Consider the following 57,671-nt stretch of genomic DNA (forward strand, 5'->3'; position numbering starts at 1 on the left):
GGGCGAAGGCAGGCAGACAGGACGGGGAAGTGAAGCGGGAAGGGATGCCGGTGGTCTCGGTCGGGACGGACAGTGCCACGAATAGGCCGATGTCGGAAAGCCAAGCCTTGGAGGGGCAATGACGCGCCAGTTGACACCTGATATCTGCGTAATCGGCGGCGGCTCGGCCGGCCTGTCAGTTGCGGCCGGCGCGGCCGCGTTCGGCGTACCCGTTGTCCTCGTGGAAAAGGGCCTGATGGGCGGGGACTGCCTCAACACCGGCTGTGTGCCCTCCAAGTCGCTGCTGGCCGCAGCCAGCCTTGCCGCCAGCCGGCGGGCCGGCGAAACCCTTGGAATTGCGCCTGTCGAACCTGCAATCGATTTCGCCGCCGTCAAGGCGCATGTCCGCTCCGTGATCGATGCGATCGCCCCGCATGATTCCGTCGAGCGCTTCGAGAGCCTCGGCGTCACGGTGCTGCAGGGCGCGGGCAAATTCACCGGAAAGGACACGCTGAGCGTTGGCGAGGACACGATCCGGGCGCGCCGGTTTGTCATTGCCACCGGCTCGCATGCCTTCATTCCGCCGGTGCCCGGACTGGATGGCGTCCCTTATCTGACCAACGAGACGATCTTCGGCCTCCAGACCTGTCCGGAGCATCTCCTGGTGCTTGGCGGAGGCCCGATCGGCCTGGAAATGGCGCAGGCACATCGCCGCCTCGGCGCGCGCGTCACCGTGCTGGAGGCCGGGCGGGCGCTTGGCCGTGATGACGAGGAACATGTGCCGCTGGTGGTGGAGGCGCTGAAGGCCGAGGGCGTCGAGTTTCTCGAGCGGACCCATGTGGTGCGCGCCGAGGCGACGGCGACGGGCGTGATGCTGACCGTTGAATGGCCCGAACGCGGTGGCCGCTCGGACGGGGTTGGCCGCCTGGGCCAGATTGAAGGCTCGCATCTGCTGATCGCAACCGGCCGTGCGCCGTCGATCAGCGGCATGGGGCTGGAGCAGGCGGGCGTCGAGTTCAACGCGCGCGGCATCAAGGTTGACGAGGGGCTGCGCACCTCGAACCGGCGGATCTACGCGATCGGCGATGTCATCGGCGGCATGCAGTTCACACATGTGGCCGGATACCACGCGGGACTGGTTTTGCGCTCGGCGTTGTTCCGCCTGCCGGCCAAGGAAAACCGGGAGATCATCCCTTGGGTGACCTACACCCAGCCGGAAATCGCCCAGGTGGGCCTGCTGGAACGCGAAGCGCGCAAGCGCTATGGCACACGCCTCAAGGCGGTGCGGGTCGACTATGCCGGCAATGACCGCGCCCAGGCGGACCGCAAGACAAATGGCAAGGTGAAGCTGCTGGCTGGCCCCGGCGGCCGCCTCGTCGGTGCCTCGCTGGTGGGGGCCAATGCCGGGGAGATGGCCAATCTCCTGTCGCTCGCCGTGTCGCAAGGGCTGACCATGAAACAGCTCGCCGGCTTCATCGCGCCCTATCCGACCTATGGCGAGATCATCCGCCGGGCCGCGCTCGCCTATTACGCCGATCTGCCGAAGCGCCGGCTGGTGCGGGCGCTGGTGAGCGTCCTGCGGCTGTTCGGCTAGGCTGGTCGCGTCATGGCCGCCTGTGCCGCAAGGGAGCAAGCCGGATGAAGCATGATGCCGACAACCGGCCGCTGACCAGCACCGACAAGCCAGTCCCGCGCGCGCCTGAGGACGGTATCGCGGCCGCGCAGCGCCGCATCAGTGGCCTGTCAGGAAAGCTGCTGTTGCTGACCGTGCTGTTCGTGATGCTGGCGGAAGTCTTCATCTACGTGCCGTCGATCGCCAACTATCGCAACACCTGGCTGACCGACCGGCTGACCACGGCTGGCGTCGCCGCCTCCGTGCTTAGCGAGACCAACACCATCGCTCCCAGGCTGCAGGAAGAACTGCTGCGCACCACCGGCGCGCTGGCCATTGCCCTTGTCGAGGGCGAGCGGCGCAGCCTGATCGCCATGAGCAGCCTGCCGGAAGATGTCACCATGGTGATCGACATGCGCGGGCAATCGGCGATGAGCGCGATCTCGGGTAGTGTTGCCGTGCTGCTGAAGCCTGGCGACGGCCTGATGCGGGTGATCGGCGCAGGGCCGATGTCCGGTGGACGCGGGATCGAGCAGGTGGACATCGTGCTGCCGATCCGGCTGCTGCGGCAGGACATGCTGGCCTTCTCCGGCCGCATCCTGGCGCTGTCGCTGTTCATCTCGGGCCTCACCGCCGCGCTGGTCTATGTCTCGCTGCGGGCCCTGTTCGTGCGGCCGTTGCAGCGGCTGACGCGGGCGATGCAGGACTTTTCGGAAAATCCGGAAGACAGCGCCCGCCTGTTCCAGACCAGCGCCCGGGCGGATGAAATCGGCGACGCCGAGCGCCGCTTTGCCGAAATGCAGGAAACGCTGGCCCGCACGCTGCACCAGAAGCAGCGGCTGGCCGATCTCGGCCTTGCGGTGTCGAAGATCAACCACGACCTGCGCAACCTGCTCGCCTCGGCGCAGCTGTTCATCGAGCGCCTCGAGAACGTGCCCGATCCCACCGTGCGCAGGCTCGCGCCGAAGATCCTGTCGACGCTCGACCGGGCCGTCACCTATACCCAGGCCGTCATGGCCTATGGCAAGGCGCAGGAGGCCGCGCCGAATCGCCGCCTGGTCCGCCTCGCCCGTGTGGCGGCGGATGTGGGAGAGCTGCTTGCCCTCGCCGATCACCCGATGATCGACTATGACGTCGCCATCGACCCGGCTCTGGAGATCGACGCAGACCCGGAGCAGATCTTCCGCGTTCTGCTCAATCTGGTGCGCAACGCCATGCAGGCGCTGGAGGCGGTTCCCGACGAGGCGCTGGTCTGCCGCATCCACGTCAGCGCGCAGCGCGAGGGCAGGACAGTGGTCATCCGCGTGGCTGACACCGGACCCGGCGTGCCTGCGAGCGTGAAAGCCACCCTGTTCCGCGCCTTCCAGAGCGCCGCCCGCAGCGGCGGCACGGGGCTGGGACTGGCGATAGCCGCCGAGCTGACCCGCGCCCACGGCGGCAGTGTGCGGCTGGAAGAGGCCGGCGCGGGAGCAACCTTCCGCATCGACTGGCCGGACCGGCCGGTCTGACAGGACGAGTGACGCCGGATGACGCGCGGGCTGTGGCTCCGCGCGGTTTCGGCCGTGAGTGCACTTCGCTGGATCGGTGAACCCGCGCGGTGCATCCCGAATGACCTTGCAAGCCCGGAATCGGCCATCACTTGTCAAAAATGGTGCCAAGGTGTTTTGCCGGTTGGGGTTTTCCACCTTTGTACACAAGCGGAATCGCGCAGAAATCCGCGCTGTCAAAAAAAGTTTCAAATGCCCGCTTGCCAAGCGGCTCAGGTTTGAGTAGGTACGGCGTCGTTCGGAAGCGCCTCGCACCGGGGTGCCAACGAACTGTTGCCTGCAGCGTCTGCCATGACATCGCTCGTCAGACATGCTCGCAACCCGGCGCTGGATCCAACAGCCCGGACATGCCGCAAGGCACTGCGCGCCCGTAGCTCAGCTGGATAGAGCACCAGACTACGAATCTGGGGGTCAGGAGTTCGAATCTCTTCGGGCGCGCCATTATTTCAGCGAAAATCAAAATTGCAGACTCATTTGATCGGTTGCTGGCGCTCTGTCGACTGGCAACGCTAGGCTCGACTTGTGCGAGAAGCAGCTGACAGGTGGAGTGTAGCGGCGATATCCACCTGACACAGCCACGCCTTGAAACGTCGATCAACCGGAGGCTTCAGCCTGTTCGGAGCGGCTGGCTTTCATGTAGGAGCGGTTGCGGCCCTGGTCCTTGGCTTGGAGAAGGGCCAGATCGGCGCGGCACAACGACGTATGATCTTCCGGACGGAGACAGCGTGACACTGCAGAACCGGCCCTGTTCGGCCTTGGTCGCCGCTGAATTCGACCAGCTTGCCGGTGCCAGCCAGATCAGATGGGACCAGTGCAGTCCGGCTGTGCTGGCTACATTGTTTCGATGGTTGGAAAGCGCGTCTTGCATTTCGGCCGTATCGCCGAAACGCATGTGGAGCATTTTCCGCAGTAGCATGAAGCGCGCCTGGATGGGCAGCGCAGCCCGCAACAGGTGAATTTCCATGATTGTCGAAATATGCTTGACCGGCTCTATATTTCGGTTATCCTAGAAATATGAATATCGACGATATCGCTCTCCGCCTCGAAGCGCTTGGTAACCCGACAAGGCTTCGCATCTTCCAGACCCTGGTGCGTGCCGGTGACCCTGGCATGTCTGTCGGGCACCTGCAGGAGCGCATCGGCATTGCAGCGTCCACTCTGACGCACCATTGCCGCAAGCTCATGCAGGTCGGGCTCGTAACGCAGGAGCGGAGATCGACAGTGCTGATCTGCCGGGCCAACTACCCGATGTTGCGGGAAGTGACCGGTGCGCTGCTCGACCAGTGCTGCAGCGAGCCGCAGGATGTCATCGAGAGCGAGACCTGTTCCTGTTAGCCCGTGTGACGGGATGATGGCAGGGCGGTCGTGCGACTTTTATTTCGATTATACTAGGAGAATGGAATATGGATAGAGCCGCTGTCTTGGAGCTTCCGGTTGCTGTCATCGGTGCTGGTCCGGTCGGACTTGCGGCTGCAGCCGAACTGGTGCGCCGGCGCATTCCGGTCGTGGTGCTGGAGGCCGGGGATGAAGTTGGGGCCAGTGTCCGGGCGTGGGGGCATGTCAGGATGTTCTCGCCCTGGCGTTACAACATCGCCAACCCGTCCCGAGCACTGCTCGAGGCATTCGGGTGGCAAGACCCGGATGCTGATGCTGTCCCGACCGGGCGGGATCTGGTGTCGATGTATCTTGAACCACTGGCGGCGGTGCCAGCTCTGAAGGCGGCCCTGCGGTTCGGTACGCGTGTGCGGACGGTGACCCGGCTCGGACTGGACAAGGTCAGGGATGCGGATCGCGCCAGCCGGCCCTTCCTGCTGCGCATTGAGAAGGGCAGCGAGGAGAGCGACCTGCTCGCCCGCGCGGTGATTGACTGTTCGGGCACCTTCGAGCAGCCGAACCATGGCGGCGCGCACGGGATCCCCGCGCGCGGCGAGGCTCGGCATGGCACCAGGATCACTTATGGCATGCCGGACGTGGGAGGCGCTGATCGGGGCCGCTATGCCGGCCGCCGGGTCGCCGTCCTCGGTAGCGGGCATTCGGCCACGGGCGTCATTCTGGAACTGCTGGCGCTGCAACAGCAGGATGTCTCGACCCAGATCCTGTGGCTGTCCCGTCGTGCGGATCTCCGGCTGGCCTTTGGCGGTGGTGCAGCCGATGCCTTGCCGGCACGCGGCGCATTGGGCTCACGGCTCCGCAAGGCGGTCGAGGCAGGTCGTGTCGAGGTGCGCCATCCCTTTGCCCTGGATGAGGTTGCCATGGATGGAGGCGCATTGCGGCTAACCGGGACCGATGGCGAAAGCGTGGTCGCGGATGAACTGGTGATTGCCACCGGCTTCCGGCCGGATCTGGCAATGCTTGGCGAGGTTCGCCTGGACCTCGACCCCGCGCTCGAATGCCCTCGGGCTCTGGCATCGCTGATCGATCCGAACATCCATTCCTGTGGCACCGTGCGACCGCATGGAGCGCGCGAACTGACCCAGCCGGACCCGGGCTTCTACATTGCCGGCATGAAGAGCTATGGACGTGCGCCGACGTTCCTGCTGGCGACGGGCTATGAACAGGTCCGTTCCATCGTTGCCGAGCTTGCGGGGGATCATGCCGCTGCGGCGCGAGTTGAACTGGAGTTGCCGGAAACTGGCGTGTGCTCCTCTGGGCCTGCCCGGGACGAACAGGGGGCGGCGAGCGGATGTTGCGGTGGACCCGCCAAGGCCAATGCCTCGGCCTGCTGTGTCAGGGACGAGGAGGTGAAGGCGGCCGGCGGGGCGGGCTGCGGCTGCGGCAGCGCTGCAAAGCCGGAACCGGCACTGGCACAGGCTCCCGGAGATGCAGTTGCAGCGCGGGCGCGACCGGGCGGCTGCTGTGGGTGAAGAACCAAATCGATCAGGGCCGCATTTGCCTGCGCCGCGCCGGAGTTGACGCCGATCAACCGCAGGCTTCGGCCTGCTCGGAGCGGTTGGCTTCCGTGCAGGTGCGGTTGCGGCCCTGGTCCTTGGCTTGGAGAAGGGCCAGATCGGCGCGGCTGCGGACGGTGGCGATGGTGCCGCCCTCCGGGCAGGAGGCGACGCCGATGGAGACGGTGACGGTGCCCAGAATGCGGCCGCGATGGGTGAGGGGCGATGTGGCAATGCGGGTGCGGATGCGCTCGGCCATGCGCTGTGCCGAGGCGGGATCCTTGTCCAGCATCAGGATGGTGAATTCCTCGCCGCCAAAGCGGTAGCACAGGCCGTCATGGCCAACGAGCTCAACGACAATGTCCGCGACGGAGCGCATGACGATGTCGCCAGCATCGTGGCCAAACTCGTCGTTGAAGCGCTTGAAGTGGTCGATGTCGATCATCAGGCAGGACAGGGCGCGGGACTCGTTGTCCTGGGTGAGCGTGTATAGGGCCTGATCAAGGGAGCGGCGGTTCAGGAGGCCCGTCAGCGCATCCTGGACGGCAAGCCGGGTCAGCCTTTCCCGGAGCTGCAGGTTGGCGATGGCAAGGCCAAGGTTTTCGGCGATGATCTCGAGATAAAGCCGGGCGTCCAGCACCGCAGAGCCCGTGTCGTTGCTGCCTTCGAGATAGAGCAGTCCGATCGTGTCGCTCTGGGCCATCAGCGGAACGCAGAGGCTCGGCAGGTCGGTCTGGCCGATATGCGCACAGGGCACGTCATTCTCCGCATCCTTGCTGACGTGGGGACGGCCGCGGCGCAGGCCCCAGCAGTCCTTCACGGGGATGCGCTCTGCCCCGCCTTTCGGCTCCAGCCAGGCGCTCAGCGGTGACAGGGCCGTGTGGCTGTCGTTGATCACATAGAGACAGCCGGACAGATGCGGGAACAGCTGGGGCAGGAACCGGCCGACGACATCGGCCAGCTCGACAAGCTTCTCGCAGGCCTGAACCCTGTGCATCATCTGCAGGATCAGGTCCTTGGTCAGCAGATCGCGCTGGCGCTCGGCATCGAGCCTTGCCCGTTCCAGCCCATTGTCGCGGAAGACCTGGATGGCGTCGTTCATCTCGCCGATCTCGTCGCGGCGGCCGTCGCGCGGGACCTCGACGGCGAAATCCTGGTTGGCGAGCCGATTGACGATGCCCGTCATGTGCCGGAGCGGCACGGCAACCCGGCGCATCAGGATGAAATACAGCACGGCCAGGAAAACGGCGGCCGTCAGGCTGAGCGAAATGCGGGCGATGAGGCCGTAGAGATCGCTACGCTCCTGCAGGGCGCGCAGGTCAGTCTCGGTGCGGCGATCCGTGACCTTTCGGAACTCCTCCGTCGCCGCGATCAGGTCCGCGTGTTCGGCATAATGCTCGTCGCCGAAGAGGATTGCCGTCGCCTGCGCCTTGTCCCCGGAACGGAAAATTTCGATAGCGCGCTGCTCGATGACATCGAGTTCGTCGGCATCCTTGCGGATCCGCTCCAGCAGCTGAAGCTCCTCGTCCGTGACACCAAGCGCGCGGGCCTCGGAAATGGCCGCCTCGCGCCGCCGTTCCTCGGCCTCGGCGACATGGAAGGCGGCGAGATGGCGGGCATCGCCGCGCATGACGTAGAGCCGCGCTTCGTCGGTGCGGATCTCGGCGCCAAGCGCAAGGTCCTCGGCCAGCTTGTCGAGTGCAAGGAGATGTTCGACCGCCGCCCGCTCGGAATGCAGGCTGCGAGACGACAGGATGAAGGTCAGGCCGGACAGCACCGTCAGAACGAGCGTGATGCCATAGGCCCAGTTCGTGATTGTTGATATGCGCATGGCCCCTCACCGCAGTTCCATCCCGAGATCTACGTAAAACCGGGTAGCCGGGAGACCGCAAGCTAGTCAGAGTGCATACCTGACGTGTGGAAAGGTTGTAACTTGCCGTTCGCAGGGGTGTTGAACGGCCACTTGGCCTAGGACGGGATCAACGTTTGCGCGACAGCTCGCCCGAGTACGCAAGGGCGATGTCGAGGAACTCGCGGATGACCGGGGCACGGCGGCGGTCCTGACGGGTGACGACATATTCGGTGAGATGCGTGGTGCGGTCTTCGATGTCGAGCGGCACGTTGGCAAGGCGGGGATCGGGCACGCAGTCGCTGGTGACCATCAGGGTAACGCCGATGCCGCGCGCGATGGCCTCGCGGATCGCTTCGCGTGAGGAAATCTCGATCACGGATCGCGGTGAGAGGTTTCTCGCCTGCAGCTCTGCCTCGATGGCGGCGCGCGTCATGCTGCGCTTCTCGCGCAGGATCATCGTCTCCTCGCTGAGCTGGGCGAGGCTGATGGAGCGCAGTCCGGCGAAGGCGTGTTTGGCTGGCACCACCGCCATCAACGGTTCGGAGTTGAGGGGCTGGAGGTAGAAATCTCCCCCTGCGGGAGGTGTCACGAGGATGGCGACATCCATGTTGGCCGCCTCGAGCTGCTCCAGCACGCTGCCGCCCGGCTGCACCCGGATCGAGACGTCGATGTTCGGGTAGAGTTCCCTGTAACGGTGTAACAATTCGACGGCATGCATGGGCGCATCCGACCCGATGCGCAGGCGTCCAGCGTTCACACTATTGTTTTGATTCAATAAATTCTCGATCTCGTCCCATGTGGTCATGAGCTGGCTAGTCATCTTGAGGAGCCGCTCGCCCATCGGCGTCAAACGCAACTTGCGACCGTCGCGCTCGAACAATGCGACACCGAAACGATCCTCCAAAGCCTTGATGTGCTGGGACAACGTCGGCTGCGTGACGGCAAGGCGACGGGCGGCCCGGCCGACGCCACCTTCGGATGCAACGGTATAGAATGCGCGTAATTGCTGAAATTTCATAGGCTAAGCCTATCATTGATAATCGTATTTTCAAATGGAATTTCGCAATGGTTGACGGTTTGTAAACGCCAACGCCGCTGGCCGGATCTTCCCCCGGCAGTTCCCGCCCCCCAGGAACGCGGCTTGTCCTGCAAACGGAGCCTGTCATGAGCACTCCTCTTTTCCAGCGTTTGTCTGCAACCTCCCTGCCGTCGCCGCAGGACAAGCACGTCCTGAAAGCCGGCCGCCTTGCCAATGCAGAGGCCGTTGAAGTCAAGGTCGACGGTCTGACCGCCCCGGCCAAGAATTTCTCGCTGGTCTATGACCTGCTGGCACCGAAGTCGGGCATGAAGGGCAACTTTGCCTCGATCCTGCAGCTGGGCGCTGCCGGTGGGTCTGATGGTGATCTGTTCCTGAAAAACACCGCCGGCGGTATTCAGCTCGGCATCGACAGCAAGTACAGCGGCACCATGGCTGCCGACAGCTGGCACCGGATTGTGGTGACCTTCGCTGACAACGGCGATGGAACCTCGACACTGAACCGCTTCGCCGATGGTGTGCTGCTGGGAACCCAGAAGCTGCCGACCGATCGCTTCAGCCTCAGCGATGCCAACGGTCTGCGCCTGTTCAATGATGAAAGCGGCGAGACCTGGGGGCTGGACCTGTCCGCCTTCGCCGTTGTGGCGCGGACGATGACGGCGTCGGAAGTCACCGCGCTTGGTGGCAGCACCGCAGGTGCGATCCTCACCGACAAGGAGGCTGCGCCCCATGCCGAATTCAACTTTGCCGCAGGCGCGCTGAACGCGAGCCGCGGTGCTGGCAGCCTCAAGGTGATCGGCGACGCCGCGCCGGTGAAGGTGGTGCCGATGGCAACCGCCGGTCAGGTGCGCCTGCCGGACCAGGACCTGACCATCATGTCGGTGGGGGCCACGACGGGCCTCGAAAACGGCCTCGTCATCCGCACCGATGCCAAGGTGCCGGTGAAAGACTTTACCTTGTCCTTCGATCTGCTGGTCGAAAAGACCGATGGCATGAACCAGTTCGGTTCGCTGTTCCAGGTCGACATGAAGGGCGATGGCGAGACGTTCCTGCGCAGTGACGGCGCCACCTTCTCCATCGGCCTCGGTGGCAACTATTCCGGCAAGCTTGAATTCGGTGCCTGGCATCGTGTCACCGTGACCGTAACGGAAGGCGACGCCGGCAAGTCGGTCCTGACCTATTTTGCTGACGGCAAGAAACTCGGCACCGCCACGGTCGACACCGCCCGCGCGACGATTGATCCGAAGCTCGGCCTGACCCTGTTCAACGACGACGATGGCGAGACCTGGCCGCTGCATGTCAGCTCGGTCACCTTCGCTGAAGTGGCGGCACCTGCCGACTATGTCGAGAGCCTTGGCGGCGTGAGCCTCAATGGCCCGGCCGACATGAGCGGACAGGGCTTCAACTTCGTCCAGTTCGGCTTCGACAAGGGTGATCTTACGGCCACCGCCGGCAAGGGCACGCTCAAGCCTTATGGCACGCCGGATGACACCAACCCGGGTGATGGCGGCGGCACGACGCCGGTTGACCTGAAGATCATCGCGCCGCTCGCCGACAGCCTGATCAAGGTGGGGGCGGACGACAAGGCGATCGACCTGACCAAGGTGTTCGCCGGCAAGGACCTGTCCTACAAGGTCACCACCTCCGATGGCGCTGTCGTTGATGCCAAGATCGATGCCAAGGGCGTGATGACGCTCGACTTCGGCAAGCTCGGCGTCTCCGACCTCTCGATCACGGCAACCGACTCCTCCGGCAAGTCGGTGACCGACAACGTCCGCTATCTGGTGACGGGCGACAAGGCCTACACGATTGCCGTGTTCCCGGACACGCAGGACTACACCGACGACCCGATGGGCGCGCAGGTGTTCAAGAGCATGACCAAGTGGATTGCCGACAACGCCGGAAACCAGAACATCCAGTTCTTGGCTGGCGTGGGTGACATCACGCAGTGGGACGCCGAAGGGCAGTATGCGATCGTCAAGCAGGCGCTGGCCAACATCGACGGCAAGGTGCCGTTCCTGCTGCCGCCCGGCAACCATGACGGTGGCGGTCACTCGCGCGAGTACATCAACTACAACAAGTTCTTCGACCTGACGAAGATCAAGGCCGAGAGCAAGACCTTCGGCGGCGTCTATGACCGCGAGCCGAACAGCTACCAGAACAACTACCACACCTTCACCGCGCCCGACGGGCAGAAGTGGCTGGTGATGGGTCTGGAGTTCGGCCCGCGCGATGACGTGTTGCGCTGGGCGGATGATGTGCTGAAGTCGCATCCGGATCACCGCGCGATCCTGACCACCCATGCCTACACCAACTGGGATGGCATTCACGATCCGCTGGGCAAGCCGCTCAACGACGAGGGCGCTGGCCATGACTATGCCGTGCGCACCGATCCGGGCGATGCCAATGACGGCGAGACGATGTGGCGCGATGTCGTCACCAAGAACCCGAACGTGGTCTTCACCTTCTCGGGCCACATCTTCGGCGACGGCGCAGAGACGACGATCCGCTACAACGACTTCGGCGGCACCGTCTACAACATGCTGATGAACTATCAGGACGGTGTTTCGAAGGAGATCACCGGTGCCGGCAATGAAGCCAAGGGCGGCAACGGCGGCAATGGCGCCATCCGCCTGATCACCATCGATCCGGAAAACGACACGTTCTACACCGGAACCTATTTCACCGAGCTGGACACCTACCTGACCGGTGGCCGCGGTGGCATGACGCTGGACCGCGACGGCCTCAAGGGACCGTATGTCGGGCATCAGGAGGTCTACCGTGACGCTGGCGTGTCGGGTGACATGCTGGTCGCTGGCCGGGCCGACGCAGGCGCTGACCAGACGGTCGACGCGGGTGGCAAGGACAAGGTCTCTGTCACCCTCGACGGCTCGGCCTCCAAGGCACCGGCCGGTGGCAGCCTCAACTACCAATGGCGTGACGCTGACGGCAACGTTGTCGCATACGGAGAGAAGCCGCCGGTCGAGCTGGCCTCCGGTCGCCATCAGTTCACGTTGACGACGCGGGAAAGCAACGGCAGGTCCCATGACGATACCGTGCAGGTCTTCGTCAAGGGCAAGGACACGCTGCTCATCGACACGTTCAACGACGGCAACCTGAACGGCTGGAGCAAGCTGGACGCGCTCGGCAATTCGCTGCCGCAGCTTGTGGCGGGCAAGCCCGCTGACTTCAACCTGCCGGAGCTCGCCGGTGGCACGGCGACGATCGCCAAGGTGCCCTCGCTGCCCAAGAGCACCGGGCTGCTGGTGGTTCCGGAGGGAACTCCGGCGGACGGCGGAGCCAAGTTCGATGCCTTCACGCTGATCTACGACGTCTTCCTGGCAAAGGGCGGCGGCGCGTTTACCAGCTTGTTCCAGGGCGACACGTCCAACAGCTCGGACGGCGACATCTTCATCAAGGAAACCGGTGGGGACGCCTATGGCATCGGCATCGGTGGCAACTATCCGGGCGGCATCAGCCTGGGCGCCTGGCACCGTCTGACCTTCACCATCGAAGGTGACAAGATGGTCAAGTACGCCGACGGTGTCATGGTTGGCGAACAGTCGATCGGCAATGACCGCTATGCCTTCGATCCGAAGAAGGGCTTCCTGCTGTTCGCGGACGAGGACGGCGAGACCAACGACATCTTCATCTCGTCCTTCACCTTCACCGAGCAGGTGCTGACCAAGGATGCGGTGGCCGCGCTGGGCGGACCCGAAGCCAAGGGGCCGGTTCTGGCTGCAGGCGATCCGAATGCCTTCCAGATCGACTTCGGTGGTTCGGGCAACAGCCTGTCCTTCGGCAATGCCAGCGTCGCCATCACCAAGCTGCAGGAAACCGGCTGGCTGGTGAAGGGCTCGGTCTACAACAACCCGAACAATCCCTATTCGGACGGTTCGCTGTTCGACCAAGCCAACTCGCCGGACGCCAAGATGCTGATCTGGGGCGCCAGCGAGGCCAAGGCCTGGACGGATTACAGCTTCGAGGTGTCGATCAACTCCTATGATGACGACGCTGTCGGCGTGCTGTTCCGTGTCAAGGACGCTTCCAACCATTACATGCTGACGCTCGACACGCAGAAGAACGAGCGTGTGCTGGTGAAGGTCCAGGACGGTGTCACCACCGAACTGGCCCGCGAGGCCAACGGCTATCGCTTCTATGACGAGATGCGCGTCAAGGTGGCGGTTGTCGGTGACGAGATCCGCGCCAGCATCGATGGCGAAGTGTTGTTCGGCGGCCCGGTGAAGGACACCAAGCCGCTCGTCTCCGGCACGATTGGCGTCATCTCCAGGGACCAGACCATCACCGAGTTTGATGATGTGGTCGTCACCAAGGCCGTGCTGACCGCAGACGCTGGCGAGGCCATCCGCGTGGTCGATTTCGATGGCGACGGCAAGGTCTCGGTTGCGCTCGATGGCGCAAACTCCTTCGGCCCGTCCGGCATCGCAAGCTACGACTGGTCGGCCGGAACGGCCAGCGCCAGCGGCAAGTCCGCAACGCTGGATCTGGCAGCTGGCAAGCACGACGTCATGCTCACGGTGAAGGAAGCCGGTGGCAAGAGCAGCAGTGATCTGGTCAAGGTCGAGGTCGTGTCCAAGGACCGCGTCCTCATCCATGACACCTTCTCTGACGGCAACATGGACGGCTGGACCGTCAAGGACACCGGCGATCTCGGCGGCGCCTCCGACTGGAAGGTCGATGGCGGCCGGCTGGTCCAGGCTGGCGGTATCACCAGCAAGGAACTGACCTGGAAGGGCGCCTCGGCGACCGACGTCTGGGAGCGCGGCTGGAGCCCGCTGGGTGATGGCATTTATGCCCTGCACCAGGGCACGGCAGCGCTGTGGCAGGACGGCTACAGCTGGACCGACTACTCGGTCGCAGCCAAGCTGGTGGCGCCGGCCAAGGGCGGCATGGGCTTCATGCTGCGCTATCAGGACGCCAACAACTATTACAAGCTGGAAGTGGACGCCAAGAACGGCCTCACCACGCTGGTGAAAATGGTCAACGGCCGCGAGAGCTTCATCGACCGCGCCCGCAACACCTACACGCCGGGCGAGACCGTCGACCTGCGCGTCGATGTTCAGGGAACGAAGTTCTCTGTCTGGCTGAACGGCCTGAACCTGTTCCCGGATGTCGCCGAGGACCGGTCCATCGCGTCGGGCACCGTCGGCCTCTACACCTGGGGCAACCCGGGCGTGGCCTTTGACGATGTCACCGTGCTGTCGCTGAAGGCATCCACCGGATCGAACCAGGCACCTGATCTTCTCCTGTCTGCGAAGGCGCTGACGCTTGCGGAGGGGACTGTTGCGGCGGACCGGGTGCTGGCGGATGTGAGCGTGAAGGATGACGGGATCGGGACGAATGTGATCTCGGTGTCGGACAGCCGCTTCGCGGTGGAGAATGGCAAGCTGGTGCTGAAGGCCGGGTCTGTGCTGGACTTCGAGGCCGGGTCGATGATCGCGGTGAAGGTGTCGGTGGACGATGCCTCGATCGGGACGGGACCGGAGGACATCGAGACCTTCACGCTGACGCTGACCGATGTGGCGGAAGGCGGTAACGGCGGCGGCGGCAATGGGGGCGGCAACGGCGGTGGCAGCACCGACCCGGTGACGCCGAACCAGCCGGTGCCGGGTGGCTCGGACAGCAACGACACGCTGACCTACACCACGACACTGCCGCAGCAGATCGACGGCAAGGGCGGGTTCGACACCGTGCGTCTGCCGCTGGCCTTCGATGCGGTGAAGATCGTTGCGGTCGACGGCGGCTTCCGCCTGGAGCCGGTGAAGGCCGGGCAGTTCAAGCCGATCTTCGTCGCCAACATCGAAGCGGTCGAGTTCCTCGGCGGGGTGACGGCACCGAATGATCCGGGCTCGATCCGCCGGGTGGCACTGGACAGCTCGAAGGAAGCAGCGGCCGTGCACCGGCTGTATGATGCGGCCTTCAACCGCGATCCGGACACGGCCGGCCTGACGCACTGGGCCAAGATGCTGAAGGGCGGCGAGAGCCTGTCGAGCGTTGCGGAGATGTTCGCCGGCTCGCCGGAGTTCACCCGCGGCCAGACGCTCTCTGACGACACGTTCGTGGCCCGGGTCTACGAGAACGCCTTCGGCCGGGCGCCGGATGCGGCGGGGCTTGCCCACTGGGTGAAGCAGCTGCAGGGCGGGTCGAGCCGCGGCGAGATCCTCGTCGCGATCTCGGAAAGCCAGGAGCACGTGAAGAGCCAGGATGCGGCCGTCAAGAACGGGGTCTGGACCCTGAGCGAAGGCGCCGAGCACCGCGGTACGGCAGGGGCTGACACGATCAAGGTGGCGAGCCTGCCGGCGCGGGTCGATGGCGGGGCCGGCACCGACAAGGTGGTGTTCACGGCGAACTTCGCGGATGTGAAGATCCTGTCGGCGGACAAGGGCTTCGAGGTGATCGGCACCAAGGGCGGCCAGTCGGCTTCGCTGAGCAACGTGGAGCACCTGGTCTTCGGCGACGGCACGGAGCTGAAGCTGGACACCAGCGCCACGTCGGCCAAGCTGGTGCGCCTGTTCGATGCGGCCTTCGACCGGCCCGGCGACATCGCGGGTCTCAGCGGCTGGGCGAAGGCGCTGAGCGAGGGCAAGGCGAGCCTCGCCTCGATCGCGGATGCCTTCGTCAAGTCGGCGGAGTTCGCCTCGCGCTTCGGCGCGAACCTGTCGGACGCAGGCTTCGTGCAGGCGGTCTACGAGAACGCCTTCGGCCGCTCGGCCGAGCCGGCGGGTCTGGCCGGCTGGGTCAAGGCAATGGGCGAGGGCAAGTCGCGTGGCGACGTGCTCACGGCAATTGCCGAGAGCGCGGAACACATCCAGCTCACCGGCAACGTCACCGACGACGGCGTCTGGCTGATGGTCGCCTAAGCGCGATCAAACCCATCAGGGGCCGTCCCTTCCGGCCCATGCACAAGGCCCCCCGGAGCAATCCGGGGGGCTTTTGGTGTTGGGGGCGCATCCCGCCTTGCATGGGAGCTGGATATCCTCGAAATCCAAACGAGGGCGCGTTGCTGGATCTGGATCCCCGCACAAGGCGGGGATGACGGCTGAGAAATGGAGTGCGTGGTTACCGAAATCTTTTAGGTAAACAGAGTGTTTCGATCTGTGTTGCGGTTTTATGTATTATAAGATCCATAACCTTTACATGATTTAACTCGGATATAATTACTTGATTACCAAGTGAATAAACGGTCGATATAGCATCAAGGATTAGTGTTGCCTCGAAAGAACTTGAGGTGGCGCATGCGTATCGACACTTATGCCCTGACTGGTCAATGGTATCTGGATGGCGCAGGCCAGGTCTCCGGGGCAGGGCGTGTGCACCTGAACCTCGGATCGGTCTGGAGCCAGACGGGTGGCGCGGGCATTTCAGTCGCAATTGTCGATGATGGCGTTGACCATCGGCACACCGGTCTGACGGGAGCCACGGCCAAGCTGTTTGCACAGACCGAAGCGCGTACGGGCGTCGACGGTGATCCCGTCGGTTTCGGCAATGGCCATGGCACGGCCGTCGCCGGCATCATTGCCGGGTCTGCGGCAACCGGCGGGCCGGTCGGCATTGCGCCGGGTGTCGATCTTGCCTCGCTTCGGATCTTTGGCGAGGGCGGCATGTCGATCCGTCAGGCCATGGGACAGCTGGCCGGCTATGACATCGCCAACAACAGCTGGAGCTATTCGGTCGGCTTCTTCCAGGCCTCGGCGTCCGGTCAGGCGTCCTACTGGTCGGGCATTCGCGCCAACATCGACAATGCCCTTGCCAATGGCCGCGAGGGCCTCGGCACGATCATCGTCAAGTCGGCCGGCAATGGCCGCCTTGACGGGCGCAGCAGCACCGACGATCTGGTGGCCAACATGGATGGCGTCATCAGCGTTGGCGCGACCGATCATGCCGGAAACGTTGCCTACTATTCGACCCCGGGCAGCAACATCCTCGTCAGTGCGCCGTCCTCCGGTGCGGGGCGCAGCGTCACGACACTCGATGTGACCGGCGTTGCCGGCTACGCCTCCGGTGACATTCATGATGGCTTTGGCGGCACGTCGGCCGCCGCGCCGATGGTCACCGGTGTTGTTGCGCTGATGCTGGCGGCCAATGCGCGGCTGACGCAAGCCGATGTTGCAGACATTCTGGCGCTGTCGGCACGGCCGACCGGCGCACTGCCGGGGGCAGCGCCCACCGGTTATGAGCAGCATACAAGCCAGATCAATGGCGCTGCCAACTGGAACGGTGGCGGGCTGCATTTTTCCAACGATTACGGCTTCGGCCTTGTCGATGCGCATCAGGCGGTTCGCATCGCGGAGACCTGGGGCATCGGCCGGACGGCTCAACCGCAGACGCAGCTTGACGCCGGTTTCACCGACTGGGCGCTGGATGCCAGCGGAACGGTGGCGCGGGCGACGGTGACGGTTGCCGATGGTCTCGTCCTGTCGACGGCGGTGGTGGGACTGACGCTGGCGGCGGGCGTCGATGCGTTGCGCGATGTCTATCTCGTGTCCGCCGACGGGTCCCGCAGCCTCGTGCATCGCACTGACATGGGCATCGAGACGAGCGGCAGCGGTTTTGCCTGGGAGTTCCTGACGCAGTTGCCGCGCGGCGAGGAGGCTGGCGGCACATGGACTGTCGAACTGCAGTTCGCCCGGCCGGTCAGCCTTCCGGCGCTGGGGGTGGCAGCAACACTGGAGCTGGATGGCCGGGCGCAAGGCGCGGACACGGTTCACTATTTCACTGCCGATCACGGCCGGTTCGGCTCCGGGATCCTGTCCGACAGCAGCGGCCGGACGACGCTCAATGCAGCCGCGATCAGCGAGGCGAGCCGGATTGATCTGACCGGAGCCAGCGAGACCTGGCTTGGCGGACGGACGCTGAGCATTTCCGCCGAGACCAATGTGACGACGGTGATCACCGGCGATGGCAGGGACCGCATCGTGGCGCATGACCGTGGCGCTGCCATCTGGAGCGGGCGCGGCGATGACGTGGTGCAGGGCGGCGCGGGCGCTGATGTCTTCATCGAGGGGCTGGGCAATGACCTTTATCAGGGCGGTCTGGGGCTCGATGTGCTGCTGGTTAACAGCATGTATGATGCGGCCGTCTTCAAGATCGGCGTGGCAGACGGCAACCGGATCAGCCTGCAGCATGCAGGTGAGCAGGACCTGCTGACCGGTGTCGAGCGCATCGGTTTCAGGGACGGCACCACGCTGGCCTTCGACAATGACGGCACAGCCGGTCAGCTCTACCGGCTGTACCAGACCGCGTTCAATCGCACCCCGGACGCCGAAGGCTTCCGCAGCTGGCTCGACGTGGCCGACAGCGGCACCAGTCTCATGGACATCGCCGATGCCTTCACCCGCTCTGCCGAGTTCAACGCGATCTACAACAGCTTGCCCTCAACGCGGGCAAAGGTGGCGGCCTTCTACAGCAACAGCCTGGGCCGGACGCCGGATGAAAGCGGTCTCGAGGCCTGGAGCACCATGGTCGCCTCGACGCGCACGGCGGACGCGACCCTGCTGCTGGGGTTCTCCGAATCTGCCGAGAAACGGCTCCTGACCCAGTCGCTGTTCGACGACGGGTTCCTGTTCTGAGCCGGTCTTTGCGTCAGTGGGCGGGCTGACGCACCAGCCGGGCCACAAGCTTGCGCGCAAGCGGGGCGACAACCAGGATCGTGGGGAAGGCAACGACCCAGGCAACCAGCCAGCTCTGAAGCCAGAGCGGCACGAAGCCGGGATCGAAACCGAAGGCCCTGAAGGTCGCGATGCCTGAAACGATCAGGGACATCAGCCCCGATACGATCAGGCCGAACAATACGGGTGCAAATCTCGGGTGCATGCCTGTCTCCTGTCGCACCGGGCTCAGTTCAGCCCACGCGCGATTTCCGTGATCACGTCAAACGCCATCATCACGTCATCACGGGTGCAATCGAACTGCCCCGCCTGGAAGCGAATGACGAACCGACCGTCCACCATCGTTTGCGTCAGGTAGATGCGGCCATCATCATTGATGGCCGTGATCAGCCGCTGGTTCAATGCGTCAAGATCGCCTGATGAAGCGCCGGGACCGTAGCGGAAGGAAAACAGCGACAGCATCGGCTCGGTGACGATCTCGAAGTCGGGTTCGGCGCGCAGTTTTTCGGCCAGTTCCTGCGCCCAGGCGACATGATTGCGGATCATCTGGCGCAGGCCATCAAGTCCGTGCGCGCGGATCAGGAACCAGAGTTTCAGCGCCCGGAAGCGGCGGCCGAGCGGCACGGACCATTCCGAATAGTTGATGATCCCGTCCTTGCCGTGGGTCTTGAGGTAATCCGGCCGGATCGCCAGGGTGCGCACGAGGCTGTCGGGATCGCGGATATACTGCACCGAGCAGTCGAACTGGGCGCCGAGCCACTTGTGCGGATTGAGCACCAGGCTGTCGGCCCACTCGATGCCGCGCCAGTGGCCGCGGAATTCGGGGCAGATCATGGCTGCGCCCGCCCAGGCAGCGTCCACATGCAGGAACAGTCCGTTGTCGCGGGCAATCGGGCCGAGTTCAGTCAGGTCATCGGTGCCGCCGACGCCGGTTCCGCCGACGCAGGCGATGAGCCCGGCCGGAAGATAGCCGGCCGCCCGGTCCGCCGCGATGGCGGCCTGGAGGGCGTCAGGGTCCATGGCGCGGGCGGGGCCCTTCACCGGGATGCGCACCAGATTGTCGCCGCCGATGCCGGCGATCCAGATTGCCCGGTCGATGGACGTGTGCACCTCGCCGGAGGCATAGACGCGCAGGCGCGGGGCCCCCGACAGGCCGTCCGCATTGCCGCGCCAGGCGAGTGCCCGTTCGCGCAGGGTGAGGACAGCGGCAAGGGTTGCGGAGGAGGCGGAATCCTGGATGACGCCGTGGTAGCCCTCGGGCAGGCCGAGCCCCTGGCGCAGCCAGTCGAGGACGCGGGTTTCCAGTTCGGTCGCTGCCGGTGACGTCTGCCACAGCATGCACTGCGCGGCCATGGCGGTGACGAGATACTCTGCGATCACCGACACGGGTGCGGCGTTGGCCGGGAAATAGGCGAAGAAGCGCGGATGCTGCCAATGGGTCATGCCGGGCAGGATATCGCGCTCGAAGTCGGCGAAGATGGTCTCCATCGCCTCGGCGCCGTCCGGCGGCGAGGCTGGTACCTTCGCCGCGATCTCGCCCGGCTGGGTCTGGGCGCGTACGGGCCGCTCGCGCAGTCCCTCGCGGTAGTCGGCACTCCAGTCGGCGGCACGGTGAGCCCAGTGGCGGAAGTCCTCGCTGTTCACGTCAATTCTCCCCAGATGGCGCTGTGGCTTCTTGTGGTTGCAAGAGGGGTACCGCGCGCGCGCCATCGCGACAAGTCGAAGAATGGGCGTACGAAATGGGTAAGGATTGAGGACTAGGATATGACCTAACGGAACGTGGCGAGGCGATCATCGCGGAGGAGCACATGACGCTATCGAATGCGCATCTGGTTCAGGAGAGCTTTGCCAAGGTCGTGCCGGTGGCCGATGTGGCAATGACGACGTTCTACGAGCGGCTGTTCGAGCACTGTCCGCGGCTGAAACCCCTGTTCAAGGGCGACATGCGCTCCCAGGAAAGAAAGCTGCTCGAAGCGCTGACCGGCGTGGTGGATTCGCTGGACAGCCTGCATCTGATCCTGCCTGACCTCGAAGCCCTGGCTCAGCGGCATGTCCGCTATGGCGTGCAGGAACACCATTACCAGGCGGCGGGACAGGCGCTGATCGAGACGCTGGAGCTTCACCTCGGGGATGAGTTCACCCCGGAAGTCCGCGCGGCCTGGGTGTCGGCCTATACGGTCCTGTCCGATGTGATGATCGCCAGTTCGAACTACAAGCCGCATCAGCACGCCTGAAGGGCGCTCACGACTTGGCGAGACTGCGGGATTTGGCTAGGCTTCTCCGCCGGGCGCGGATGGTGCCGCGCGGCCGATTTCCGGAGACATCATGGACCCCTTGACGGTACTTGGCACAATCAGCGGCACCTCCGCTGACGGGATCGACCTTGCTGAAATCGAGACCAATGGCGAGCGGCTGCAGGCAACAGGGTTGGCGCGGACGCTGGCCTACCGGCCGCAAACCCGCGCGGCGATCCTCGCCAGCATCGCGGCAGGCCCTGCTGACCGCAGCGGCTGGCCGGCTCTGGCGGCAGCCATCACCGAGGACCACGCGGCGGCCATCACCACGTTCCGGGCCGAGACGGGAACACGTCCCGATCTCGTCGTCTTCCATGGCCAGACGATCTGGCATGATCCTTCGGCGGGCGAAACCGTGCAGCTGGGTGATCCGCAGCAGCTGGCCGACGCATTGCGCCTGCCGGTGATCGGTGATCTGCGCCAGGCGGATGTGGCAGCGGGCGGGCAGGGCGCACCGCTGGTGCCGGTGTTTCACAAGGCCCTCGCCGGCAAGCTGCGCCAGCCCATGTGTTTCCTCAACATCGGCGGCGTCTCCAACCTGACCTATATCGATGGTGTGGACCTGCTGGCGTTCGATGTCGGCCCGGGCAATGCGCTGCTGGATGATTTCATCCGCCGCTCCGGTGTTGACGACTTTGACCGGGATGGCCGCTGGTCATCGGGCGGCCATGTGGATGTGGCGCGGCTGGTGGTGGCGCTGACGCATCCCTATTTCGCCCAGCCGGCGCCGAAGTCGCTCGACCGCAATGCCTTTTCGCTGAAATGGGTGGAGGGCATGAGCCTGCCGGATGGTGCGGCAACGCTGGCAGCGATCACGGCGGAAGCCGTCGCCCGGGCGGTGGCTCTTCTGCCGCGCGAGCCCAGGCTGTGGGTCGTGTGCGGCGGCGGCCGGCGCAATCCGACCATCATGGCGGAGCTGGCGCAGCGTGTTGCCGGCAAGGTGGAAGACGCCGATGCGCATGGCATCGACGGCGACGCCCTGGAAGCACAGGCGATGGCTTTCCTTGGGGCAAGGTTCATGGCCGGACTGCCGACGAGCTATCCGGCAACAACGGGCGCCCGCGAGCCCGTCATTGGCGGGCGGCTGTACCGGCCGCGCTGAGGCGCTTTTCAATGGGCGGGACACCGGTTAGACAGGGTGCCATGAACGGAGCAGAGATCTACAAGCGTCTCGTCGAGGCCATCGAGGACCGCACGCTGAAGCCGGGCGACCGGCTGCGCGAGGCAGACCTTGCCGAAACCTTCGGCGTCAGCCGCACGCCCATCCGCGAAGGCCTGAAACGGCTGGAGGCGCAGGGGCTTGCCGTGCACGAGCCGAACCGGGGCATGGTGATCCCGACGCTGGATCACGGCCAGATTTCCGAAGTCTATTACATGCGCGAAGTGCTCGAAGGCACGGCCGCGCGGCTCGCAGCCCAGCATGCCTCCAACGCCGAGATCGAGATTCTGCAGGACCTGGTGGAGGCCGACCGGCAGCGCATTGCCGACGAGGCCTCGCTGGTGCGCTCCAACCGTGAGTTCCACCGCCGGCTCTATCTTGCCTCGCACAACCGCTATCTCGTCGGCCTGATCGATCACCTGCGCCTGTCGATGATCCTGATGGCCGGCACCACGCTGGACACGCCGGAGCGCCGGGAAACCGCCGTCGAGGAACACGCGGCCATCGTGCGGGCCATCGCGGAACGGGACTCCGATGCCGCCGAAACCCTCGCCCGCCGCCATATCGAACGGGCGGAAAAGACCCGGCTGAAGAAGAGCTGAGGCGGGCTGCGGGCAGCGATTGCGATTGTCGGGATCTTGCTGGAACCTCTCAGCCCCCCTCCCCACGAGGGGGAGGGGAGCGATAGGCCTCGATCAATGTCGTGTGCCGGCTGTCGCTGGCCGCAACGGGTCATTGTGCTTTGGCTTGCCTGCAGACGCCTCCCCACCGCAATGCACCCTGTTTGTTTTGACGTGGCATCTGGCCAAATCGCCGTCCGGGTGGTTAATCTTGCAGCCACAACCGCGAAGACGGGGAGGAGAACAGCATGCAACGTCGTGAGTTCCTGAAAGCCGGTGCGATTGCCGCTGCCGCCAGCCCGCTGCTGGCAGCGCCCGCCATTGCCCAGGCGACGCTGAACCTGAAACTGGTCGGCGGTTTTCCGCGCGGCTTTCCGGGCGTTGGCACCGGTGCCGAGAAGCTGGCCAAGCGCATCGAGGGCATGACCGACGGCAAGGTGAAGATCACCTATTACGGCGGCGGCGAGCTGGTTCCTCCGTTCGAGGTGTTCTCGGCGGTGTCGAGCGGTGCGGCCGACATGGGCCATACGGCGCCCTATTTTCACGCCGGCAAGGTGCGCGCGGCGATGTATTTCACCACCGTTCCCTATGGCCTTGACCAGACCGAGCTGTCCGGCTGGATCACCTATGGCGGTGGTCAGGAACTTTGGGACGAGGCCTATGCGCCGTTTGGCGTGAAGTCCTTCTATGCCGGCGGCTCCGGCGCGCAGGCGGGTGGCTGGTTCAAGAAGCCGATCGAGAAGCTCGATGATCTGGCCGGCCTCAAGATGCGCATTGCCGGGCTTGGCGGCGATGTCATGCGCAAGCTGGGCGTCAACACCGTGCTGACGCCTCCCCCGGAAATCTATCCGGCCCTGCAGTCCGGCGTCGTCGATGCGGCAGAATTCGTCGGTCCGTGGAACGATGTGGCGCTCGGGCTCTACAAGGTTGCGCCCTATTACTACCTGCCGGCCTTCCATGAGCCGGGACCGGCGCTGGAAATGATGGTGAACCAGAACGTCTGGGGCAACATGTCCCCGACGCTGCAGGCGATCTTCGCCAGCGCCGCCAAGGCGCAGGCAGAGGATACGATTGCCGAGTTCCGCTACAACAACACGCGCGTGCTGGCGGATCTGGTGACCAAGGGCGCCAAGGTCTCGGCCTTCCCGGCAGACGTGGTAGCGGCGCTGGGCAAGGCCTCGCAGGAGGTGCTCGAGGCGTTCCCGAAAGGCGACCCGATGTCGGAAAAGATCCACGGTGCCTATGTCGACTACATCAAGCAGTGCTCGGCCTATACCAAGGCGATGGAAGGCCGGATGTATGCCGACCGTGCGGCTGTCTGGGGTTCGTAAGCCGCGTATCTGATCCAATCGGAAGGCGGCGGGATGGTCAGCATCCCGCCGCCTTTCCTGTCTGAGCAGAATGGAATTGACCATGTCCAACCCGTCCATCCGCCCGCGCTTGCGCGATCTTGGCCGCTCGATTGGCCGTTTTGCTCCGGGAGCGCTCAATGCGATCACGGATGTGGTGGGCGTTCTGGTTGGCCACAGGACCGTGATCGAGGGCGACCGGATCCGCACCGGGGCGACGGCGATCCTGCCGCACGGCGGCAACCTGTTTCAGGACAAGGTGCCGGCGGGGTTTGCAGTGCTGAACGGCTTCGGCAAATTCGCCGGGTCGACGCAGATGGAGGAACTGGGCGAGCTGGAGAGCCCGATCGTTCTGACCAACACGCTGGCGACCGGGCGGGCCATCGAGGCAATCCACACGCATCTGCTGGGGCTTGCCGGCAACGAGCGCGTGGTCTCGATCAATGCGGTCGTCGGCGAGACCAACGACAGCCGCCTCAACGACATCCGCGCAGGGCGGCCAACTTCGAGGGAAATCGGTGAGGCCATTGCCGCTGCATCCGGTGGACCAGTGGCGGAAGGTGCCGTCGGTGCGGGAACCGGGACGGTTGCCTTCGGGCTGAAGGGCGGCATCGGCACGGCATCGCGCGTGGTCGAGGTGAAAGGCTATGGTGCGGCAACGCTCGGCGTGCTGGTGCAGGCCAATTATGGCGGAGACTTGCGCATCGATGGCGTGCCGGTTGAAACGATGACGACCGCCGATGTGGACGGGTCGATTGTCCTCATTCTGGCAACGGATGCACCGCTGTGTCCGCGCAACCTGAAGCGCCTTGCTGCACGCAGCTTTGGCGGTCTCGCGCGAACCGGCGCGGCCCTGTCCAACGGGTCAGGCGACTATGCACTGGCCTTCACGACCGCCGAAAGCCTGCGCCTGACGCCGGATCGCCGGGCCGGGTTGGCGCCCTTCGGCGGCATCGGCAATGACCAGATCTCGCCGCTGTTCGAGGCGGCGATCGAGGCGGCGGAAGAGGCGATCCTCAATGCGCTGCTGGCCGCTGGCAGCATGGATGGCTTCGATGCAGGGCGCATGAAGCCATCACGGTTTGAAGGACTGGTGCTGCCGCCTGTTTGAGCGTGTCAGCCGGAGACGGCGAGATAGAGGCTGGTGAGCGCGGTGGCGGCGATCACGCCGAAGGTGGCGATCATGCCGGCCATGCGGAACTTCAGGTTTTCTGCCGTCTGGGACACGCCATAGGCATGGCTGATGCGGCCGGCGAGCAGCGCGGCGCCGAACAGGTGCAGCAGCTCGAAAGGCGCGCCCTGCAACTCGCACAGGGCCAGCAGCAGCAGCGAGAACGGAACATATTCGGCGAAATTGGCATGCACCCGGACGCGGCGGGTCAGATCGGCATCGCCATCATGACCAAGGGCGACCCTTGCGACCTTGCGCCGGTTGATCACGCGGAACGAGAGATACAGGAACAGCAGCGCCAGCAGCGCGGCATAGACGGGCGTGACGATCAGCAGCAGGGAATCCAAGGCGACCTCCGGAGCAGGGGACGAGTGGCAGGATGCGGACGGATCCGCACGGTCAGCACTCGACGATATTCACCGCGAGGCCGCCGGTCGAGGTTTCCTTGTATTTTTCCGTCATGTCCAGCCCGGTTTGGCGCATCGTCTCGATGCAGCCATCGAGCGGTACGAAATGGGTGCCATCGCCGCGCAGGGCGAGCGAGGCCGCCGTCACGGCCTTGACCGCACCAACCGCGTTGCGCTCGATGCAGGGCACCTGCACCAGCCCGCCAATCGGGTCGCAGGTCATGCCCAGGTGATGCTCTAGCGCGATTTCGGCGGCGTTTTCGATCTGCTCGTTGGTGCCGCCAAGCGCCGCGCAAAGCCCCGCGGCGGCCATGGCGGACGCCGAGCCGACTTCCCCCTGGCAGCCGACTTCGGCGCCGGAAATCGAGGCATTGGCCTTGATGATGCCGCCGATGGCCGCAGCGGTCAGCAGGAAGGTGCGGATGCCGGCCTGATCCGGGTTGGGGCAATGGTCGAGGTAGTAGCGCACCACCGCCGGGATGACACCGGCCGCGCCATTGGTGGGGGCGGTGACCACCCGGCCGCCGGGCGGCATTTTCCTCGTTCACCGCCATGGCATAGACGCCGAGCCAGTCCATGATCGTATGCTTGAAGGGCGAGTTGGTGCCGTGGTCGGCGAGCAGCTTTTCGTGAATGGCGCGGGCGCGGCGCTTTACTTTCAGCCGGCCTGGAAGAATGCCGTCCTGCTTCAGACCACGGTCGATACAGGCATTCATCGCGGCCCAGATGCGGTCGAGATCGGCCTGCACCTCATCGGCCGGACGGGCGGCGCATTCGTTGGCCCATTTCATCTGCGCGATGGTGAGGCCGGAGGCCTTGCCCATTTCCAGCATCGTGGCCGCGTTGGGGAAGGGATAGGGCACGTCCTGCTGTGCAAGATCGTTGCCGCCGGACCGGCTCTGGCTGATTTCCTCGGCGCTGGCGATGAAACCGCCGCCGATGGAATAGAGCGTCAGATCGGTGAGCACGGCACCCGCGCTGTCGAGAAGGCTGAACACCATGCCGTTGGAGTGCAGCGGCAGGGCGGGGCCGAAGTCGAAGATCAGGTCTGTGTCCGGATCAAAGGCGAGGATCGTGCCGTCGAGTGCCTTGATCTCCTTGTCGCGCGCGAGGCGCTCCAGCATCGGCTCCACCTCTTCCGGATCCAGCCGGGAGGGAACCTGGCCCATCAGTCCGAGGCAGATGGCCCGGTCGGTGGCATGGCCCTTGCCGGTGAAGGCGAGAGACCCGTGCAGCCGGACCTGGACCCGCGCGGCTGCTGCCGGCAGCGGATCAATGGCGGACAGGAACCTTGCGGCCGCAACCATCGGGCCAACGGTGTGGGAACTGGAGGGGCCAAGACCGATCTTGAAGACGTCGAAGACGCTGATGAACATGGATTTCCGCTGCCTGTGCGCCGCCGGGTCCTGCCCGGCGCGGGCGGATCATGCCCATATTTTGTGCTCCCGTCACCCGGCAGAAAGACGGGTTGTCCGGCCGTGCCGGTTTCGCACCATTTCGAGGTCGTAAATGCGGACCGCTGGCGGAGTGGTTCAGGCTTTCTTCGGCGGCGTGGGCCAGAGCTTTTCGTAAACGGCTTTCGAGAAGCCGACATGTTCGGTCAGGAGCCGTTCGGCGAGATCCGAATCCCGAGCCAGGGTTGCTTCCATCAGCAACGTGTGATGGGCAAGGCCAAGGGTCGCCTCGTAGGTGGCGCGGATGGTGCCGTCGCTGTCGTCCATCATCTGCTGACGCACGTCGGGCGCGCTCAGCATGTTGCGATGGTGTCGGCGCAGCTGGGCCGAGATCTGGGACGCGAACAGCGTCAGCCAGGGTGCCTTGGAGCCAGCCAGAAGTGCGGCGTGGAAGGCGTCATGCCGGGTTTCCCAGAGATGGATCTCAGTCAGGCCTGCGTCCGGTGCCGGGGTTGGCGTGGAGGCAAGACGGTGATGCGCCGCGACCACGGCCGCCGCCCAGTCGTCGTCACCCTCGGCAATCGACCGCGCCAGAAGACGTGTCTCCAGCGCCAGGCGTGCCTCCTGCAGATCCTTGAGGCTTTCGGCAGATACACCGGCGACGCGGAAGCCGCGGTTTGGCGCCAGGACCACCAGGCGCTCGGCCTCCAGCCGCGACAGCGCCTCGCGCAAGGGCGTCCAGCCGAAGCCGAAACGGTCCTTCAGGCTGGAGACGGTCAAGGGGGCGTCCGGCGGCAGGCTGCAGTCAAGGATGGCGGCCCGAAGTGCGAGATACGCATCCTCAGTCTTGGGCATGAATGTCTCCCATGGCGGTCATTCATACGTGCTTCAAAATATATCAAGCGTCAAATTATATATAATCATGTTGCGCGAGGCGCGGGCGCCTGTTAGCTTTCTGCCACTCAGGAGCGGAAGACCGCGCCGCACAAGCCAAGGGCAATTCGAGGAGCGCATATGACCAGCCACTTGACCACTCACCCGCTCGACGCCGGAGACAAGCTGGCGGCCAAGCGTGCGGCCTTCGATCTGCCGGAAGGCGTGATCTATCTCGATGGCAACTCGCTCGGCACTCTGCCGGCGCATGTGCCGGCCCGGATCGAAGAGGTCATCCGCAAGGAATGGGGCACCAGCCTCATCCGCGCCTGGAACGCCCATGGCTGGGTCGAGATGCAGAACCGCATCGGCGACCGTATCGGCCGGCTGGTCGGTGCGGCCCCCGGACAGGTGGTGGCGGGCGATAGCACCTCGATCAACCTGTTCAAGGTGTTGTCCGCTGCGCTGGCGCTGCGGCCGGAGCGCAAGGTGATCCTGTCGGACACCGGCAATTTCCCGACCGACCTCTATATGGCGCAGGGTCTGCGCGACCTGCTGGACAAGGGGCATGAGCTGCGTCTCGTGGCACCCGAAGACGTGGCCGGCGCGATCGACGAGACCATCGCGGTGACGATGATCACCCAGGTCGATTACCGGACCGGCCGCCGCCACGACATGAAGGATCTGACCCAGCGCGCCCATGCTGCCGGTGCCATCGCCATCTGGGATCTGGCGCATTCCGCCGGTGCCTTCCAGGTGGAGCTGGATGCCTGCGAGGCGGATTTCGCCATCGGCTGCGGCTACAAGTATCTGAACGGCGGTCCGGGCGCTCCGGCCTTCCTCTATGTCGCCAAGCGCCACCAGGGCGTGGCGCATCAGCCGCTGGCCGGCTGGCACGGCCACGATGCGCCGTTCGCCTTCGATCTCGACTATCGCCCGGCCCATGGCATCGACCAGATGAAGGTTGGAACGCCGCCGGTGCTGTCCATGGCCGCGCTGGAAGCCGCGCTCGACGTGTTCGACGATGTCGACATGAACGTGCTGCGCGCCAAGTCGGTGTCGCTGTGCGAATTGTTCATCCGGGAAGTGGAAAGCCGCTGCGAAGGCCTGGAACTCGCCAGCCCGCGTGACGCCAACATGCGTGGCAGCCAGGTGTCGTTCCGGTTCCATGAAGGCTATGCCCTGATGCAGGCGCTGATCGCGCGCGGCGTCATCGGCGATTTCCGCGCGCCCGACATCGTCCGTTTCGGTTTCACGCCGCTCTACGTGTCCCACGCCGACGTGGTCGCTGCCGTCGATATCCTCGCCGACATCCTGGCCACCCGTGCCTGGGACCGGCCCGAGTACAAGACCCGCGCGAAGGTGACCTGAGATGAGCGACGCCAAATGCCCCATGGCCCCGAAGGCCTATGATCCGGCAGACGACGGAGCCCAGATGAGCTTCGACGGCCGCATGTCCTATGGCGACTATCTCTCGCTGGACAAGATCCTGTCGGCGCAGAAGCCGGTGTCGACGGCAGATGACGAACTCCTGTTCATTATCCAGCATCAGACATCGGAACTCTGGATGAAGCTGGCCTTGCACGAGCTCACCGTCGCCAAGGCCCGGATCGCCGCGGATGACGTTCAGCCGGCGTTCAAGCAGCTCGCACGTGTCGCGCGGATCTTCGAGCAGCTCAACTCGGCCTGGGATGTGCTGCGCACCATGACGCCGAGCGACTACACCACGTTCCGCAATGCGCTGGGCCAGTCGTCGGGCTTCCAGTCGTTCCAGTACCGGGCCATCGAGTACATGGTCGGCAACAAGAATGCCGCCATGATGCGCCCGCATGAGCATGTGGACGGGGTCTATGCCTGGCTTGAGGCAATCCGGCAGGACACCAGCCTCTATGACGAGGCGATCCGGTTGCTGGCCCGAAACGGCTTCGCCATCTCGGATGCGGCGTTGAAGCGGGATGTGTCGGCGCCCTATCAGGCGGACGAAAGCGTGCGCCTGGCCTGGATCGAGGTGTACCGCGATCCGGCGCGCTACTGGTCGCTCTATGAGCTGGCGGAGAAGCTGGTCGATTTCGAGGACTATTTCCGGCGCTGGCGCTTCAACCATGTGACCACGGTGGAACGCGTCATCGGCTTCAAGCGCGGTACGGGCGGCACCAGCGGTGTCAATTACCTCAAGCGCATGCTGGACGTGGTGCTGTTCCCCGAACTGTGGGCGCTGCGCGCCGACCTGTAACGACGGGGCCCCGTAATTACGGGGAGCCTGAAATGTGGAAGTGCCCGGCCCATCGCCTGCACATCCGCCGCGTGGGCGGTCAGGAGCGAAGCACCCTCAGCCCCTGGCCGTCCCGCATCCGCGCCAGCATGTCCTGGCGCTCGCGATTGGTTTCATAGAGCCGCAGGAAGTCGTCGTAGGGCACCGGGCGGCTGAAATAGAAGCCTTGATACTCGTCGCAGCCATTTTCGACCAGCCAGTCGAGCTGCTCGCCCAGCTCCACGCCTTCCGCAACGATCCTGACGTTCAGCACCTTGCCGAGAGACACGATCAGCCGTGTGATCGGGGCCGTATTCTTGAGATCGCGGATGAAGGTCTGGTCGATCTTCAGCACATCGATGGGATATTTCTGCAGATAGGCGAGGTTGGAATAGCCGGTGCCAAAGTCATCGATGATGATCTGGTAGCCCTGCTTCTTCATCCGCTTCAGCGCGGTGCGGATCATCTCGCTGTCGCCGAGCAGCACCGATTCCGTGATCTCGAAGCCGAGCCGCTCCGGATTGCAGCCGGTGTCCAGGGGCAGCCGCAGGATCTTGGTGATCAGGTCCGGATCGGAGAACTGGCGCGGGCTGAGGTTGATCGACAGGGAAATGTCGATGCCCGCGTCCTGCATCTGCGTCTGCTGGCGGGCGACATTGCGGTACACCCACTCGCCGACATCGATGATCATCCCGGTCTCCTCGCAGGCCGGAATGAAGGAGCCCGGGCCCAGCAGACCCCGCTCGGGATGCTGCCAGCGGATCAAGGCTTCCGCTGACACGATCGCGCCGCTCTTCACGCAGAGACGAGGCTGGTAGTAGAGCACGAACTCGTCGCGCTCGAGGGCGCGCCAGAGGTCTTTCTCGAGGGTGACCTTCTCTTCAAGGCGCTGGCGCAGATCCATCGAGAAGGGGGTGACCTTGCTCGACTTGTCGTTCTTGGCCTCAAACAGCGCCAGGTCGCAGTGCCGCATCAGGGTGTCCATGTCCACCCCGTCATCCGGGCAGATGCTGAGGCCAACGGCAAAGGTCGTCTGCAGCACGTGGCCGGCGATGTCCATCGGCTCAAGGAAGAGATCGATGAGCTGGCGTCCGAACTCCTGCGGATTGAGCGTGCCGGTGCGGTCGGGAATGCAGACGAGGAACTCGTCGCCGCCGAGCCTTGCAACGGTGCCGCGTTCGGCGACAAAGCCTGAAAGGCGACCGGCAACAGCCTTCAGCAGCAGGTCGCCAACGGCGTGACCCAGCGTGTCATTGACGGTCTTGAAGCCGTTGAGATCGATGAAATAGAGGTAGAGGTTCTGCGCGTCGCTGACTGCCGTGTCGATCATCTTCGGCAGATGCGCCTGCAGGAAGACGCGGTTTGGCAGGCCGGTCAGGATGTCGTGGTCGGCAAAGAAGCGCGCCCGTTCCTGGGTTTCCTTCAGCTCCGTCACGTCGATCTCGCTGATGAGATAGGCCTGAACGCCGGTCACCGCATCGCGGCACACCCGGGCGGTGATCTCATGCCAGCGAATGCCGCGGCTGGTGCGGGTCTGCGCGACGACCTTGCAGTCGGAGCCATAGTCCAGCGCGCCGGTCAGGGCATCGGCGACCGTGGTGTCCACCAGCCGGTTGTGAAGCGTCAGGTCCGCATCGATCTGCGAGGCACGTGAAGCGGGGTTGCGGTAGAGCGGGGCGCCGTTGCGGGAAAACAGGGAGATCATCACCGGCGTGTGCAGCAGCGCCTCGGCACTGCGCAGGGTTTCCGGCCGGATGTCGTGATTGACGGTTCCCTCGCACAGCATCGCCATGCGCCCATCGCGCAATCTCAGGCCACGAAAGACGACCTGCAGCGTCTTCGGGATCCCGTTCGGGTAGATTGTCCAGTTTTCCGAGAAGGTGGCATCGCTGCGGATGAAATCGGCCTGATACTGCATCAGCCGCTCGGCAACGGCGTGCGACATGTCCGCGCCCAGATCCCGCCGGCGCAGGTCCTGAAGACTGGGAGAGCTCCATACGTCGAGGGCGCTCTGATTGGCCCAGACGATGCGCTTGCGCTCAAAGTCAAACACCCACATCGCCGTGGCGATGCGATCCACCTGCGCCATCAGCTCGCGCGGGTCGATTGTGTCCAGGAGGTCTCTGTCAGCTTCGGGAAGCGCCATGTCATCCTGCCTTCGGGAAGATCGATGACCACACGGGGCCTTGGGGCGCGACAATCCTCGGCCGGCGCAGGATTGCGACATGCAACGTTCGGAATTTCCCGCTGGCTGTCATGTCGCGCTGCACCGTCACGCCTCAATCCCGGATTGCACCTGTTGTCAGCAACTTTGCGAAAAAAGTGTGGTTTAAGACTTAACGCTGATGGTTAATATTTTGTAAATATAGCCGTAACTGTTTAGAGAAATTGGGCCTTACTGCTGAAGTCGAAAGATCTTGCGGCGGCGGGTGTGTGTGATGTCGAGCTGACAAGATAGCCATTCCTCCTTTCGGGGAATTGAATACAATCTTTCATCGCCGAGCTAAGGGTTTCATTAAGCCGAATATACACGGCTGGTGATGAACGCATCTTCGCATAGTGTCGACAGAGTAGTTCTGATTGCGCAACCAATGAGCGCCTAAAAGTTGTGCGCTGGCGTGTTGAACAGGATTCGAAACGCCAAATCGATTCCCGCGTTGCGGCAGAGGCAAAATTATATATTATCTTGGTCAGAGCAATAAACGTGCGTGGAACGCGGGTTCGACACGTGCCTGAGTGGGGATGGGAGGTCTCTTGCGCAGCATCATTGACATTACGCCGCCACTGCGGCCGGCTTCGGCGGTCTTTCCGGGCGACGCCCGTTTCGAGGCGCGCCAGACCTTCAGCATGGGGCCTGGCTGTCCGGTGAATGTCGCTGCGTTCTCCATGTCCGTCCATTGCGGCGCCCACGCGGATGCGCCCTTGCACTATGCCGAAGATGCGGCCTCCATCGATCAGCTTTCGCTGGATGACTACATCGGTCCGGCCCGCGTCATCGACGTGCGCGGACGCGGCGAGCTGGTCGGTCCCGACGCGCTGTCGGGGCGGCTCGATGGCGTGCCGCCGCGCGTTCTGCTGCGCCTGACGGACGGTCTTGATCCTGATGTCTGGCCGACCGGGTTCCCCGCGCTGGCGCCCGAAACCGTCGAGCTGCTGGCTGCGCAGGGGGTCCGGCTTGTCGGCGTGGACGTTCCATCGGTCGATCCAGAAACTTCCAAGAATCTGCCTTCCCATAGGGCAGTTTTTCGCCATGACATGCGAATCCTGGAAAATCTTGACCTAAGTAAAGTTCCGGAAGGTGAATATGAGTTGATTGCGCTGCCCATCCCGTTAGAAGGGCTGGATGCGGCGCCTGTGCGAGCGGTTTTGAGACCCTTGGACTGAGGCGGGTGGCGCTCGTGGGGAGCGAGCGTCAGCCAGGTGAAGACACGATAACAACAAGACGCCAGGCAAAAGCCGGCGACGGGGATGGGCAGATGCTGGAGCTTGACCAGCTTGTGAAGCAGTTCGGTGGTTTCCGGGCCGTCGACAAATGCAGCTTCAGTGTCCGGGAGGGCACGATTACCGGTCTCGTCGGCCCCAATGGGGCGGGAAAGACGACACTTTTCAACCTGATCGCAGGTGCATTCCCGCCAACGGCCGGCACGATCCGGTTCATGGGCGAGGATGTCACCGGGCTGCCCAGCAACGAGCTGTTCCATCGCGGCCTTGTGCGCACGTTCCAGATCCCGCACGAGTTTCATCGCCTGACGGTGCTTGAGAACCTGATGCTGGTGCCGCCGGCCCAGCCTGGCGAAAGCCTGCTCGCCAACTGGCTCAGCTGGGGCAAGGTACGCGACGCGGAAAGGGTGGTCGAAGCCCGGGCGCGCGAAACGCTGAAATTCCTGGAACTGACCCATGTCGCGGATGTTCGTGCCGGAAACCTGTCCGGCGGGCAGAAGAAGCTGCTCGAACTCGGCCGTACCATGATGACCGACGCCAAGTTGGTGCTGCTCGACGAGCCGGCCGCCGGCGTCAACCGCACCCTGCTGCGCAAGCTTGAGGAGAAGATCCAGATCCTCAACAAGGAGCGCGGCTACACGTTCATCCTGATCGAACACGACATGGAAATGATCGAGAAGCTTTGCGACCCCGTCGTCTGCATGGCGGAAGGCAAGGTGCTGATCGCCGGTGACTTCCAGACCGTGCGGTCCGATCCCCGGGTGCTGGAAGCCTATCTCGGCGAAACCCAGGGAGATGCTGCATGAACGTCTTGATGAACATGCAGGATCTCGTCGGCGGTTACGGCGAGGCCGACATCCTGCAGGGCGTGTCGATGGTCGTGCACGAGAAGGAGATCGTCGTTATCGTCGGCCCGAACGGGGCCGGCAAGTCGACGGCAATGAAGGCGGTGTTCGGCCTCCTGAACATTCGCGGCGGCTCGATCCGCTTTGATGGCGATGACATCACCGGCTGGGCGCCGAACCGCATCGTCCAGCGGGGCATCTGCTATGTGCCGCAGGTGGACAACATCTTCCGCGAGATGAGCATCCACGAGAATCTCGAAATGGGGGCATTCCTGCGCAAGGGCGACCTCAGCGCCGGGTATGACCGCATCTACACGCTGTTCCCGGATCTCAAGGAACGGCGCAAGACGCTGGCTGGCAACCTTTCGGGTGGTCAGCGCCAGATGGTGGCCATGGGCCGGGCCCTGATGCTCGATCCGAAGCTGTTGCTGCTGGACGAACCGACGGCCGGCCTGTCGCCCAAGTACATGGAACAGATCTTCCAGATCAGCCGGGATGTCCGGGACACGGGCGTCGCGATCCTGCTGGTGGAGCAGCACGCCAAGCAGGCGCTTGCCTTCGCCGATCGCGGCTATGTGCTCGCCTCGGGCGCCAATCGCCATGAAGGCACGGGCGCAGAGCTCCTCGCCGACCGTGAGGTCGCTGACATGTTCCTCGGCGGATGAGGCGGACGACCCATGACCGTGATTGATTTCCTCAACTTCTACATCGTCCCGGGCATCGTGCTGGGGTCGATCTATGCCCTGGGCGCCGTCGGCATCACGCTGGTCTTTGCCATCCTGCGCTATGCGCATCTGGCCCATGGCGATCTGGCAACGCTTGGCGCGTTCCTGGCGCTTGCCATGGTGCAGCTGCTCGGCATGCCGGTGATGGCCGCGCTGCCCTTCGTCATCCTCCTTACGGCCGCTGTCGCGGTGGGGATCGACCGGGTCTTCTATGACGCCTTCCGCGAACGGCCGAAGATCATCACCGTGATGTCGTCGCTTGGTATTGCGCTGATGATCCGTGCCATCGTGCAGGTGGTCTGGGGCGTTGACACGCAGACCTATTCGCGCGGTCTGGTGCGTCCGGAGGACTATTTCGGCCTGCGCCTGCGCGACCGCGAAATCTACACCGTGATCGCGATGATCGCCCTGGTGGTCGGCCTGCAGATGTTCCTCAGCCGCTCCAAGTGGGGCAAGGCGATGCGGGCCATGTCTGACAACCCGAACCTCGCTCTGCTGTCGGGCATCGACAACCGCAAGGTCGTGATGTTGACCTGGGTCATCTCCGGCGGTCTGTGCGCTGCGGCCGGCGTCTTCCTTGGCCTCAACACTGAACTGAAGCCGATGATGGGCTGGTCCATGCTGCTGCCGATGTTTGCGGCGGCGATCCTGGGCGGTGTCGGCCGGGTCGAGGGCGCCGTGCTTGGCGGCCTGATCGTCGGCATTGCCGAGGAACTGTCCGTGCTGGTTCTGCCCAGCGAGTACAAGGCCGCCATGGCCTTTGCGATCCTGCTCGTGATGCTGCTGGTCCGACCGACCGGTCTGCTGCGCGGCAAGGTGCTCTGAGGGGAGGCGGGAAATGGAACTGGTTCTGGGACTTGCCAACTATGCCCTGTTCATGGGCGTCTTCATCGGCATCTATGCCATCCTCGCCCTCGGGCTCAACATCCAGTGGGGCTACTCGGGCCTCTTCAACGCAGGCATTGCCGGCTTCTTCGCCGTCGGTGCCTATACCTCTGCGATCCTGACGAGCCCCTATGCAGAAGGACGCATCGGCGGCTTCGAGCTGCCGACCGTTGTCGGCTGGGTCGGGGCCATGGTGGCCGCCGCGCTGATCGCCTGGCCGATCGGCAAGGTCTGCCTGCGCTTCCGCTCGGACTATCTGGCCATTGCCTCGATCGGCATTGCCGAGATCATCCGCCTGGTCATCAAGTCGGAAGACGTGCTGACCAATGGCGCCAAGGGCATCAACAACATTCCGCGTCCGTTCGGTGACCTGCCCTACGTGCAGTCGCAGATCGCCTATCTCGCCATCGTGCTGCTGGTGCTGGCCATCGTCTATTTCGCGGTCGAGCGCCAGTACAACGCCCCCTGGGGCCGCATGATGCGGGCCGTGCGTGACAACGAAGTCGCGGCAACGGCGATGGGCAAGGACATCACCTTCCGCCGGCAGCAGGCGTTCATCTTTGGCGCGGCGCTGATGGGCCTCGGCGGGGCGCTGTTCGCGCATTTCAACCGCTCGATCACGCCGGAAGCCATCGATCCGATGGTTGCGACCTTCCTCGTCTGGATCATGCTGATCCTCGGCGGCTCGGGCAACAACCGGGGTGCGATCCTGGGGACGGCGGTTGTATGGACGATCTGGTCCGTTTCAGAGATTGCAACCGACCGGCTCCCGCATGAATATGCGGTTCAGGCGAAATACGTTCGCGTGTTTCTGATCGGACTGATGCTGCAGCTGGTGCTGCGCTATCGTCCGGAAGGGCTTTTGCCGGAACCGCTTGGCGGCACGCGCAGCGCGAGCCGTCCGGTGGCCGAAGCCCGGTCGCAGAAGGGGCTTTGACAGCTTCGATGCGGCCGGCAAGCCAGGCCGCATCAGGGAAAGGTTCCCGGACACAAGGGAACCGACATCGCTTGGGAGGAGGCCGGCGCGCCGGCACCTCCTGCAGAGGGGCAACAGCTCCCGGAACAAAAGTGGAGGTTTGGAAATGAATAAGAAGGTTCTGGCACTCGCCGGTTCGCTCCTGGCAGCCACCGCGCTCACCGGCACGGCAGCACAGGCCGACGTCAAGATCGGCCTCCTCGGCGGCATCACCGGCCCGATCGCGGCCATGGCACCGGCCATGCTGCTCTCGGCTGAAATGGCCATCACCGAAGTCAACGCCCAGGGCGGCATCGGCAAGGGCGAAAAGCTGGTGCAGGTCACCGGCGACAGCGCCTGCAACCCGCAGAACGGCACCGACGCCGCGACCAAGGCTGTCAACATTGACGGCGTCGTCGGCCTCGTCGGCCCGCACTGCTCGGGCGCCGTGATTGCGGCTGCCAACTCCGTCGCCATCCCGGCCGGCATCGCGCTGATCACCCCGTCGGGCACCTCGCCGGAAATCAGCAACCTGAAGGACAACGACTCGGTTTTCCGTACTGTTCCTTCGGATGACTATCAGGGCCGCGCCCTTGCCCGCTCGCTGAAGGCGCAGGGCATGGACAGCGTCGCTGTCGCCTACCTGAACAACGACTACGGCTCGGGCCTGGCCAACGCATTCAAGGCCGAGTTCGAAGCAAATGGCGGCAAGATCACCGCATTCGCTGCACACGAAGGCGAAAAGGCCTCCTACCGCTCCAACCTGGCAGAACTCGCCAAGGGCGGTTCCGACACCCTGGTGATCTTCGACTACGGTGATGGCAGCGGCCTGACCATGCTGCGCGAAGCCCTGGAAAACGGCTTCTTCAAGAACTACGTCGGCGCTGACGGCATGAAGTCCGATGCTCCGATCAAGGAACTTGGCGCCAACAACCTGGGCACCTTCATCACCTCGGCTCCGGTCGGTGAGAAGTCCGATTCGCTCGAAGTCTTCGCGAAGAACTTCAAGGACGTCGGCGGTGATCCGGATGCAGTCTTCGTGACCACCTCCTACGACGCCACCTTCCTGATGGCTCTGGCCATCGAGAAGGCCGGCGGCGACAAGACCAAGGTTGCCAAGGCCCTGCGCGAAATCACGTCCTCGACCGATGGCGAAGCCATCAAGCCGGGCGAGTGGGCAAAGGCCAAGGAGCTGATCGCAGCTGGCAAGCCGATCACCTACAAGGGCGCAGCTGGCACCTACAATTTCGACGCGGCTGGCGACGTCCCGGGCGTGTACGCCCTGTTCAAGGTCGGCGCCAACGGCTTCGAAAAGATGGCTGACATGAAGTAATCCGCCCTTCAGGCGAATTATATCTGGACCGGCGGCTTCGAAAGGGGCCGCCGGTTTTCATTTTCCGGGGGGCGGTCGGCGTTTTGCCTGGACCCACTCACCATTTCTGGAACACGAACCAGGCGCCGGCGGCAATGAGCGCAAAGCCGATGAGATGGTTGAGGCGCATCGGTTCGCCGAGATAGAAGATCGAAAAGACCGCAAAGACAGCGAGCGTCAGGACTTCCTGGATCGTCTTCAGCTCGGCCGCGCTGAAATAGCCATGACCGATCCGGTTCGCCGGCACCTGCAGGCAATATTCAAAGAAGGCGATGCCCCAGCTCACCAGGATGACCAGCCACAGGGCTGATCCCTTGAACTTGAGATGACCATACCAGGCGAAGGTCATGAAAATGTTCGAGGCGAGCAGCAGGCCGATGGTCGCGACCGGGACGGGAAGAGAGGACATGGCTGGTTCCACATGGCAAGACCGGCGGACGTCTCCGCCATCTCACCAGCTCCTAGCCCTTTCGCCACAGGGCGGCAACTGCCACCCGGACAGGGACCCTCACTTGGTCAGGATCAGCTTGCCGAGCTTCGTGATGGTCAGGCGGTATGTCTCGTCATTGTGGCGGATGCGGATCTCGCGATTGCCGCGGAACAAGGCGGAACTGTCGAGCTGGCCATTGTCCTCGCGCGGTGCCGCGGCCTTGCGCAGCGACGGAAGTGTGAGCTTTGCCTGGCGCGGATTGGCTTCTGCCATCTGATTTCCCCGATGCTTCAAGAGTTTAGAGACGTTCCAAGTTGCGAGTGGCTCGCAACAAATAACTTGACTCTAATACTCAGAATAAAGTACCAAGACAAGGCCTGAACGGCGGCGCCCCGGAAATCGCGTCCTCCGGCCCGTCGCCCCAGGCAGGACTGACCATCAGTCAAAATGCCAGGCAAGCCAGCTGTTTTCTCCTCTCCCTCAAACGGCAAGCCAGCCCGGTATTTTTGGAAAGCCTGCAGGACAGGTTTTGACTGACAGGTGCCAACCCAAACTCCTGATATTGTAAAGTCATGGTCAAGCGAGGCGATGATGTCTCGTTTTGCACGACGAATGATCAGGGACCTGCTGCCAGCGGTAATCACCGATCGGCATTGACTGCCTCAAAAATCCCGACGGTGTCACCCCGGCCGAGCAACGCGAGAGCCGGGGCCAACTCGTTTCCAGAGCAGAGATGCGGGTACCACCGCGTCGCCCACCGGAGAAACTGTCGTCGACGCGGTTGTTTGCTGCCTTGTTGACACTTCGAATGCTCTGCGAACGAGTAGACCCCGGGTCGTCGCTGCGCTTCCGCCCGGGGCGACAGAGAAAGCGATGCAAACTCCAAATCGTATCTGCCAACAAAAAACGCCGGTCAGATGACCGGCGTTCGAACGAAGCTCGAGCAATACCCTTCGCCGTCAGCTGGCGGCAGCCATCGGTTCGTCAATGTGCAGCAGCTGGCGCAGGTCGAGGCGATTCTCGGAGATGTCATGGATCGTCTTCTGGTCCAGCACATCCATGAAAGCCTCAAGCGCCTCGTGCAACACGCCGTTGAAGCCGCAGGTGGTCAGGATCGGGCAATCCTTGCGGCCGGAGTTGAAGCACTCGGCCAGATAGAACGAGTCTTCCGCAGCGCGGACAACTTCGCCGATCGTGATCTTTTCCGCGGGCCGGGCGAGCGTGATGCCGCCGTTGCGACCGCGAATGGTCTTGATGAGATCCGCATCGACCAGGACCTTCATGATCTTGAACAGATGCGTTTCGGACATGCCAAAGCTAGAGGCGATGTCAGCCACCTTGCTGGGCCGGTCAGGATTCGCAGCGCAGTACATCAGCGTGCGAACGGCGTAGTTGGTTTGTTGAGTAAGGCGCATAGGTTTAGATATGTCCACTGCCGGCCCTTGCGTCAATGGGCATGGTGAGCCGGAGGCTCAAATTTCGCCTTGGCAGGACGAAAGGGCGTGGCAGCGCCGGTTTCAGCCGGCTTTGCGCCGTGGCAGGGCGGCCGGGGCAGCATCGACGGTGGTGGTCTTGTCTGCCTTGCGGGCGCCATCGACCGGCGGCAGGTTCTCCGGCAGGAAGATGTCGATGCCGATCCGCTCCTGGGCATCAAGGATCGGCTGCCCGTCGATAAGCGCCTTCAGCACCCGCACGGCACTGCGGATCTCATGGCCTGGATCCTGCGCGATCAGCGCTGAAATCGTGCCGCGCTCCAGCGCAGATCGTGTGTAAGGCGTCAGCTCATGGGCGATGAAGGTGATCTCGCCAGCGCGGCCGCTTTCCTCGAGCGCAGCAATGACGCCGCGATTGCCGGCACCCATGTTGTAGAGGCCGGTCAGATCAGGATGCTCGACCAGCAGCTTGCGGGTGAGATCATAGGTCCGGTCATTGTCGTCGCGGCCTTCACGGACGCGGACGGGCTCGAAGTCCGGATAAAGCTCCTCAAAAACCTCGAGGCAGCCGCCGTGGCGCTCGGCGTGGTCACGCAGGCCCAGCGATCCGGCAATGAAGCCGATGCGCGCCCGGTGCCCCTGCCGGTTGCCGGCGAGGAAGCGGCCGAGAAGGCGCCCGGCAACGCGGCCGGCGGCCATGTTGTCGATGCCGACGAAATGCGCGCGCGCGGAGGCCGGATGATCCGACACCAGCGTCACCACAGGAACGCCGCGCAAGGTCAGCCTGTCAATGCCGGCCCGAACCTCGGGCGAGGAGGGGGCGACGACGGCGACCCCGTCACAGCCGGTGCGATCCAGCAGGGCGAGCGTGCTGGCGACGGAATGGCTGTCAAAGGCATCAATGTCCTGAACGGTGAGGGCGACCCGCTCGCCGGCAACGCGCGAGGCGATGCGCTCGGCCTCCTGGCGCAGGTCGGTCATGAAGGCGTTCGGGCCGTTCGGGATCAGGAAAGTGAGGCGATAGAGCCGGCGCTTGGCAAGATTGGCGGCAAAGACATCGGGCGTGTAACCGAGGGCCTTCACGGCCGCCTCGACCCGCTCGACCGTCGCAGCCCGAACACCGGGGCGCCGGTTCAGGACCCGGTCAACGGTTGCCAGACTGACGCCGGCCGTCCTCGCCACATCGTGAATGGTGATCCGCTGCATGGTCTATCGCCCTCAAACCCCATGCGAACTATAGCGCAGGCAACGGGTTTGTCAGCCATTTTGTTGCAATGCAAAAAACTATGCCGGCTGATGAGAACGCCTGCAAATCCGCCAATGAGGGGCGCTGCTCAGAAGCTGGAGCCTGCAGCATGGCCAGAGGCCCAGGCCCACTGGAAGTTGAAGCCACCGAGATGGCCTGTCACATCAACCACTTCGCCGATGAAATGGAGGCCGGGAACCTTGGTCACCGCCATGGTTTTCGACGACAGCTCGTCCGTATCGACCCCGCCGAGCGTGACTTCAGCCGTGCGATAACCTTCCGTTCCTGCGGGCAGCAGCGACCAGGCATTGAGGCGGTCGGCTGTCTGGCGCAGCACCTTGTCGGAAAGATCGGCAAGGCGGCCGCCAAGGCCGTATTCGGTGGCGAGTTCCTCCGCCAGCCGGCGCGGCAGGATGTGGCCGACAGCGGTGCGGATGTCCTGCCGGCCCTGCGCCTGCTTTGCATCCTTGAGCGCAGCGAAGACATCGGTGCCGGGAGCAAGATCAACGCTGATCGGCTGGCCCTCGCGCCAGTAGGATGAAATCTGCAGGATCGACGGCCCGGACAGGCCACGATGCGTGAACAGCAAGCCTTCGCGGAAGGATGTCTTGTTGAAGCGCACGACCGCGTCCACCGACACGCCGGCGAGCTTCTGGCACAGGGCCTTGTTGGCGTCGGAGAAGGTCAGGGGCACGAGCGCGGGACGCGGCGGCACGACCTTGAGCCCGAAACGCCGGGCGATCTCGTAGCCGATGCCGGTGGCGCCCATCTTCGGGATCGACGGCCCGCCGGTGGCGACCACCAGCGACGTCGCCTCGACGCGTCCGCGCGAGGTCTCTATGGCAAAGCGGTCGTCGGGCTTGCTGATTTCGGTGAAGCCTGTCTCCAGCCACAGCTTGCCGCCGGCCTTCTCCATCTCGGCGAGCAGCATCGTGATGATGTCCTGCGCACTGTCGTCGCAGAAGAGCTGGCCGAGCGTCTTCTCGTGCCAGGGGATGCGGTGGCTGTCGACCAGCTTGAGAAAATCCGCCGGCGTATAGCGCTTGAGCGCCGAGACACAGAAGCGCGGGTTGTCCGACAGGAAGTTCGCCGGGCTGGCGTGGATGTTGGTGAAGTTGCAACGGCCGCCGCCGGAAATGCGGATCTTGTCCGCTGCGCGCTTGGCATGGTCGATGACGAGCACGGACCGGCCGCGCTTGCCGGCCTCAATGGCGCACATCAGGCCGGCGGCGCCAGCACCCAGGATCAGAACGTCAACTCGTGTCATGGCTGGCTTATAGCAAGAGGCAACGGACTTGCCTCCTGCTATTCGCGTGCGATGATCCGCCTGCGGTGCCGCGTCAGCCCATGCAGCCGAGCAGTTCCGCCTCGCCGATCTGGCCGACAGGGCGGCCATTGTCGATGACGAGGACCGGACCAGAGCCCGCCCGCTTCAGGGCGATGACCTGGCGCAGCGGCGTCACCAGCTCGCAGTTCGAGCTGCTGGTGGCGGATGCGGCAACCGGGCTCATGATGTCCTGGGCGCGCAACACGTTGAGCGGGTTCATGTGTGCGACGAATTCCGCCACATAGGGCGTCGCCGGATGGCGGACGATTTCCTGCGGCGTGCCCAGCTGAATGACCCGCCCGCCCTCCATGATGGCGATGCGGCTGCCGATCTTGGCGGCCTCGTCGAGATCATGGCTGACGAAGATGATGGTCCGGTGCAGGGTCTTCTGCAGCTGGATCAGTTCGTCCTGCAGCTTGTCACGGATCAGCGGATCCAGCGCGGAGAAGGGCTCGTCCATCAGGAGGATCGGTGCGTCCGTGGCAAAGGCGCGGGCAAGGCCGACGCGTTGCTGCATGCCGCCGGACAGCTCATGCACGTGCTTGTTGCCCCAGCCGCCGAGGCCGACCAGTTCGAGCTGGGCGGCCACGCGCTTGCTGCGCTCGGCAAGGCTGACGCCCGCCAGCTCCAGGCCGAAGCCGACGTTGTCGGAGACGGTGCGCCAGGGCAGCAGCGCGAATTGCTGGAACACCATGGCGATGCGGCTGCGACGGAGGCGGCGCAGGCGCTCCTCGCCGCAGGTTGCCGGATTGACCATGCTGTCGCCGTCGCGCACGAGCGTCTCGCCCCGGATGACCGGATTGAGCCCGTTGACCGCGCGCAGCAGCGTCGACTTGCCGGAGCCGGACAGGCCCATCAGCACGATGACCTCTCCGGGCATGATGTCAAAGGTGGCACCGGCGACGCCCAAGGTCTGGCCCGTTTCGTCCTGGATCTCGCGCCGGGTCTTGCCGGCATCGATCAGCGGCAACGCCCGGTGCGGTTTCGAGCCGAAGACGATGTCGACATTGTGGAAGGAAACGATCGGATCGCTCATCAGCGGCCTCCCGTCGGACGATTGAGGCGGAAGAACCGGTCCAGCACGATGGCGATCAGAACGATGGCGACGCCGACTTCAAAGCCCATGCCGATGTTCACGGTGTTGAGCGCGCGCAGGGTCGGAACGCCGAGGCCGTCAGCGCCGACGAGGGCGGCAATCACCACCATCGACAGGGACAGCATGATCGTCTGCGTCAGCCCGGCCATGATCTGCGGCAGAGCATAGGGCAGCTCGATCTTCCACAGGAGCTGCCAGCGGGTGGCGCCAAAGGCGTGACCGGCCTCGAGCAGCTGCGTGGGCGTCGAGGAGACGCCGAGCTGCGTCAGGCGGATCGGGGCGGGCAGGGCAAAGATGACCGTGGCAATGAGGCCCGGAACCATGCCGAGGCCGAACAGGATCAGCGCAGGGATGAGATAGACGAAGGTCGGGATCGTCTGCATCAGATCCAGAACGGGCTGGAGGGCGGTGTAGAAATTCGGCCGGTGCGCAGCGAGAACCCCGATCGGCACACCGACGGCCATGCAGACGGTGGTGGCGCCCAGGACCAGCGCAAGCGTGTTTGTCGTCTCTTCCCAGAAGCCCAGGTTGATGATGATCAGCAGTGATCCCAGCACGAACAACGGGAAGCCGATGTTGCGGCGCACGACGAAGGCAAGTGCTGTTGCAACGCCGACCACCACGAGCGGATCGGGTGCCTGCAGCACGAACAGGATGCCGCCGATCAGTGTTTCCAGAACGACGGCAATACCGTCAAACAGCCAGGCTGCGTTGTTGGTCAGCCAGTCGACAAAGGCCTTGGCCCAAGATCCAAGCGGCAGTTTGTGTTGGGTCAAAAAATCCACGGGCCCCTCTCCGCGCCGGGGTTTTCAGATGCGGCCTAGCCCGGCTGCGTGAGCGGCGATTGCCGGCATCACGCAGCCGGAAACCAGGCTCAGAGGCCCAGGGCCAGCTTCACGGCTGCCAGAGCGTCGCTGCCATCGCGCGCCTTCACACCGGCCAGCCAGCCGTCCAGCACGCCCGGGTTGGCAGTCAGCCAATTCTGTGCGGCGATCTTCGGATCCTTGCCGCCGTCCAGGATCTCACCCATGATCTCGTTTTCAAGGGCGAGGGTGAACTTCAGGTTCTTCAGGAACTGGCCGACATTCGGGCACTCGTTGACGTAGCCCGCGCGGGTGTTGGTGTAGATCGTGGCACCGCCAAGATTTGGCCCGAACACGTCATCGCCGCCTTCCAGATAGGCGAGCTCGAAATTCGCGTTCATCGGATGCGGTTCCCAGCCGAGGAAGACGACGTCTTCCTTGCGCTTGGTGGCGCGGGACACCTGGGCCAGCATGCCCTGCTCGGAGGATTCCACGACCTGGAAGCCCTTGAGGCCGAACTGGTCGCCATCGATCATGCCGAGGATCAGGCGGTTGCCATCGTTGCCCGGCTCGATGCCATAGATCTTGCCGGCCAGCTCTTCCTTGAACTTGGCAATGTCGGCAAAGGTCTTCAGGCCCTTGTCATAGGTGTATTTCGGCACAGCCAGCGTGTATTTCGCGCCTTCGAGGTTCTCGCGAACCGTGTCGACCGTCTTTTCCTCGCGATAGGGCGCGATGTCGGCTTCCATCGTCGGCATCCAGTTGCCGAGGAAAACGTCGATGTCCTTGTTCTTCATCGACGCATAGGTCACCGGCACGGACAGGACCTTCACGTCGGTCTCGTAGCCGAGGGAGAGCAGGATCGTCGAGGCGACAGCGGTGGTAGCAGTGATGTCCGTCCAGCCCACATCCGAGAACCGGACGGCCTTGCAGCTTTCGGGCTCGGCCGCCTGGACCGTTGCCGTGGTGCTGAGGCCGATGGCCCCGCTCAGCGCCAGGCCGATGGCGGCACTGGTGATGGAAGTGAATACGCGCTTCATCCGGTTGTCTCCCGCTCTTGTATGGCGCCCCGGTACACGGGGTCGTTCGCCGGTGTTCAGTCCCAATGAACCCCGGACGGACATCTCAAACAATGGGCAACCGATTGATTTAGCCGTCTTTGCGGCAGGTTTGCCCCTCTGGTGAGACTTAATGAACCATTGACTGTTGGCTTTGGCAAGTTTTGATTGATTGATCGTTCAATTAAAAATAATCATTTACGACCATCGGGGAGAACGACATGCCAAGGATCGGGATGGAGGCCGAGCGCAGGCGCAGCCTGATCGCGGCAACGGTCGATGCGATTCACGAACAGGGCTATTGCGACGTGACGATCGCGCAGATCGCGCGCAAGGCCGGCGTGTCGGGCGGGCTTGCACATCACTATTTCGGCTCCAAGGATCAGCTGCTCGCCGCCACCATGCGCCATCTTCTGCATGAGCTGGGCGAGGGCATCCGTGCCCGTCTGGCCGAAGCGCAGACGCCGCGTGCGCGCCTGTCGGCGATCATCGCCGGCAATTTCGAGACGGGCCAGTTCCGCGAGGCCGTGATTGCTGCCTGGCTGGCGTTCTACTCGCAGGCCCGCACCAATCCGGCCAGCCAGCGCCTGCTGCGCATCTATTCCGCCCGTCTTGTCTCCAACCTGACGCACAGTTTACGTAGCTTTCTGCCATTGCCGGACGCGCAGCTCGTGGCCGAGGGAACGGCGTCGATGATCGACGGGGTCTGGATCCGCCGCGCGCTGAAGGAGGCGCCGCCCGATCCCGAGGCTGCCATCCGCCTCGTCGAGGATTACGTCGAGGCGCAGATCCTGCTGCACAGGGCCCGGGCGTCCGGGGCCACAACGCCACAGCCAGACCCGGGGCTCCCAGCATGAACGACACGTTTGACTTCATCATCGTCGGTGCCGGTTCGGCGGGCTGCGCCATGGCCTATCGGCTGTCCGAAGATCCGAAAAACCGGGTGCTGGTGCTGGAGTTCGGCGGAACGGACGCCGGGCCCTTCATCCAGATGCCGGCGGCGCTGTCCTATCCGATGAACATGAGCCGCTACGACTGGGGCTTCCAGAGCGAGCCCGAGCCGCATCTGGGCGGGCGCATTCTTGCGACGCCGCGCGGCAAGGTCATCGGCGGCTCTTCCTCGATCAACGGCATGGTCTATGTGCGCGGCCACGCGCGCGACTTCGACACCTGGGAAGAGATGGGCGCCAGCGGCTGGGGCTACCGGCATGTGCTGCCCTATTTCCAGCGCCAGGAGGAGACCCCGACCGGCGACGACGGCTTCCGCGGCCGCTCCGGTCCGCTGCATGTGCAACGCGGCACCAAGTGGAACCCGTTGTTCGATGCCTTCATCAAGGCCGGCAAACAGGCGGGCTACGAGACGACGGGCGACTACAACGGCCAGAAGCAGGAAGGCTTCGGCGACATGGAGATGACCGTGAAGAACGGTCAGCGCTGGTCCGCCGCCAATGCCTATCTGAAGCCGGCGCTGAAGCGCGGCAATGTGGAGGTCGTCACCGGGGCCTTTGTCCGCCGTGTGGTTATCGAGAACGGCCGGGCAACCGGCGTTGAGTACCAGCGTGGTTCCGGCCAGCCGGTCACGGTGCGGGCGGCGCGCGAAGTGATCATTTCCGCCTCGTCGATCAACTCGCCCAAGATTCTGATGCTCTCCGGCATCGGACCGGCAGCGGATCTGCGGGAGATGGGCATTGACGTGGTCGCGGACCGGCCGGGCGTCGGCGCCAACCTGCAGGACCATCTGGAGCTCTACATCCAGCAGGCCTGTACGCAGCCGATCACGCTCTACAAGCATTGGAACCTTGTTTCCAAGGCTCTGATCGGAGCGCAGTGGCTGTTCACGCGCAAGGGGCTCGGCGCCTCGAACCAGTTCGAGGCCTGCGCGTTCATTCGCTCCAAGGCGGGTGTCGAGTATCCCGACATCCAGTATCACTTCCTGCCCTTCGCGGTGCGCTACGACGGCAAGGCAGCGGCCGAGGGACATGGGTTCCAGGCCCATGTCGGGCCGATGCGCTCAAAGTCACGCGGCCGCATCCGCCTGACCTCAGGCGATCCGCTGGCCAAGCCCTCGATCCTCTTCAACTACATGTCGCACCCGGACGACTGGGCCGACTTCCGCACCTGCATCCGGCTCACGCGCGAGATATTCGGCCAGGAGGCCTTCGCGCCCTATCGCGGCCGCGAGATCCAGCCGGGTGCCGGCGTGCAGAGCGATGCGGAGCTGGACGACTTCATCCGCGAGCATGTGGAGAGCGCCTATCACCCCTGTGGGTCCTGCCGCATGGGGGCCGCGAGCGACCCGATGGCGGTGGTGGATCCGGAATGCCGGGTCATCGGCGTCGAGGGCCTGCGCGTGGCCGACAGCTCGATCTTCCCGCAGGTGACCAACGGCAACCTGAATGCCCCGTCGATCATGGTGGGCGAGAAGGCCTCGGACCACATTCTCGGCAAGGCCCCGTTGCCGGCCTCCAACCTGGAGCCCTGGATCCATCCGCAGTGGCAAACGCGCCAGCGTTGAGCCATCCTGCGACCTGACGAACAGCAGGAGGCTTCTGCCAAGGCGGTGGCCGGTCCTGTTTCCCCTTCTGACCGACTTGCAAGGACGACCTCATGCGCGCCCAGCCCCGAGCCTCCCATTTCATTGGCGGCGGATATGTCGAAAGCCCGAATGGCGCGGCCTTCGACAGCCTCTATCCCGCCACCGGCGACGTCATCGCCCGCCTGCATGCTGCTGACGACCTGACCATCGAGGCCGCCATCTCGACCGCACGGGAAGGCCAGAAGATCTGGGCCGCCACCCCGGCAGCCGAGCGGGGCCGCATCCTGCGCCGGGCGGCGGAGATCCTGCGCGCCAACAACCGCGCCCTGTCCGAGCTGGAAACGCTCGACACCGGCAAGCCGCTGCAGGAAACGCTGATCGCCGATGCGGCCTCCGGCGCCGATTGCCTCGAATACTTCGGCAATCTCGCCGCGACGCTGACCAGCGAGCACATCGACCTTGGCGGTTCCTTCGCCTACACCCGCCGCGAGCCGCTCGGCATCTGCGTGGGCATCGGCGCGTGGAACTATCCGATCCAGATCGCCTGCTGGAAGGCAGCCCCCGCGCTGGCCTGCGGCAACGCCATGATCTTCAAGCCCTCGGAAGTGACACCGTTGAGCGCGCTGAAGCTGGCCGAGGCGCTGCTGGAGGCCGGCGTTCCGGCCGGTGTCTTCAACGTGGTGCAGGGCGCGGGCGACGTAGGCGCGAAGCTCGTCTCGCATCCGGCGGTGGCCAAGGTCTCCGTCACCGGCTCGGTGCCGACCGGGCGCAAGGTCGCGGGCCTGGCAGGCAGCAACCTCAAGCATCTCACGCTTGAACTCGGTGGCAAGTCGCCGCTGGTCCTGTTCGAGGACGCCCATCTCGACAATGCCGTCTCGGCGGCGATCAATGCCAATTTCTATTCCTCGGGCCAGATCTGCTCCAACGGCACCCGCGTCTTCGTGCATCGCAGCCTGAAGGAGGCCTTCCTGAAGCGGCTGGCTGAACGCACCGCAAACGCCGTGCTGGGCGATCCGCTGGACGAGGCGACCAATATCGGCCCGCTCGTCTCAAAGCCGCAGCTCGACAAGGTGCTGGGCTACATCGAGATCGGCAAGGCGGAAGGCGCGCGGCTTGTCTGCGGCGGCGGGGCAGCACACGTGGCGGCTTTCCCGCAGGGCTGGTTCGTGCAGCCGACCGTCTTTGCCGATGTGAAGGACGATATGCGCATCGCCCGGGAAGAGATCTTCGGCCCGGTCATGTGCGTGCTCGACTTCGACAGCGAGGAAGAGGTGATCGCCCGCGCAAATGCGACCGAGTTCGGTCTGGCCGCCGGTGTGTTCACCCGCGACATCCAGCGCGCCCACCGGGTGATCGCACAGCTTGCCGCCGGCACCTGCTGGATCAACGCCTACAACCTGACGCCCATCGAAATGCCCTTCGGCGGCGTCAAGTCCTCCGGCATCGGCCGCGAGAACGGGCACACGGCCATCGGCCACTACAGCCAGGTGAAGAGCGTCTACGTCGAGATGGGGGACGTCGCGGCGGCGTTCTGATCGGGACGGCTGCCCCACGCGAACCTGCCCCCACCGACGCGGTGGGGGCAATAATGCTCGAAGTCTGGAACCTCCCGGAGGTCCTTACTTCATTGCCTGCAGAATCGAGACATAGTTGGCGACGGCTGCGCCGCCCATGTTGAAGATGCCGCCGATGGAGGCGTCCTTGACCTGGATGCCGCCGGCCTCGCCGGTCAGCTGCATGGCCGTCAGCACATGCATCGACACGCCGGTGGCGCCGATCGGGTGGCCCTTGGCCTTCAGGCCGCCGGACGGGTTGACCGGCAGCTTGCCGTCCATCTCGGTCCAGCCTTCCAGGATGGCACGGGCGCCTTCGCCTTCTTTCACCAGACCCATGGCTTCGTACTCGATCAGCTCGGCGATGGTGAAGCAGTCATGCGTCTCGACGAAGGAGAGATCATCCAGCGTCAGCCGGGCATTGGCCAGTGCCTTGCCCCAGGCGGTCTGGCAGCCTTCAAACTTCAGGATGTCGCGCTTCGACATCGGCAGGAAGTCCTGCACATGCGCCATGGCGCGGAAGGCGACGGCCTTCTTCATGCCAAGCGCGGTGGCCGGATCGGTCAGCACCAGCGCCGCCGCCCCGTCGGAGACCAGCGAGCAGTCCGTGCGCTTCAGCGGGCCGGCAACGAAGGGGTTCTTGTCGCTTTCCTGGCGGCAGAACTCGAAGCCGAAGTCCTTGCGCATCTGGGCGTAAGGGTTGTTGACGCCGTTCCTGTGGTTCTTGGCCGCGATCTTCGCCAGCGCGTCGGACTGGTCGCCGTGGCGCTGGAAATAGGCATCGGCGATCTTGCCGAACACGCCGGCAAAGCCCGCCGGGATGTCGCCCTCTTCCTTGAGATAGGAGGCCTTCAGGAGGTTCTGGCCGATTTCCGGTCCCGGCGTCGTCGTCATCTGCTCGACGCCGACCACGAGCACGAAGCGGGCCGAGCCAGTGGCGATGGCGCGCACGCCCTGGTGCACGGCGGCCGAGCCGGTGGCGCAGGCGTTCTCGACGCGGGTGGCGGGCGTGAAGCGCAGCGCCGGATCAGCCTGCAGCACCAGCGAGGCGGTGAAGTCCTGCCGCGAGAAGCCGGCATTGAAATGGCCGAGATAGATCTCGCCCACGTCTTGCGGTTCGATGCCGGCGTCGATGATGGCATCCGTCGCTGCCTTGACGATCATGCTCTCGACGGTCTCTTCGGCATGCTTGCCGAAGGGCAGATGGGCCCAACCCACGATGGCTGCGGTCATGTTCCGGTTCCTTGTTCTCGGCTGCCCCTGCCGTTCGTGGCAGGTCACAGCCATGTTCCTCCGACCTTGCGGGATCGTTTCAGCACGGCCCGGCAGCGGCAAGCCCCAAATTGACTTTAACGTAACATAAGGCGGACCATGGGGGTGTTTCCAGCCATCGAGGCATCCTCTCTTTGGTTGATATTGCGCTGCGGCATTTTTTTCCGCACTGCGAGTGTTCAGGTCATACAGCTGTCACCTGACGCTGCGATAAGGGCGTCGTTGCGGAACAGGTTTTTGTTGTTTCGGTCATTGCAGAAAGTTTCCGAGCCGGGTGGTCTTCCGCCCGGCTCTTTTGCTTTCGGACGGCGAGGCGTGAAGCATCTTCCTCCAAGGCCAGTTTTTGACTAACAGGGAGACACCGCCTTCGCGTTCCGCGACCGTGGACAGACCAGACCGGACACCCGACAAATGACCGCGCGATTGCCCCTTTCCGTCTTCATCATCGCCCGGGATGAGGCCGACCGCATTGCGCAGACGATCCGCTCGGTGCGCGACTGGGTGGATGAGGTGATTGTCATCGACAGCGGGTCGGTCGATGCGACGGTGGCAGTGGCGGAGGCCGAGGGCGCGCGGGTGGTGTTCAACGCCTGGCCCGGCTACGGCCCGCAGAAGCGCTTTGGCGAGGACCAGTGCCGCAATGACTGGCTGTTCAATCTGGATGCTGATGAAGTGGTGACGCCCGGGCTTGCGGAGGAAATCCAGGCTTTGATGGGCGCGGGCGGCCATCTGGCGGCCGATGGCTGGCGGGTGATGATCCGCGACGTCTATGCCCATGAAGACGAACCGGCGTCCTGGGCTTATGGCTATCATCAGATCCGCCTCTATGACCGGCGCAAGGGCCGGTTCTCGGCTTCGACCGTGCATGACACGGTGCGCCCGGAGCCTGGCGCGCGGTTGGCTGATCTCAAGGGCGTTGTCGCGCACCACTCGATCCGCTCGCTGACATTTCAGGTCGAGAAGTACAATCGTTACTCGACGATGCAGGTCAACGACATGCGCGCCCGCAGCCGGTCATTGCCGCGCTGGCGCCTCGTCACCGAGTTTCCCTTTGCCTTCCTGAAGGCCTATGTGGCGCGCAAATACGTGCGGTATGGCTGGTGGGGGCTGATCCTTTCGGTCAACTACGCCCATGCCCGCTTCCTGCGCGTGGCCAAGGCCTATGAGGCCGATCTGGTCGACAGGCACAAGCCGGACCACTGAGGCGCGCCGTCAGGCGGGCACCGCTTCCGCCTTCTGCTCGATGCGGCGCACACGGATCGGCTGGCGCAGACCGGACAGGCGATCGAACTGCCAGAGCCGCTTGATTGTTGTTTCGGTCAGCTGATGTCCACGCGACAGGACCAGTTCATGCGAGCCGTCGGTCAGGATATCGTCAACCAGCACATCGCCCGGGTGCAGCGCCCTGATATGGCAGGACACGATCTGGACCGACTGCGACTTGTCGATCTCTTCTGCCAGAAGCGTCTCACGCACGATCTCGAGCAGTTTGGGATCATACTGTTTGCGGTTGATGCCCAAGGCTTCAAACGCCGCCATATCCAGACCGCTGTCCGGGCTCGCGTACCACAGGTCTGTCAGGATCTTCAGGATCCGCGAGTTGAGCGGGATGTCCTTGCCGACCGGACCGTCGGCCGGAAAGCCCGAGCCGTCGTAGCCGCGGTTGGAGAAATACAGCACTTCGGCAATCCGCTCGAACTGCGGGATGTTGCGCAGCAGATCGCGGGTCTGTTCCGGTGCGCGCGACAGCATTTCGCGCTGCGGATCCGTCAGGGATTTGGCCGAGCGATAGCGCGACAGGATGTCCTTGGGCAGCAAGGCCTCGCCGAGGGGCGAGAACATGACAGCCATTTCCAGGTCCCAGGTCTTCTTGATGCCAAGGGCCTTGGCCACTTTCATGGCCCACTGCCGCATCACGCCTGTCTTGCGGAAAGCATCCGCATGAAACAGGGACAGCATTTCGATCAGGATCTTGACCGAACCAGCGAGGGTTTTTTCCAGAAGTGCCCGTTCCCGGATCACGCGGGCATGGTGGGTCAAGCCGTTGCGGATGGCCGCTTCCATCTCGTCGATCGCACAGGGCTTGTTGAGATACATCAGAACATTGGCATCGTTGACGGCGCGCTTTGCGACGTCGACCGTCCGGTCGTTGGTCAGCAGGATGCGCGAGGCCGCCGGATGGCTTTCGATCAGGCCTTTGAGAAACTCGATGCCGTCGATCCCAGGCAGGTTGAGGGCTGCGATGACAACCGCGACATGCGGGTTGCTGTCGAGGAAGATCGAGGCCTCAAGGGCGCTTGCCGCGGTTGCGACACGGTATTTTTGGCCAAGAAGTTGCTGGAAGCTCGCCATGACCTTGGCGTCGCCGTCCACTACGAGGATCTGGTTTGACACTTCCTGCATCTTCGATGCTCCTTTTGTGTCACCCTCTTGTCAGACCGTCAGAGAGAAAGTACAAGCTCTGATCAATTTTGCATCTTTGTCTGAAGCTAACCTAAGGATAGGAAGCGACGACAATTGCTAATAAATGCTTTTTTCGTTTTCATTTTCAGCAATAACCTTTGTGGTGCGTTTCTCTATTGCGTAAAATTTTCTTGTTCTCGTATGGCGGAGCGTCGTTGATCGAACCGGCGTCAGCCGACGGTTGCGCAGCCGATGCAGACAGGGCAAAACAGCGCCTTCTCGAATTCAGGATCTCAATCAATGTCTGAGGACGCGGTCTCCCCGCCGGTGACAGCCGAAGCGGTTGACGTGCTTATCATCGGCGCCGGACCGGCAGGCCTTGTCGCAGCGGACCATCTGTCGGCAGCAGGACATTCTGTTGTCGTCTGCGACCGGATGCCGTCGCCAGCGCGCAAGTTTCTGCTGGCTGGACGTGGCGGACTGAATCTCACCCACTCCGAACCGATCGACGCTTTCCTGACGCGCTATGGACCGGCGGCGGCGCATCTTGAGCCGGCGATCCGCGCCTTCGATCCGACGGCCTTGCGTGCCTACGCGGCAGACCTCGGCCAGGAGACATTTGTTGGCTCCAGCGGCCGCGTGTTTCCCAAGGCGATGAAGGCCTCGCCGATGCTGCGTGCGCTGCTGGCGCAGCTGGGCGAGCGGGGCGTCCGGTTTGTCGCCCGCGCGGCCTGGCTCGGCTTTGATGGCCCGTCGATCTCGCGTCTACGGCTGGGCGATGGCAGCGAGCGGCGGTTCCAGGCCGGCGCGACGTTGCTGGCGCTGGGCGGTGCCAGCTGGCCGCGGCTGGGTGGAACGGGTGACTGGGTTGCGCCTCTGGCGGCAGAAGGCGTTGCAGTCCGCCCCTTGCGGCCATCCAACTGCGGCTTTGTTGTCGGTTGGTCCGATGTCTTTGCCGACAAGTTTGCCGGGACACCGCTGAAGCGGATTGCTGTCCGTCACGGCACGATGAGCCTGCGTGGTGAGGCGATGATCAGCCGGACCGGCATCGAGGGCGGGGCGATCTATGCCCTGTCGTCGGCCTTGCGGGACACGCTGGAGCGTGAGGGCACGGCGACCCTGCATATCGATCTGCGCCCGGATTCGGATGCGGCGACACTGGCGGCGAAGCTGGACCGGCCGCATGGCAAGCAGTCGCGTTCGACTTTCCTGCGCAAGGCGCTTGGACTGGCGCCGGTGGAAATCGCGCTGCTGCGGGAATGTGCTGCCGGTGCCGTCAGTCCGGCTGACGTCGCCGCGCGGATCAAGTCGCTGCCGGTCACCGTCACGGCGACAGCGGGAATGGAGCGGGCCATTTCCAGTGCAGGCGGCGTTGACTGGTCGGCGCTTGGCGCAGACTTTTCACTCACCGTCCGTCCGGACGTGTTCGTGGCCGGCGAGATGATTGACTGGGAGGCGCCGACAGGGGGCTATCTGCTGCAGGCCTGCTTTGCCACGGGGCTGGCCGCCGCCAGGGGAATGGCGGCGCGGCTGGCCTCCCGGGATGCCGCGTCATGACGGTCCTCTACATCGACGCAGATGCCTGTCCGGTGAAGGAAGAAGCCGCAAGGGTCGGCGTACGGCATGGCCTGCGCATTGTCTTTGTCTCCAACTCCTGGATGCGGTTGCCGGATGAGCCGGGCGTCGAACGCGTGATCGTTCCCGGCGGCCTCGACCAGGCCGATGACTGGATTGCAGCTGCCGTTGTGCCGGGCGACGTGGTGGTGACGAGCGACGTTCCGTTGGCCGCGCGCTGCGTCAAGGCTGGCGCGGATGTGCTCGGCTCGACCGGCAAGCCATTCCACGACGTCGGCATGGCGCTGGCCATGCGCGATCTGAAGACGCAATTGCGCGAGGCAGGCGAGATCCGTGAAAGCGGCCCGGCTTTCTCCAAGTTCGATCGCTCACGCTTCCTGCAGTCACTGGAAAGCATGGTGCGCGCTGCCCGCCGCAAGTCGGCAGGCTAGTCCGAGGGCAAGGGTTTGCCAAAGCTGAAGGCCCCGCCGGTGAGGGCGAGGCCTTTCGGTGGCGGTTCGGCCGCCTGGGCTGTGTTCCGGGACTTCAAAACCGGTCCCGGTCGATGAAAAGACGTATTGAAACGCTTGCTGAAAATGTCTGCTTGAAAGGGCTTGTGCCAGTTACTGGCAGAAGACGTGGCGGCCGCTGTGCGTGCGGAAGTAACCGGTGCGCGGATCGAAAGAGCGATAACGCGAGCTGCAGTAGCGGTACCATTCAGGCGACCAGGGCGCCGGGCGGTAGTAGACCGGAGCCGGTGCAACATAGGACGGGGCCGGTGCCACATAGACCGGGGCGCCATAAGACGGGGACGCCAGGGCCGACCCGATGACAGCGCCGGCAATCAGCCCGCCGGCAACGGCAGCACCTGTGCCCCAGCCGTGGTGATGGCGATGGCCGGCCTCGGCAGATCCTGCGGCCGCAGCCAGCAGTCCGACGGTGAGGGTCAGGGCGGCAGCAGTTTTCATCATTGTATTCGACATGATACTGTTCCTTCTGCTTGACTGTTCATCCGGTTGGTCTTGCGAGGCGGATCATCTGACCGGCTTGTTATTTCCTCGTCTCGATATGACCTAAGGTAACAGGTTCCCGAATTGCAGATGTGACCGCTGTCACGATCTGACGGCTTTTGCAGAAGGTGGGTGAATTGCAAGAAGACCCGCCAGAAATCGGGCGCAGTGCCAGGCCGTTGGTCGTCGTCATGGCGGCGGTGAACTTGTTCCGTGTCGCCCCGGGCGCAGCGAAGCGAAGACCCGGGGTCTACTCATTCGCAGAGCGACCGTCGTGTCCGATGATCTGGAAGCTGCCTGCAAGAGAGCCGCCATATCGAATGGACGCAGAGGCTCTGCAAGCGAGTATGCCCCGGCTCGCGCTTTGTTTGGCCGGGGTGACGCCGAGGGGGGCGTCAGCAAAAGGAAACCCCGCCAGAAATCTGGCGGGGTTGATATGTTGAAGTCCTTCGGCGATCGATGCTGATCTCAGATCATGCCGCGGCGCTTCAGCTCGGCATGAGTGTCGTCCAGCGTCTTCTTGGCAATGGCCACCAGCTGGTCGGCCTCGCCATGGGTGATGACGAGCGGGGGCGAGATGATCATGCTGTCGCGGACCGCGCGCATGATCAGGCCGTTGCGGAAGGAAATGTCGCGGCACATCGTGCCGACGGTGCCGGTGTCGGGGAAGGCCTTCCTGCGGTTGCCCTTTTCCGGCACCAGCTCGAGCGCGCCGACGAGACCGGTCATGCGTGCCTCGCCGACCAGCGGATGCTCGCCAAGCGCGCGCCAGCGGGCCTGCAGGTAGGGGCCGATGTCATTGGCAACGCGCTCCACCAGCTTCTCGCGCTGGATGATCTCCAGATTGGCGAGGGCTGCGGCCGCGCAGGCCGGGTGACCGGAATAGGTGTAGCCGTGGTAGAACTCGCCGCCCTTGTCGATGACGCCGGCCGCCACCTTGTCTGAGACCAGCACGCCGCCCATCGGCAGGTAGCCGGAGGTCAGGCCCTTGGCGATCGGCATCAGATCCGGCTCGATGCCGAAATACTCCGAGCCGAACCAGGTGCCGAGACGGCCGAAACCGCAGATTACCTCGTCGGCGACGAAGAGGATGTCGCGCTCCTTCAGGATGCGCTGTACTTCCGGCCAGTAGGTCTCCGGCGGGATGATGACGCCGCCAGCACCCTGGATCGGCTCGGCGATGAAGGCAGCAACCTTGTCTTCGCCGTATTGGTCGATTGCCTTTTCCAGTTCGCGCGCGGCCCAGATGCCGAATTCGGCCGGGCTCATGTCGCCGCCTTCGCCGAACCAGTAGGGCTGCGGAATGTGGCGGACGCCCGGAACCGGCAGGTCGCCCTGCTCATGCATGGCCTTCATGCCGCCGAGACTGGTGCCGGCCAGCGTCGAGCCGTGATAGCCATTCCAGCGGCCGATGATGATCTTCTTCTCCGGCTTGCCCATCTGGTCCCAGTAGAAGCGGACCATGCGGAACACCGTGTCATTGGCTTCCGAACCGGACGAGCAGAAGAAGGTGCGCTTGAACTGCGGCGGCGAGACCTCGGCGAGCTTCTCGGCCAGCGCGATGACCGGCGGATGCGAGGTCTTGAAGAAGGTGTTGTAGTAGGACAGCTCGGTCATCTGCCGGTGCACCGCATCGGCGATTTCCTCCCGGCCATGGCCAACCTGG

At 64.1% G+C, this 57,671-nt stretch carries 45 protein-coding genes, 1 tRNA gene and 1 pseudogene (2 of these 47 cut by a window edge); 27 read left to right on the forward strand and 20 right to left on the reverse strand.

What is annotated here, in order from left to right:
- From OVA12_RS17895 to OVA12_RS17920, 6 genes are all read left to right on the forward strand, one after another.
- Positions 1–33, forward strand: the 3' portion of a protein-coding gene (locus OVA12_RS17895) for a TVP38/TMEM64 family protein (protein WP_268139698.1). Its footprint begins 753 nt before the window's first position; 33 of the gene's 786 nt are visible here — the last part of the coding sequence; its start codon lies beyond the left edge, outside the window; it ends in the stop codon at positions 31–33.
- 85 nt (positions 34–118) lie between these two features.
- On the forward strand, positions 119–1,573 hold the full coding sequence (locus OVA12_RS17900; RefSeq protein ID WP_268139700.1) for a dihydrolipoyl dehydrogenase family protein: 1,455 nt from the start codon (positions 119–121) through the stop codon (positions 1,571–1,573).
- A gap of 44 nt (positions 1,574–1,617) precedes the next feature.
- Positions 1,618–3,099, forward strand: coding sequence for a sensor histidine kinase (locus tag OVA12_RS17905; protein WP_268139702.1), 1,482 nt, complete (start codon positions 1,618–1,620; stop codon positions 3,097–3,099).
- A gap of 403 nt (positions 3,100–3,502) precedes the next feature.
- Positions 3,503–3,579: transfer RNA gene (locus OVA12_RS17910), tRNA-Arg, on the forward strand.
- A gap of 573 nt (positions 3,580–4,152) precedes the next feature.
- Positions 4,153–4,473 (forward strand): ArsR/SmtB family transcription factor, encoded by a 321-nt coding sequence (locus OVA12_RS17915; RefSeq protein ID WP_268139704.1) that lies wholly within the window; start codon positions 4,153–4,155, stop codon positions 4,471–4,473.
- A gap of 68 nt (positions 4,474–4,541) precedes the next feature.
- Positions 4,542–6,002 (forward strand): FAD-dependent oxidoreductase, encoded by a 1,461-nt coding sequence (locus tag OVA12_RS17920; RefSeq protein WP_268139706.1) that lies wholly within the window; start codon positions 4,542–4,544, stop codon positions 6,000–6,002.
- Between the two features lie 55 nt (positions 6,003–6,057).
- Here OVA12_RS17920 and OVA12_RS17925 read toward each other — a convergent pair whose 3' ends face one another.
- Together OVA12_RS17925 and OVA12_RS17930 are read right to left on the reverse strand one after the other, a co-directional pair.
- The gene (locus OVA12_RS17925; protein WP_268139708.1) at positions 6,058–7,857 is read right to left on the reverse strand and encodes a diguanylate cyclase; all 1,800 of its coding nucleotides are present in this window, start codon (positions 7,855–7,857) and stop codon (positions 6,058–6,060) included.
- Positions 7,858–8,005: 148 nt separating this feature from the next.
- Positions 8,006–8,896, reverse strand: a complete 891-nt coding sequence (locus OVA12_RS17930) for a LysR family transcriptional regulator (RefSeq protein ID WP_268139710.1) — start codon at positions 8,894–8,896, stop codon at positions 8,006–8,008.
- 146 nt (positions 8,897–9,042) lie between these two features.
- Between OVA12_RS17930 and OVA12_RS17935 the strand changes: the two genes are divergently transcribed.
- Both OVA12_RS17935 and OVA12_RS17940 read left to right on the forward strand, forming a co-directional pair.
- Positions 9,043–15,795 (forward strand): DUF4214 domain-containing protein, encoded by a 6,753-nt coding sequence (locus tag OVA12_RS17935; RefSeq protein WP_268139712.1) that lies wholly within the window; start codon positions 9,043–9,045, stop codon positions 15,793–15,795.
- 375 nt (positions 15,796–16,170) lie between these two features.
- Positions 16,171–18,504, forward strand: a complete 2,334-nt coding sequence (locus OVA12_RS17940; protein WP_268139714.1) for a S8 family serine peptidase — start codon at positions 16,171–16,173, stop codon at positions 18,502–18,504.
- A gap of 13 nt (positions 18,505–18,517) precedes the next feature.
- On the opposite strand, the gene OVA12_RS17945 is transcribed toward OVA12_RS17940, so the two are convergent.
- Together OVA12_RS17945 and OVA12_RS17950 are read right to left on the reverse strand one after the other, a co-directional pair.
- Positions 18,518–18,748 carry a DUF2798 domain-containing protein gene (locus tag OVA12_RS17945; RefSeq protein WP_268139716.1) on the reverse strand — a complete coding sequence of 77 codons (231 nt, stop codon included), beginning with the start codon at positions 18,746–18,748 and terminating at the stop codon, positions 18,518–18,520.
- A gap of 23 nt (positions 18,749–18,771) precedes the next feature.
- Positions 18,772–20,187, reverse strand: a complete 1,416-nt coding sequence (locus tag OVA12_RS17950; protein WP_268139717.1) for a pyridoxal phosphate-dependent decarboxylase family protein — start codon at positions 20,185–20,187, stop codon at positions 18,772–18,774.
- 164 nt (positions 20,188–20,351) lie between these two features.
- On the opposite strand from OVA12_RS17950, the gene OVA12_RS17955 reads away from it, so the two are divergent.
- From OVA12_RS17955 to OVA12_RS17975, 5 genes are all read left to right on the forward strand, one after another.
- Positions 20,352–20,777: a globin family protein gene (locus tag OVA12_RS17955; RefSeq protein ID WP_268139719.1), complete on the forward strand. Its 426-nt coding sequence runs from the start codon at positions 20,352–20,354 to the stop codon at positions 20,775–20,777.
- A 91-nt stretch (positions 20,778–20,868) separates the two neighbouring features.
- Positions 20,869–21,939, forward strand: a complete 1,071-nt coding sequence (locus OVA12_RS17960; RefSeq protein ID WP_268139721.1) for an anhydro-N-acetylmuramic acid kinase — start codon at positions 20,869–20,871, stop codon at positions 21,937–21,939.
- Positions 21,940–21,980: 41 nt separating this feature from the next.
- The gene (locus OVA12_RS17965) at positions 21,981–22,598 is read left to right on the forward strand and encodes a GntR family transcriptional regulator (RefSeq protein ID WP_268139723.1); all 618 of its coding nucleotides are present in this window, start codon (positions 21,981–21,983) and stop codon (positions 22,596–22,598) included.
- 266 nt (positions 22,599–22,864) lie between these two features.
- The gene (locus OVA12_RS17970) at positions 22,865–23,947 is read left to right on the forward strand and encodes a TRAP transporter substrate-binding protein (RefSeq protein ID WP_268139725.1); all 1,083 of its coding nucleotides are present in this window, start codon (positions 22,865–22,867) and stop codon (positions 23,945–23,947) included.
- Between the two features lie 82 nt (positions 23,948–24,029).
- Positions 24,030–25,076: a P1 family peptidase gene (locus OVA12_RS17975; protein WP_268139727.1), complete on the forward strand. Its 1,047-nt coding sequence runs from the start codon at positions 24,030–24,032 to the stop codon at positions 25,074–25,076.
- 5 nt (positions 25,077–25,081) lie between these two features.
- Here the strand turns inward: OVA12_RS17975 and OVA12_RS17980 are convergent, their stop codons facing one another.
- The 3 genes and pseudogenes from OVA12_RS17980 to OVA12_RS17990 form a co-directional block, all read right to left on the reverse strand.
- Complete coding sequence (locus OVA12_RS17980) at positions 25,082–25,483, reverse strand: MAPEG family protein (RefSeq protein ID WP_268139729.1); 402 nt, start codon at positions 25,481–25,483, stop codon at positions 25,082–25,084.
- A 52-nt stretch (positions 25,484–25,535) separates the two neighbouring features.
- Positions 25,536–26,919, reverse strand: a pseudogene (locus OVA12_RS17985) (L-serine ammonia-lyase).
- A 156-nt stretch (positions 26,920–27,075) separates the two neighbouring features.
- Positions 27,076–27,792 carry a GntR family transcriptional regulator gene (locus tag OVA12_RS17990; protein ID WP_106753974.1) on the reverse strand — a complete coding sequence of 239 codons (717 nt, stop codon included), beginning with the start codon at positions 27,790–27,792 and terminating at the stop codon, positions 27,076–27,078.
- A gap of 159 nt (positions 27,793–27,951) precedes the next feature.
- On the opposite strand from OVA12_RS17990, the gene kynU reads away from it, so the two are divergent.
- Positions 27,952–29,181, forward strand: coding sequence for a kynureninase (gene kynU / locus OVA12_RS17995; protein ID WP_106753975.1), 1,230 nt, complete (start codon positions 27,952–27,954; stop codon positions 29,179–29,181).
- A gap of 22 nt (positions 29,182–29,203) precedes the next feature.
- A complete protein-coding gene (gene kynA / locus OVA12_RS18000) occupies positions 29,204–30,043 on the forward strand; it encodes a tryptophan 2,3-dioxygenase (RefSeq protein ID WP_268141411.1) in 840 nt (279 codons plus the stop codon).
- 79 nt (positions 30,044–30,122) lie between these two features.
- On the opposite strand, the gene OVA12_RS18005 is transcribed toward kynA, so the two are convergent.
- Positions 30,123–32,207: a putative bifunctional diguanylate cyclase/phosphodiesterase gene (locus OVA12_RS18005; RefSeq protein ID WP_268139734.1), complete on the reverse strand. Its 2,085-nt coding sequence runs from the start codon at positions 32,205–32,207 to the stop codon at positions 30,123–30,125.
- Between the two features lie 608 nt (positions 32,208–32,815).
- On the opposite strand from OVA12_RS18005, the gene kynB reads away from it, so the two are divergent.
- The 6 genes from kynB to OVA12_RS18035 all read left to right on the forward strand — a co-directional run bounded on the left by kynB (position 32,816) and on the right by OVA12_RS18035 (position 38,245).
- Entirely contained in the window at positions 32,816–33,445 is a 630-nt protein-coding gene (gene kynB / locus OVA12_RS18010) for an arylformamidase (RefSeq protein WP_268139736.1), read from the forward strand.
- Positions 33,446–33,537: 92 nt separating this feature from the next.
- Positions 33,538–34,308 carry an ABC transporter ATP-binding protein gene (locus OVA12_RS18015; protein ID WP_268139737.1) on the forward strand — a complete coding sequence of 257 codons (771 nt, stop codon included), beginning with the start codon at positions 33,538–33,540 and terminating at the stop codon, positions 34,306–34,308.
- Positions 34,305–35,012, forward strand: coding sequence for an ABC transporter ATP-binding protein (locus OVA12_RS18020; protein WP_268139739.1), 708 nt, complete (start codon positions 34,305–34,307; stop codon positions 35,010–35,012). The genes OVA12_RS18015 and OVA12_RS18020 overlap by 4 nt, the downstream gene beginning before the upstream one ends.
- Before the next feature lie 12 nt (positions 35,013–35,024).
- A complete protein-coding gene (locus OVA12_RS18025) occupies positions 35,025–35,897 on the forward strand; it encodes a branched-chain amino acid ABC transporter permease (protein ID WP_268139741.1) in 873 nt (290 codons plus the stop codon).
- A gap of 13 nt (positions 35,898–35,910) precedes the next feature.
- Positions 35,911–36,894, forward strand: a complete 984-nt coding sequence (locus OVA12_RS18030) for a branched-chain amino acid ABC transporter permease (RefSeq protein WP_268139743.1) — start codon at positions 35,911–35,913, stop codon at positions 36,892–36,894.
- A gap of 145 nt (positions 36,895–37,039) precedes the next feature.
- Positions 37,040–38,245 carry an ABC transporter substrate-binding protein gene (locus tag OVA12_RS18035; RefSeq protein ID WP_268139745.1) on the forward strand — a complete coding sequence of 402 codons (1,206 nt, stop codon included), beginning with the start codon at positions 37,040–37,042 and terminating at the stop codon, positions 38,243–38,245.
- 97 nt (positions 38,246–38,342) lie between these two features.
- Here the strand turns inward: OVA12_RS18035 and OVA12_RS18040 are convergent, their stop codons facing one another.
- The 8 genes from OVA12_RS18040 to OVA12_RS18075 all read right to left on the reverse strand — a co-directional run bounded on the left by OVA12_RS18040 (position 38,343) and on the right by OVA12_RS18075 (position 45,659).
- Entirely contained in the window at positions 38,343–38,693 is a 351-nt protein-coding gene (locus OVA12_RS18040) for a DMT family protein (RefSeq protein ID WP_268139747.1), read from the reverse strand.
- 99 nt (positions 38,694–38,792) lie between these two features.
- Positions 38,793–38,987 carry a hemin uptake protein HemP gene (gene hemP / locus OVA12_RS18045; protein ID WP_268139749.1) on the reverse strand — a complete coding sequence of 65 codons (195 nt, stop codon included), beginning with the start codon at positions 38,985–38,987 and terminating at the stop codon, positions 38,793–38,795.
- A gap of 686 nt (positions 38,988–39,673) precedes the next feature.
- Positions 39,674–40,129, reverse strand: coding sequence for an Rrf2 family transcriptional regulator (locus OVA12_RS18050; RefSeq protein ID WP_106753985.1), 456 nt, complete (start codon positions 40,127–40,129; stop codon positions 39,674–39,676).
- A gap of 102 nt (positions 40,130–40,231) precedes the next feature.
- Positions 40,232–41,353, reverse strand: coding sequence for a LacI family DNA-binding transcriptional regulator (locus OVA12_RS18055; protein ID WP_268139752.1), 1,122 nt, complete (start codon positions 41,351–41,353; stop codon positions 40,232–40,234).
- A gap of 128 nt (positions 41,354–41,481) precedes the next feature.
- Positions 41,482–42,660, reverse strand: coding sequence for an NAD(P)/FAD-dependent oxidoreductase (locus OVA12_RS18060; RefSeq protein WP_268139754.1), 1,179 nt, complete (start codon positions 42,658–42,660; stop codon positions 41,482–41,484).
- A gap of 73 nt (positions 42,661–42,733) precedes the next feature.
- On the reverse strand, positions 42,734–43,756 hold the full coding sequence (gene choV, locus OVA12_RS18065; protein WP_268139756.1) for a choline ABC transporter ATP-binding protein: 1,023 nt from the start codon (positions 43,754–43,756) through the stop codon (positions 42,734–42,736).
- Positions 43,756–44,601 (reverse strand): choline ABC transporter permease subunit, encoded by an 846-nt coding sequence (gene choW / locus OVA12_RS18070; protein WP_268139757.1) that lies wholly within the window; start codon positions 44,599–44,601, stop codon positions 43,756–43,758. Before choW ends, choV begins: the two co-directional genes overlap by 1 nt.
- 89 nt (positions 44,602–44,690) lie before the next feature.
- Positions 44,691–45,659: a choline ABC transporter substrate-binding protein gene (locus OVA12_RS18075; protein WP_268139759.1), complete on the reverse strand. Its 969-nt coding sequence runs from the start codon at positions 45,657–45,659 to the stop codon at positions 44,691–44,693.
- 239 nt (positions 45,660–45,898) lie between these two features.
- Here OVA12_RS18075 and betI point away from each other — a divergent pair, with 239 nt between their 5' ends.
- The 3 genes from betI (at position 45,899) to betB (ending at position 49,748) form a co-directional block, all read left to right on the forward strand.
- Positions 45,899–46,534 (forward strand): transcriptional regulator BetI, encoded by a 636-nt coding sequence (betI, locus tag OVA12_RS18080; protein ID WP_268139761.1) that lies wholly within the window; start codon positions 45,899–45,901, stop codon positions 46,532–46,534.
- The gene (gene betA, locus OVA12_RS18085) at positions 46,531–48,192 is read left to right on the forward strand and encodes a choline dehydrogenase (RefSeq protein WP_268139763.1); all 1,662 of its coding nucleotides are present in this window, start codon (positions 46,531–46,533) and stop codon (positions 48,190–48,192) included. Before betI ends, betA begins: the two co-directional genes overlap by 4 nt.
- Positions 48,193–48,284: 92 nt before the next feature.
- Positions 48,285–49,748 (forward strand): betaine-aldehyde dehydrogenase, encoded by a 1,464-nt coding sequence (gene betB / locus OVA12_RS18090; RefSeq protein WP_268139765.1) that lies wholly within the window; start codon positions 48,285–48,287, stop codon positions 49,746–49,748.
- 84 nt (positions 49,749–49,832) lie between these two features.
- Here the strand turns inward: betB and OVA12_RS18095 are convergent, their stop codons facing one another.
- Positions 49,833–50,999, reverse strand: a complete 1,167-nt coding sequence (locus OVA12_RS18095) for an acetyl-CoA acetyltransferase (protein ID WP_268139767.1) — start codon at positions 50,997–50,999, stop codon at positions 49,833–49,835.
- Positions 51,000–51,449: 450 nt separating this feature from the next.
- Between OVA12_RS18095 and OVA12_RS18100 the strand changes: the two genes are divergently transcribed.
- Positions 51,450–52,241: a glycosyltransferase family 2 protein gene (locus OVA12_RS18100; RefSeq protein WP_268139769.1), complete on the forward strand. Its 792-nt coding sequence runs from the start codon at positions 51,450–51,452 to the stop codon at positions 52,239–52,241.
- A gap of 9 nt (positions 52,242–52,250) precedes the next feature.
- Here the strand turns inward: OVA12_RS18100 and OVA12_RS18105 are convergent, their stop codons facing one another.
- Positions 52,251–53,441 carry an HD domain-containing phosphohydrolase gene (locus tag OVA12_RS18105; protein WP_268139771.1) on the reverse strand — a complete coding sequence of 397 codons (1,191 nt, stop codon included), beginning with the start codon at positions 53,439–53,441 and terminating at the stop codon, positions 52,251–52,253.
- Positions 53,442–53,741: 300 nt separating this feature from the next.
- Here OVA12_RS18105 and OVA12_RS18110 point away from each other — a divergent pair, with 300 nt between their 5' ends.
- Positions 53,742–54,998, forward strand: a complete 1,257-nt coding sequence (locus OVA12_RS18110; protein ID WP_268139772.1) for an NAD(P)/FAD-dependent oxidoreductase — start codon at positions 53,742–53,744, stop codon at positions 54,996–54,998.
- Positions 54,995–55,447 (forward strand): YaiI/YqxD family protein, encoded by a 453-nt coding sequence (locus OVA12_RS18115; protein WP_268139773.1) that lies wholly within the window; start codon positions 54,995–54,997, stop codon positions 55,445–55,447. Before OVA12_RS18110 ends, OVA12_RS18115 begins: the two co-directional genes overlap by 4 nt.
- A 171-nt stretch (positions 55,448–55,618) precedes the next feature.
- Here the strand turns inward: OVA12_RS18115 and OVA12_RS18120 are convergent, their stop codons facing one another.
- Positions 55,619–55,978 (reverse strand): BA14K family protein, encoded by a 360-nt coding sequence (locus OVA12_RS18120; protein WP_268139775.1) that lies wholly within the window; start codon positions 55,976–55,978, stop codon positions 55,619–55,621.
- A gap of 495 nt (positions 55,979–56,473) precedes the next feature.
- Positions 56,474–57,671: the 3' portion of an aspartate aminotransferase family protein gene (locus OVA12_RS18125; protein ID WP_268139777.1), read on the reverse strand. Its footprint extends 194 nt past the window's final position; 1,198 of the gene's 1,392 nt are visible here — the last part of the coding sequence; its start codon lies beyond the right edge, outside the window — the gene reads right to left on this strand; it ends in the stop codon at positions 56,474–56,476.

The organism is Pannonibacter sp. SL95 (genome assembly GCF_026672425.1).
Classification (GTDB): domain Bacteria; phylum Pseudomonadota; class Alphaproteobacteria; order Rhizobiales; family Stappiaceae; genus Pannonibacter.

What these genes read in the sequence shown, in the direction of transcription:
- OVA12_RS17935 (WP_268139712.1), top strand. Translation starts at nt 9,043, where the DNA reads ATGAGCACTCCTCTTTTCCAGCGTTTGTCTGCAACCTCCCTGCCGTCG.
- OVA12_RS18030 (WP_268139743.1), top strand. Translation starts at nt 35,911, where the DNA reads ATGGAACTGGTTCTGGGACTTGCCAACTATGCCCTGTTCATGGGCGTC.
- OVA12_RS17975 (WP_268139727.1), top strand. Translation starts at nt 24,030, where the DNA reads ATGTCCAACCCGTCCATCCGCCCGCGCTTGCGCGATCTTGGCCGCTCG.
- OVA12_RS18020 (WP_268139739.1), top strand. Translation starts at nt 34,305, where the DNA reads ATGAACGTCTTGATGAACATGCAGGATCTCGTCGGCGGTTACGGCGAG.
- OVA12_RS18095 (WP_268139767.1), bottom strand. Translation starts at nt 50,999, where the DNA reads ATGACCGCAGCCATCGTGGGTTGGGCCCATCTGCCCTTCGGCAAGCAT.
- OVA12_RS17990 (WP_106753974.1), bottom strand. Translation starts at nt 27,792, where the DNA reads ATGCCCAAGACTGAGGATGCGTATCTCGCACTTCGGGCCGCCATCCTT.
- OVA12_RS18015 (WP_268139737.1), top strand. Translation starts at nt 33,538, where the DNA reads ATGCTGGAGCTTGACCAGCTTGTGAAGCAGTTCGGTGGTTTCCGGGCC.
- OVA12_RS18035 (WP_268139745.1), top strand. Translation starts at nt 37,040, where the DNA reads ATGAATAAGAAGGTTCTGGCACTCGCCGGTTCGCTCCTGGCAGCCACC.
- OVA12_RS18005 (WP_268139734.1), bottom strand. Translation starts at nt 32,207, where the DNA reads ATGGCGCTTCCCGAAGCTGACAGAGACCTCCTGGACACAATCGACCCG.
- OVA12_RS18040 (WP_268139747.1), bottom strand. Translation starts at nt 38,693, where the DNA reads ATGTCCTCTCTTCCCGTCCCGGTCGCGACCATCGGCCTGCTGCTCGCC.
- OVA12_RS18075 (WP_268139759.1), bottom strand. Translation starts at nt 45,659, where the DNA reads ATGAAGCGCGTATTCACTTCCATCACCAGTGCCGCCATCGGCCTGGCG.
- OVA12_RS17900 (WP_268139700.1), top strand. Translation starts at nt 119, where the DNA reads ATGACGCGCCAGTTGACACCTGATATCTGCGTAATCGGCGGCGGCTCG.
- betI (WP_268139761.1), top strand. Translation starts at nt 45,899, where the DNA reads ATGCCAAGGATCGGGATGGAGGCCGAGCGCAGGCGCAGCCTGATCGCG.
- OVA12_RS18110 (WP_268139772.1), top strand. Translation starts at nt 53,742, where the DNA reads ATGTCTGAGGACGCGGTCTCCCCGCCGGTGACAGCCGAAGCGGTTGAC.
- OVA12_RS17970 (WP_268139725.1), top strand. Translation starts at nt 22,865, where the DNA reads ATGCAACGTCGTGAGTTCCTGAAAGCCGGTGCGATTGCCGCTGCCGCC.
- OVA12_RS17940 (WP_268139714.1), top strand. Translation starts at nt 16,171, where the DNA reads ATGCGTATCGACACTTATGCCCTGACTGGTCAATGGTATCTGGATGGC.
- choV (WP_268139756.1), bottom strand. Translation starts at nt 43,756, where the DNA reads ATGAGCGATCCGATCGTTTCCTTCCACAATGTCGACATCGTCTTCGGC.
- OVA12_RS17945 (WP_268139716.1), bottom strand. Translation starts at nt 18,748, where the DNA reads ATGCACCCGAGATTTGCACCCGTATTGTTCGGCCTGATCGTATCGGGG.
- OVA12_RS18120 (WP_268139775.1), bottom strand. Translation starts at nt 55,978, where the DNA reads ATGTCGAATACAATGATGAAAACTGCTGCCGCCCTGACCCTCACCGTC.
- OVA12_RS17965 (WP_268139723.1), top strand. Translation starts at nt 21,981, where the DNA reads ATGAACGGAGCAGAGATCTACAAGCGTCTCGTCGAGGCCATCGAGGAC.
- betA (WP_268139763.1), top strand. Translation starts at nt 46,531, where the DNA reads ATGAACGACACGTTTGACTTCATCATCGTCGGTGCCGGTTCGGCGGGC.
- OVA12_RS17920 (WP_268139706.1), top strand. Translation starts at nt 4,542, where the DNA reads ATGGATAGAGCCGCTGTCTTGGAGCTTCCGGTTGCTGTCATCGGTGCT.
- OVA12_RS18050 (WP_106753985.1), bottom strand. Translation starts at nt 40,129, where the DNA reads ATGCGCCTTACTCAACAAACCAACTACGCCGTTCGCACGCTGATGTAC.
- OVA12_RS18025 (WP_268139741.1), top strand. Translation starts at nt 35,025, where the DNA reads ATGACCGTGATTGATTTCCTCAACTTCTACATCGTCCCGGGCATCGTG.
- OVA12_RS17925 (WP_268139708.1), bottom strand. Translation starts at nt 7,857, where the DNA reads ATGCGCATATCAACAATCACGAACTGGGCCTATGGCATCACGCTCGTT.
- kynU (WP_106753975.1), top strand. Translation starts at nt 27,952, where the DNA reads ATGACCAGCCACTTGACCACTCACCCGCTCGACGCCGGAGACAAGCTG.
- OVA12_RS17915 (WP_268139704.1), top strand. Translation starts at nt 4,153, where the DNA reads ATGAATATCGACGATATCGCTCTCCGCCTCGAAGCGCTTGGTAACCCG.
- OVA12_RS17930 (WP_268139710.1), bottom strand. Translation starts at nt 8,896, where the DNA reads ATGAAATTTCAGCAATTACGCGCATTCTATACCGTTGCATCCGAAGGT.
- kynA (WP_268141411.1), top strand. Translation starts at nt 29,204, where the DNA reads ATGGCCCCGAAGGCCTATGATCCGGCAGACGACGGAGCCCAGATGAGC.
- betB (WP_268139765.1), top strand. Translation starts at nt 48,285, where the DNA reads ATGCGCGCCCAGCCCCGAGCCTCCCATTTCATTGGCGGCGGATATGTC.
- OVA12_RS18115 (WP_268139773.1), top strand. Translation starts at nt 54,995, where the DNA reads ATGACGGTCCTCTACATCGACGCAGATGCCTGTCCGGTGAAGGAAGAA.
- OVA12_RS18060 (WP_268139754.1), bottom strand. Translation starts at nt 42,660, where the DNA reads ATGACACGAGTTGACGTTCTGATCCTGGGTGCTGGCGCCGCCGGCCTG.
- OVA12_RS18055 (WP_268139752.1), bottom strand. Translation starts at nt 41,353, where the DNA reads ATGCAGCGGATCACCATTCACGATGTGGCGAGGACGGCCGGCGTCAGT.
- OVA12_RS17960 (WP_268139721.1), top strand. Translation starts at nt 20,869, where the DNA reads ATGGACCCCTTGACGGTACTTGGCACAATCAGCGGCACCTCCGCTGAC.
- hemP (WP_268139749.1), bottom strand. Translation starts at nt 38,987, where the DNA reads ATGGCAGAAGCCAATCCGCGCCAGGCAAAGCTCACACTTCCGTCGCTG.
- OVA12_RS17955 (WP_268139719.1), top strand. Translation starts at nt 20,352, where the DNA reads ATGACGCTATCGAATGCGCATCTGGTTCAGGAGAGCTTTGCCAAGGTC.
- OVA12_RS18100 (WP_268139769.1), top strand. Translation starts at nt 51,450, where the DNA reads ATGACCGCGCGATTGCCCCTTTCCGTCTTCATCATCGCCCGGGATGAG.
- OVA12_RS18105 (WP_268139771.1), bottom strand. Translation starts at nt 53,441, where the DNA reads ATGCAGGAAGTGTCAAACCAGATCCTCGTAGTGGACGGCGACGCCAAG.
- OVA12_RS17905 (WP_268139702.1), top strand. Translation starts at nt 1,618, where the DNA reads ATGAAGCATGATGCCGACAACCGGCCGCTGACCAGCACCGACAAGCCA.